Source organism: Staphylococcus coagulans (assembly GCF_022557135.1).
Lineage (GTDB): Bacteria > Bacillota > Bacilli > Staphylococcales > Staphylococcaceae > Staphylococcus > Staphylococcus coagulans.
Genome location: NZ_CP092966.1, coordinates 897,003 through 954,673, shown reverse-complemented (window position 1 = coordinate 954,673; position 57,671 = coordinate 897,003). Strand labels below are relative to the sequence as shown.

Annotated in this window: 57 protein-coding genes and 1 pseudogene (1 of these 58 only partly in view); 30 read left to right on the top strand and 28 right to left on the bottom strand. The window is 35.4% G+C overall.

Annotated features, from left to right (window positions below; genetic code table 11):
* Window positions 1–232: the beginning of a nicotinate phosphoribosyltransferase gene (locus tag KM149_RS04365; RefSeq protein ID WP_214971742.1), read on the bottom strand. It extends 1,244 nt beyond the left edge of the window; 232 of the gene's 1,476 nt are visible here — the first part of the coding sequence; its start codon is at window positions 230–232; the stop codon falls past the left edge of the window.
* A 421-nt stretch (window positions 233–653) separates the two neighbouring features.
* Here KM149_RS04365 and KM149_RS04360 point away from each other — a divergent pair, with 421 nt between their 5' ends.
* Both KM149_RS04360 and KM149_RS04355 read left to right on the top strand, forming a co-directional pair.
* Window positions 654–1,724, top strand: a complete 1,071-nt coding sequence (locus KM149_RS04360) for a nitric oxide synthase oxygenase (protein WP_241415553.1) — start codon at window positions 654–656, stop codon at window positions 1,722–1,724.
* Between the two features lie 44 nt (window positions 1,725–1,768).
* Complete coding sequence (locus KM149_RS04355; protein ID WP_103356067.1) at window positions 1,769–2,572, top strand: prephenate dehydratase; 804 nt, start codon at window positions 1,769–1,771, stop codon at window positions 2,570–2,572.
* A 137-nt stretch (window positions 2,573–2,709) separates the two neighbouring features.
* Here KM149_RS04355 and KM149_RS04350 read toward each other — a convergent pair whose 3' ends face one another.
* Window positions 2,710–3,816: a glycosyl hydrolase family 28-related protein gene (locus tag KM149_RS04350; protein WP_214971748.1), complete on the bottom strand. Its 1,107-nt coding sequence runs from the start codon at window positions 3,814–3,816 to the stop codon at window positions 2,710–2,712.
* Window positions 3,817–3,898: 82 nt separating this feature from the next.
* On the opposite strand from KM149_RS04350, the gene KM149_RS04345 reads away from it, so the two are divergent.
* The 4 genes from KM149_RS04345 (at window position 3,899) to KM149_RS04330 (ending at window position 7,450) form a co-directional block, all read left to right on the top strand.
* Window positions 3,899–4,450 carry a cysteine hydrolase family protein gene (locus tag KM149_RS04345; RefSeq protein ID WP_050330515.1) on the top strand — a complete coding sequence of 184 codons (552 nt, stop codon included), beginning with the start codon at window positions 3,899–3,901 and terminating at the stop codon, window positions 4,448–4,450.
* Window positions 4,451–4,506: 56 nt separating this feature from the next.
* On the top strand, window positions 4,507–5,433 hold the full coding sequence (locus tag KM149_RS04340; RefSeq protein ID WP_182280743.1) for a manganese-dependent inorganic pyrophosphatase: 927 nt from the start codon (window positions 4,507–4,509) through the stop codon (window positions 5,431–5,433).
* 32 nt (window positions 5,434–5,465) lie between these two features.
* A complete protein-coding gene (locus KM149_RS04335; RefSeq protein WP_050345408.1) occupies window positions 5,466–5,747 on the top strand; it encodes a GNAT family N-acetyltransferase in 282 nt (93 codons plus the stop codon).
* A gap of 323 nt (window positions 5,748–6,070) precedes the next feature.
* Window positions 6,071–7,450: an aldehyde dehydrogenase gene (locus KM149_RS04330; protein WP_182280739.1), complete on the top strand. Its 1,380-nt coding sequence runs from the start codon at window positions 6,071–6,073 to the stop codon at window positions 7,448–7,450.
* Between the two features lie 106 nt (window positions 7,451–7,556).
* Here the strand turns inward: KM149_RS04330 and pglS are convergent, their stop codons facing one another.
* From pglS to KM149_RS04315, 3 genes are all read right to left on the bottom strand, one after another.
* Window positions 7,557–8,609: a 6-phosphogluconolactonase gene (gene pglS, locus KM149_RS04325; protein ID WP_050345407.1), complete on the bottom strand. Its 1,053-nt coding sequence runs from the start codon at window positions 8,607–8,609 to the stop codon at window positions 7,557–7,559.
* Between the two features lie 58 nt (window positions 8,610–8,667).
* Window positions 8,668–9,237 (bottom strand): hypothetical protein, encoded by a 570-nt coding sequence (locus KM149_RS04320; protein ID WP_241415552.1) that lies wholly within the window; start codon window positions 9,235–9,237, stop codon window positions 8,668–8,670.
* A 244-nt stretch (window positions 9,238–9,481) separates the two neighbouring features.
* Window positions 9,482–9,655: a hypothetical protein gene (locus KM149_RS04315; RefSeq protein WP_016425549.1), complete on the bottom strand. Its 174-nt coding sequence runs from the start codon at window positions 9,653–9,655 to the stop codon at window positions 9,482–9,484.
* Between the two features lie 164 nt (window positions 9,656–9,819).
* Here KM149_RS04315 and KM149_RS04310 point away from each other — a divergent pair, with 164 nt between their 5' ends.
* Together KM149_RS04310 and KM149_RS04305 are read left to right on the top strand one after the other, a co-directional pair.
* The gene (locus KM149_RS04310) at window positions 9,820–10,206 is read left to right on the top strand and encodes a hypothetical protein (protein ID WP_214971754.1); all 387 of its coding nucleotides are present in this window, start codon (window positions 9,820–9,822) and stop codon (window positions 10,204–10,206) included.
* Between the two features lie 315 nt (window positions 10,207–10,521).
* The gene (locus KM149_RS04305) at window positions 10,522–11,565 is read left to right on the top strand and encodes a C45 family autoproteolytic acyltransferase/hydrolase (protein ID WP_050330505.1); all 1,044 of its coding nucleotides are present in this window, start codon (window positions 10,522–10,524) and stop codon (window positions 11,563–11,565) included.
* Window positions 11,566–11,629: 64 nt separating this feature from the next.
* Here the strand turns inward: KM149_RS04305 and KM149_RS04300 are convergent, their stop codons facing one another.
* On the bottom strand, window positions 11,630–12,472 hold the full coding sequence (locus KM149_RS04300) for a DUF4097 family beta strand repeat-containing protein (RefSeq protein WP_165545998.1): 843 nt from the start codon (window positions 12,470–12,472) through the stop codon (window positions 11,630–11,632).
* Between the two features lie 2 nt (window positions 12,473–12,474).
* On the bottom strand, window positions 12,475–13,032 hold the full coding sequence (locus tag KM149_RS04295) for an HAAS signaling domain-containing protein (RefSeq protein WP_182280740.1): 558 nt from the start codon (window positions 13,030–13,032) through the stop codon (window positions 12,475–12,477).
* A gap of 170 nt (window positions 13,033–13,202) precedes the next feature.
* On the opposite strand from KM149_RS04295, the gene KM149_RS04290 reads away from it, so the two are divergent.
* On the top strand, window positions 13,203–13,760 hold the full coding sequence (locus KM149_RS04290; RefSeq protein ID WP_214971757.1) for a thioredoxin family protein: 558 nt from the start codon (window positions 13,203–13,205) through the stop codon (window positions 13,758–13,760).
* A 160-nt stretch (window positions 13,761–13,920) separates the two neighbouring features.
* On the opposite strand, the gene KM149_RS04285 is transcribed toward KM149_RS04290, so the two are convergent.
* The 7 genes and pseudogenes from KM149_RS04285 to KM149_RS04255 form a co-directional block, all read right to left on the bottom strand.
* On the bottom strand, window positions 13,921–15,282 hold the full coding sequence (locus tag KM149_RS04285; RefSeq protein ID WP_214971760.1) for a gluconate:H+ symporter: 1,362 nt from the start codon (window positions 15,280–15,282) through the stop codon (window positions 13,921–13,923).
* 12 nt (window positions 15,283–15,294) lie between these two features.
* Window positions 15,295–16,839: a gluconokinase gene (gene gntK, locus KM149_RS04280; RefSeq protein ID WP_214971763.1), complete on the bottom strand. Its 1,545-nt coding sequence runs from the start codon at window positions 16,837–16,839 to the stop codon at window positions 15,295–15,297.
* Between the two features lie 22 nt (window positions 16,840–16,861).
* Window positions 16,862–17,539, bottom strand: a complete 678-nt coding sequence (locus tag KM149_RS04275) for a GntR family transcriptional regulator (protein ID WP_103356488.1) — start codon at window positions 17,537–17,539, stop codon at window positions 16,862–16,864.
* A gap of 170 nt (window positions 17,540–17,709) precedes the next feature.
* The gene (pmtD, locus tag KM149_RS04270; protein ID WP_050330495.1) at window positions 17,710–18,438 is read right to left on the bottom strand and encodes a phenol-soluble modulin export ABC transporter permease subunit PmtD; all 729 of its coding nucleotides are present in this window, start codon (window positions 18,436–18,438) and stop codon (window positions 17,710–17,712) included.
* A complete protein-coding gene (gene pmtC, locus KM149_RS04265; protein ID WP_050330493.1) occupies window positions 18,435–19,310 on the bottom strand; it encodes a phenol-soluble modulin export ABC transporter ATP-binding protein PmtC in 876 nt (291 codons plus the stop codon). The genes pmtD and pmtC overlap by 4 nt, the downstream gene beginning before the upstream one ends.
* 690 nt (window positions 19,311–20,000) lie before the next feature.
* Window positions 20,001–20,177 carry an SE1626 family protein gene (locus tag KM149_RS04260; protein ID WP_164905409.1) on the bottom strand — a complete coding sequence of 59 codons (177 nt, stop codon included), beginning with the start codon at window positions 20,175–20,177 and terminating at the stop codon, window positions 20,001–20,003.
* A gap of 272 nt (window positions 20,178–20,449) precedes the next feature.
* A pseudogene (locus tag KM149_RS04255) lies at window positions 20,450–20,533 on the bottom strand (Trp-rich small protein); the annotation flags it as partial.
* Between the two features lie 219 nt (window positions 20,534–20,752).
* On the opposite strand from KM149_RS04255, the gene KM149_RS04250 reads away from it, so the two are divergent.
* The 4 genes from KM149_RS04250 to KM149_RS04235 all read left to right on the top strand — a co-directional run bounded on the left by KM149_RS04250 (window position 20,753) and on the right by KM149_RS04235 (window position 24,699).
* Window positions 20,753–22,039 (top strand): aminotransferase class I/II-fold pyridoxal phosphate-dependent enzyme, encoded by a 1,287-nt coding sequence (locus tag KM149_RS04250; RefSeq protein ID WP_241415551.1) that lies wholly within the window; start codon window positions 20,753–20,755, stop codon window positions 22,037–22,039.
* Window positions 22,040–22,104: 65 nt separating this feature from the next.
* Window positions 22,105–22,926 (top strand): SPL family radical SAM protein, encoded by an 822-nt coding sequence (locus tag KM149_RS04245; RefSeq protein WP_214971770.1) that lies wholly within the window; start codon window positions 22,105–22,107, stop codon window positions 22,924–22,926.
* Between the two features lie 23 nt (window positions 22,927–22,949).
* Complete coding sequence (locus KM149_RS04240; RefSeq protein WP_060829652.1) at window positions 22,950–23,462, top strand: methylated-DNA--[protein]-cysteine S-methyltransferase; 513 nt, start codon at window positions 22,950–22,952, stop codon at window positions 23,460–23,462.
* Window positions 23,455–24,699, top strand: a complete 1,245-nt coding sequence (locus KM149_RS04235; RefSeq protein ID WP_214971773.1) for an acetylornithine deacetylase — start codon at window positions 23,455–23,457, stop codon at window positions 24,697–24,699. Before KM149_RS04240 ends, KM149_RS04235 begins: the two co-directional genes overlap by 8 nt.
* A gap of 152 nt (window positions 24,700–24,851) precedes the next feature.
* On the opposite strand, the gene KM149_RS04230 is transcribed toward KM149_RS04235, so the two are convergent.
* On the bottom strand, window positions 24,852–25,658 hold the full coding sequence (locus tag KM149_RS04230) for a MetQ/NlpA family ABC transporter substrate-binding protein (protein WP_214971776.1): 807 nt from the start codon (window positions 25,656–25,658) through the stop codon (window positions 24,852–24,854).
* Window positions 25,659–25,663: 5 nt separating this feature from the next.
* Complete coding sequence (locus KM149_RS04225; protein ID WP_241415550.1) at window positions 25,664–26,491, bottom strand: MetQ/NlpA family ABC transporter substrate-binding protein; 828 nt, start codon at window positions 26,489–26,491, stop codon at window positions 25,664–25,666.
* Window positions 26,492–26,848: 357 nt separating this feature from the next.
* Here KM149_RS04225 and KM149_RS04220 point away from each other — a divergent pair, with 357 nt between their 5' ends.
* Window positions 26,849–27,403, top strand: coding sequence for a histidine phosphatase family protein (locus KM149_RS04220; protein WP_241415549.1), 555 nt, complete (start codon window positions 26,849–26,851; stop codon window positions 27,401–27,403).
* Between the two features lie 174 nt (window positions 27,404–27,577).
* Here the strand turns inward: KM149_RS04220 and groL are convergent, their stop codons facing one another.
* Window positions 27,578–29,197: a chaperonin GroEL gene (groL, locus tag KM149_RS04215; protein ID WP_050330477.1), complete on the bottom strand. Its 1,620-nt coding sequence runs from the start codon at window positions 29,195–29,197 to the stop codon at window positions 27,578–27,580.
* Window positions 29,198–29,242: 45 nt separating this feature from the next.
* Entirely contained in the window at window positions 29,243–29,527 is a 285-nt protein-coding gene (gene groES / locus KM149_RS04210) for a co-chaperone GroES (RefSeq protein WP_016425569.1), read from the bottom strand.
* Window positions 29,528–29,731: 204 nt separating this feature from the next.
* On the opposite strand from groES, the gene mroQ reads away from it, so the two are divergent.
* Window positions 29,732–30,484 (top strand): intramembrane glutamic endopeptidase MroQ, encoded by a 753-nt coding sequence (mroQ, locus tag KM149_RS04205; protein WP_182281217.1) that lies wholly within the window; start codon window positions 29,732–29,734, stop codon window positions 30,482–30,484.
* A gap of 112 nt (window positions 30,485–30,596) precedes the next feature.
* On the opposite strand, the gene KM149_RS04200 is transcribed toward mroQ, so the two are convergent.
* The gene (locus KM149_RS04200; protein WP_241415548.1) at window positions 30,597–32,147 is read right to left on the bottom strand and encodes an SdrH family protein; all 1,551 of its coding nucleotides are present in this window, start codon (window positions 32,145–32,147) and stop codon (window positions 30,597–30,599) included.
* Between the two features lie 165 nt (window positions 32,148–32,312).
* On the opposite strand from KM149_RS04200, the gene KM149_RS04195 reads away from it, so the two are divergent.
* Window positions 32,313–33,116 (top strand): carbon-nitrogen family hydrolase, encoded by an 804-nt coding sequence (locus tag KM149_RS04195; protein ID WP_214971788.1) that lies wholly within the window; start codon window positions 32,313–32,315, stop codon window positions 33,114–33,116.
* Between the two features lie 241 nt (window positions 33,117–33,357).
* Here KM149_RS04195 and KM149_RS12015 read toward each other — a convergent pair whose 3' ends face one another.
* Window positions 33,358–33,435 carry a delta-lysin family phenol-soluble modulin gene (locus KM149_RS12015; protein ID WP_103356492.1) on the bottom strand — a complete coding sequence of 26 codons (78 nt, stop codon included), beginning with the start codon at window positions 33,433–33,435 and terminating at the stop codon, window positions 33,358–33,360.
* 405 nt (window positions 33,436–33,840) lie between these two features.
* On the opposite strand from KM149_RS12015, the gene KM149_RS04190 reads away from it, so the two are divergent.
* The 4 genes from KM149_RS04190 to agrA are packed head-to-tail and all read left to right on the top strand — an operon-like array spanning window position 33,841 to window position 36,592.
* On the top strand, window positions 33,841–34,410 hold the full coding sequence (locus KM149_RS04190; protein ID WP_182281214.1) for an accessory gene regulator AgrB: 570 nt from the start codon (window positions 33,841–33,843) through the stop codon (window positions 34,408–34,410).
* On the top strand, window positions 34,407–34,544 hold the full coding sequence (gene agrD / locus KM149_RS04185; RefSeq protein WP_182281213.1) for a cyclic lactone autoinducer peptide AgrD: 138 nt from the start codon (window positions 34,407–34,409) through the stop codon (window positions 34,542–34,544). Before KM149_RS04190 ends, agrD begins: the two co-directional genes overlap by 4 nt.
* A 24-nt stretch (window positions 34,545–34,568) precedes the next feature.
* Entirely contained in the window at window positions 34,569–35,861 is a 1,293-nt protein-coding gene (agrC, locus tag KM149_RS04180; protein ID WP_425356279.1) for a quorum-sensing sensor histidine kinase AgrC, read from the top strand.
* Window positions 35,862–35,875: 14 nt separating this feature from the next.
* Complete coding sequence (agrA, locus tag KM149_RS04175) at window positions 35,876–36,592, top strand: quorum-sensing response regulator AgrA (RefSeq protein ID WP_050330468.1); 717 nt, start codon at window positions 35,876–35,878, stop codon at window positions 36,590–36,592.
* Between the two features lie 57 nt (window positions 36,593–36,649).
* Here the strand turns inward: agrA and KM149_RS04170 are convergent, their stop codons facing one another.
* The 4 genes from KM149_RS04170 to KM149_RS04155 all read right to left on the bottom strand — a co-directional run bounded on the left by KM149_RS04170 (window position 36,650) and on the right by KM149_RS04155 (window position 40,797).
* Window positions 36,650–38,137, bottom strand: a complete 1,488-nt coding sequence (locus KM149_RS04170) for a sucrose-6-phosphate hydrolase (protein ID WP_241415546.1) — start codon at window positions 38,135–38,137, stop codon at window positions 36,650–36,652.
* A 397-nt stretch (window positions 38,138–38,534) separates the two neighbouring features.
* Complete coding sequence (locus KM149_RS04165) at window positions 38,535–38,759, bottom strand: sulfurtransferase TusA family protein (RefSeq protein WP_241415545.1); 225 nt, start codon at window positions 38,757–38,759, stop codon at window positions 38,535–38,537.
* A 24-nt stretch (window positions 38,760–38,783) separates the two neighbouring features.
* Complete coding sequence (locus KM149_RS04160; protein WP_241415544.1) at window positions 38,784–39,866, bottom strand: YeeE/YedE family protein; 1,083 nt, start codon at window positions 39,864–39,866, stop codon at window positions 38,784–38,786.
* A 292-nt stretch (window positions 39,867–40,158) separates the two neighbouring features.
* Window positions 40,159–40,797: a redox-sensing transcriptional repressor Rex gene (locus KM149_RS04155; RefSeq protein ID WP_060829621.1), complete on the bottom strand. Its 639-nt coding sequence runs from the start codon at window positions 40,795–40,797 to the stop codon at window positions 40,159–40,161.
* A 152-nt stretch (window positions 40,798–40,949) separates the two neighbouring features.
* Between KM149_RS04155 and KM149_RS04150 the strand changes: the two genes are divergently transcribed.
* Window positions 40,950–42,893 (top strand): ABC-F family ATP-binding cassette domain-containing protein, encoded by a 1,944-nt coding sequence (locus KM149_RS04150; RefSeq protein ID WP_182281096.1) that lies wholly within the window; start codon window positions 40,950–40,952, stop codon window positions 42,891–42,893.
* A gap of 448 nt (window positions 42,894–43,341) precedes the next feature.
* Here the strand turns inward: KM149_RS04150 and tsaD are convergent, their stop codons facing one another.
* Genes tsaD through tsaE form a run of 4 tightly spaced genes read right to left on the bottom strand, consistent with a single transcriptional unit; the run spans window position 43,342 to window position 45,907 of the window.
* Entirely contained in the window at window positions 43,342–44,370 is a 1,029-nt protein-coding gene (gene tsaD / locus KM149_RS04145; protein ID WP_241415543.1) for a tRNA (adenosine(37)-N6)-threonylcarbamoyltransferase complex transferase subunit TsaD, read from the bottom strand.
* Window positions 44,363–44,833, bottom strand: coding sequence for a ribosomal protein S18-alanine N-acetyltransferase (rimI, locus tag KM149_RS04140; protein WP_050330456.1), 471 nt, complete (start codon window positions 44,831–44,833; stop codon window positions 44,363–44,365). Before rimI ends, tsaD begins: the two co-directional genes overlap by 8 nt.
* A complete protein-coding gene (gene tsaB, locus KM149_RS04135; protein ID WP_165545960.1) occupies window positions 44,812–45,468 on the bottom strand; it encodes a tRNA (adenosine(37)-N6)-threonylcarbamoyltransferase complex dimerization subunit type 1 TsaB in 657 nt (218 codons plus the stop codon). The genes rimI and tsaB overlap by 22 nt, the downstream gene beginning before the upstream one ends.
* The gene (gene tsaE, locus KM149_RS04130; RefSeq protein WP_241415542.1) at window positions 45,461–45,907 is read right to left on the bottom strand and encodes a tRNA (adenosine(37)-N6)-threonylcarbamoyltransferase complex ATPase subunit type 1 TsaE; all 447 of its coding nucleotides are present in this window, start codon (window positions 45,905–45,907) and stop codon (window positions 45,461–45,463) included. The genes tsaB and tsaE overlap by 8 nt, the downstream gene beginning before the upstream one ends.
* Before the next feature lie 495 nt (window positions 45,908–46,402).
* On the opposite strand from tsaE, the gene ilvD reads away from it, so the two are divergent.
* From ilvD to ilvA, 9 genes are read left to right on the top strand one after another with little or no spacing between them, the layout of a single operon-like run.
* A complete protein-coding gene (gene ilvD, locus KM149_RS04125; RefSeq protein WP_182281099.1) occupies window positions 46,403–48,091 on the top strand; it encodes a dihydroxy-acid dehydratase in 1,689 nt (562 codons plus the stop codon).
* Window positions 48,092–48,110: 19 nt separating this feature from the next.
* Window positions 48,111–49,865, top strand: coding sequence for a biosynthetic-type acetolactate synthase large subunit (ilvB, locus tag KM149_RS04120; protein WP_214971808.1), 1,755 nt, complete (start codon window positions 48,111–48,113; stop codon window positions 49,863–49,865).
* On the top strand, window positions 49,862–50,335 hold the full coding sequence (gene ilvN, locus KM149_RS04115) for an acetolactate synthase small subunit (RefSeq protein ID WP_214971810.1): 474 nt from the start codon (window positions 49,862–49,864) through the stop codon (window positions 50,333–50,335). The genes ilvB and ilvN overlap by 4 nt, the downstream gene beginning before the upstream one ends.
* A 28-nt stretch (window positions 50,336–50,363) precedes the next feature.
* On the top strand, window positions 50,364–51,368 hold the full coding sequence (ilvC, locus tag KM149_RS04110; RefSeq protein ID WP_214971812.1) for a ketol-acid reductoisomerase: 1,005 nt from the start codon (window positions 50,364–50,366) through the stop codon (window positions 51,366–51,368).
* Window positions 51,369–51,387: 19 nt separating this feature from the next.
* Window positions 51,388–52,920, top strand: a complete 1,533-nt coding sequence (locus KM149_RS04105; protein WP_214971815.1) for a 2-isopropylmalate synthase — start codon at window positions 51,388–51,390, stop codon at window positions 52,918–52,920.
* On the top strand, window positions 52,917–53,966 hold the full coding sequence (gene leuB, locus KM149_RS04100) for a 3-isopropylmalate dehydrogenase (protein WP_214971818.1): 1,050 nt from the start codon (window positions 52,917–52,919) through the stop codon (window positions 53,964–53,966). The genes KM149_RS04105 and leuB overlap by 4 nt, the downstream gene beginning before the upstream one ends.
* Before the next feature lie 3 nt (window positions 53,967–53,969).
* A complete protein-coding gene (gene leuC, locus KM149_RS04095) occupies window positions 53,970–55,343 on the top strand; it encodes a 3-isopropylmalate dehydratase large subunit (protein WP_241415541.1) in 1,374 nt (457 codons plus the stop codon).
* A complete protein-coding gene (leuD, locus tag KM149_RS04090; RefSeq protein WP_050330441.1) occupies window positions 55,343–55,915 on the top strand; it encodes a 3-isopropylmalate dehydratase small subunit in 573 nt (190 codons plus the stop codon). Before leuC ends, leuD begins: the two co-directional genes overlap by 1 nt.
* 12 nt (window positions 55,916–55,927) lie before the next feature.
* Window positions 55,928–57,196 carry a threonine ammonia-lyase IlvA gene (gene ilvA, locus KM149_RS04085; protein WP_214971821.1) on the top strand — a complete coding sequence of 423 codons (1,269 nt, stop codon included), beginning with the start codon at window positions 55,928–55,930 and terminating at the stop codon, window positions 57,194–57,196.
* Window positions 57,197–57,671: the final 475 nt, after the last annotated feature.

The window sequence follows — 57,671 nt, the reverse complement described above, 5'->3', positions numbered from 1 at the left end:
TGGACTTTAAATAAGTAATATCTGATTCAGAAAAATGTAAGTTTTCTATGAATTCAATGACACGACGTAACCCATTAAAAACAGCATAGCCACTCCCAAATGGCATATTTCTAAAATATAAATCAAAAACTGCTTTACGTTCATGAATGCCATCAAACCAATAAGACTCTGCCATATTGATTTGATACAAATCGTTGTGCAACATTAAACTATCATCTTTATATTGATACATGATGTTACTCCCACTTCTCCTTTAACAATCGTTTTTATCATACCTATAATATCACACAATATCGTGGGATTCTTTATTCGACACTGCAATTCTGTGGAATTTTGTCTGTTTAAGCGGTTGGGACATCCATTAAAAAATATATCACTTTCGCATCATTTAATTAATGAACGTGGTCAGATGCGTGCTCATACAATAGGTTTAATTAAATAGTTAAGGAAATCTGCTTGTTATGGGCATTGGGCGTATTGTATTCAAATTAAAAGTTCGACAAGTTCGAACCTGATTCAAAAGCATGATAAAGTGAGGGAGTAAGAACCATATTATCAACTAATGACGTTCAACTGATACAAAATTGTGACAATTCAGCTAAACGTGTCACGACGGCATATAAATTCATTATAATATCCATTGAGGTGGGCATATGTTAAAAGAAGCACAAGCATTTATAAAACAAATGTATGAAGAATTAAATTTACCAATACAAGCGCGTGATCGCCGTTTAGAGGAAATTGCATTATCCATTTATGAGACAGGGACTTATACACATACTTCAGAAGAATTAACATATGGTGCCCGTGTGGCATGGCGTAACTCAAATCGTTGTATCGGTCGTCTTTTTTGGGAGAGTTTAATCGTTGAAGACGCGCGTCATATTAAAGATGAAGCATCATTTATAGATTCGATTTGCTCGCACATTTCTACAGCAACGAATCATGGCCGCATTAAACCTTATATTACAATTTATGCGCAATCTGACGTTGAAGGACCAAAAATATTTAATAATCAATTGATTCGTTATGCGGGCTACGAAGAAAAGGGAGACCCCTCTGAAAAAGAAATGACACAACTCGCCCAACATCTTGGATGGTCAGATGAACATACAGATTTCGATGTATTACCTTTAATGTATCAATTACCGGGTCAAAAAATTAAATATTATGAATATCCTAGTGACTTAATCCTAGAGGTTCCTATTAGTCATGCGCAATTCCCTAAAGTTTCTGAGTTAGGTATAAAATGGTATGCGGTGCCGATTATTTCAAATATGGATCTAAAAATTGGCGGGATTACTTATCCAACTGCGCCATTTAATGGTTGGTATATGGTGAATGAAATTGCAGTTAGAAATTTCACAGACAGTTACCGTTATGACTTATTAGAAAAATTTGCTACAGCAATGGGATTTTCTAATTTACGAAACACTTCATTTAATAAAGATCGGGTGTTAGTTGAAATCAATGATGCTGTCTACCAATCTTTTAAAAATGCAGGCGTTTCTATGGTTGACCATTTAACTGCAGCTAAGCAATTTGAAAAATTTGAACAAGCCGAACAACAACAAGGACGAACTGTAACAGGAAAATGGTCATGGTTAGCACCCCCATTATCTCCAACTTTAACTTCAAATTATCATCATGGTTATCAAAATGAGATTAGAGTCCCTAACTTTTTTTATAAAAAATCGTCATCATCTGGGTGTCCATTTCACTAAATTCGTGTACAATAAAGTACAAATATCGGTAAGGGAATGATTGCATGACACTTTATTATTTAGGTCCTAAAGGGACATTTTCCTATTTAGCCGCACTCAAATTGATGGCTCAATCACAACAAGACGACTGTTTAGCTGAAAAAGATAATTTATATGAGGTCATGACTTCTCTACAAAAAGAAACAACGGCAACTGCCATTGTCCCAATAGAAAATTCGATAGAAGGAACAATCAATATCATTGCAGATATATTAACCGATTATCCCTTTGTCGTCGTGGATGAAATTTTGTTAGATATTGCGTTTGCTTTATATGGATTACCTGAGCAATCGCTTGCGGATATTACTAAAGTTTATTCGATTAGTCCAGCGATAAGTCAAACGCAAAAATTTATCCATGCGCATCAATTTGATTATGATTATACGCCGAGTACAGTCGCTTCACTGAAAGAAATCAATGCAACGACCGGGGCGATTGCGCCTATTGGAAGCGGGGAAATGTATGGTTATCATGCCCTTCAAACGCATATCGAAGACTATCCACATAATATGACGCGCTTCCTTGTCCTCAAACATGCATCTGAAGTGGCGCACCAGTCAGGTAAAGATTGGTTACTTGTCATTACACCTACTGAAGACAAACCAGGACTTCTTGCAAATATTTTAAATACTTTTGCGATGTTCCAGGTCAACTTAAAATGGGTAGAATCTCGACCTTTAAAAACTAAGCTCGGTATGTATCGCTTTTTTGTACAAGCCGAGTGTCCTAATGATGAAGTTGTCAATAAAATCACAACTATCTTAAAAACACTCGACTTTGAACTGAAAAACTTGGGTCGGTTCAATTAATCTCTTTATTTTTTCCTTTTCATACCACATCAAATGACGTAATTGGATTTGCTTATAACTTCAGCATTTCCAATTCAAGTCATTCATTTTGCCATCATCTACTCTCTCTTTTACATCCTATGCTACATTCTATGCGCTCATTCTAGTTCATCCAAAATGAGTTGACTAACATCACGTTGATTGATATGAGATAACTGTCTATTTTCTACAATCGTTAATTCATTAATAGCAGTCATTTGATTCGTTTGCTTGTCACCCCAAAATTCATTTCCTATGATGTATACACTTTTGTGTGGTGCATCTTTATGACTTCTAATATGCAGTGCGTCTTTCTCAGAAATATTGAGGAATTGATTGTGCATGACATAAAACGCTTCTCCCCCTTGCTTTCCTTCAAAAGTACCATCTAAAGTTTGCATATCTTGACCTTTATAGACACCTAAATACCGAATTCCCCCACTACAATTTAAAAATAAATTATTATGAATAAAGATATCTTTTCCTTTCAAAGGTGTGAGCGCATAATCTTGCGTTGAGTCAAAAATATTATTTTGGATAACAATGTTCTCATAAAAATAATTATAACGGCTTGCATGTGAACCAATTGCACGATTCCATGATTGCATTTGCCCCTCGAACGAATTTCCAAAATAACAATTCTCAATCACTACATTTTTAGTAATCGTGCCATCATTCACTCCAAATTTCGGAAAAGCACCTTCAACAAACATATCAAGTTGAATTGCTTCCGAGAACCAACGGTCACCATTCACATCATGAAAACCTAAAAAATTACAATCATGAATATGCACACCATCTAATCCGCAAGCGTCCACACCATGCCCACCTACAATATTTTTAAAAGTGATATGGCTTAATTCAATATCTTGTGCATGACCTATGCACATTGCTGTATTATTATAAGGATAGTACACACCATTCATATTGAAAGTGCCACCTTCTATCTTAATATGGCTATTACCATCATATTGATAGTACTTTTTTCGGCTCGAGCCATTTTTTAATAATGCGTCTCGACCTACCCTTAATAATTCCGCTTCTGCATCAAGTATTAAAGTTGTACCTTCATATATTTTTAAGGCTTTAGCGATATGGTATGTACCTTCAGGGATATAAACCGTCACATTCTTTTTTTTACCTATATTTAAAGCACGTTGAATGCCAATCGTATCGAGCAACTTATTTTTTCCTGTTGCACCAAAATCTAAAATGTTTAAAATCATTTTCGTGCCATCCTTTCTGAATTAAGTTATACTGTGAATAATGTTGTTTAACTTCTATATACCCTTTTTAGGAGGATGTTTAATGTCAAATAAAGCTTTAATTGTAGTGGATTATTCTTATGACTTTGTGGCTGATGATGGGAAACTGACTTGCGGTGAAGCGGGTCAAGCGATTGAACCTTTTATCGTAGAGCGCATTCAATCTTACCATCAATCAAAAGAGAACATTTTCTTTATGATGGATTTACATTATGAAAATGATCCTTATCATCCTGAAACAAAAAGTTTCCCACCACACAACATTGAGGGAACACATGGACGTGATCTTTATGGTCGTGTACAAGAAATATATAACCAAATTAAAGACGAATCACACGTCTATTTTATAGATAAACGACGTTACGATGCCTTTTATGGTACTCCGTTGGATAGCTTATTACGTGAACGCCATGTAGATACACTTGAAATTGTAGGGGTTTGTACAGATATCTGTGTTCTTCACACAGCAGCGAGCGCATATAATTTAAACTATCAACTAATTATACCTAAAAATGGTGTGGCATCATTTAATTTAACGGGCCATGAATGGGCTTTAACACATTTTAAAGATACTTTAGGCGCAGCGGTAGAATAATTACTGTTTGCCATGCTAAAATAGATATGAATATAGTAAATTAATAAGGAGATTGAATAATGACAACATATATTTTTGGTCATCAAAACCCAGATACTGATGCCATTTGTTCGGCAATCATCATGGCTGACTTTGAACAACAACACGGTAATAAAGAGGCCAAAGCCTTCCGTATTGGAGAGTTAGGACCTGAAACCCAATATGCGTTAGATTACTTTAATGTAGAAGTACCTGAATTGTTGACAGACGATTTAACAGGAAAAGACGTTATTTTAGTGGATCACAATGAATTCCAACAAAGTGCTAAAACAATCGAGAGAGCAAAAATCAATCACGTGATTGATCACCATAGAATTTCAAACTTCGAAACTGCTGGTCCATTATATTACCGCGCTGAACCTGTGGGCTGTACGGCGACGATTTTATACAAAATGTATAATGAGCGCAACTATGAAATCCGCCCTGAAATTGCAGGGTTAATGGTTTCTGCAATTGTATCAGATAGCCTATTATTTAAATCACCAACATGTACAGAACAAGATGTTAATGCTGCAAAAGCATTAGCAAAAATTGCAGATGTAAATTTAGAAGAATACGGCTTAAACATGTTAAAAGCAGGCGCTTCTACTACAAACAAAACAGAAGATAGCATATTAAACACAGATGCAAAATCATTCAGTATGGGTGAACATACCGTACGTATTGCACAAGTGAATACTGTCGATATCGATGAAGTTATCGTACGCCAAGAAGCACTTGAAAATGCAATGAATAAAGCAAGCGCAGAAAACGGTTATGATATCTTCGTTCTTGTTATTACAGATATTTTAAACAGCAATTCTAAAATTATTGTTGTTGGTGCAGAAAAAGATAAAGTCGGAGAGGCTTTCAACACTGCTCTCGACAACAATACGGCATTCTTACCTGGTGTCGTATCACGTAAGAAACAAATTGTTCCACCGATTACTGAAGCTTTATCATAAAGTTTAAAATCAAATGAATAGGATGTGGTTGCATGACAAATCAAATTAAAGCAGGACATCACAAGTTTTATATTGGTGAAAATGAAAACACACCGCAAGCTGAGATTACATTTAAGTATCTTGATGAAAATACAATCGATGTCAACAAAACTTTTGTAGATCCATCACTCCGTGGCGGTGGCGTTGCAAAAAAATTATTCAACGAAGTCATTCAAAAAGCCGAAGATGAAAACTTAAAAATTGTTCCATCTTGTAGTTATGTGGCGCGTCAATTTGAAAAAGATGAATCTCTTGCACCGCTTTTAGCTGAGTAAGGAGAACTTTGTTAAAAGTCTTCCTTGATGACTCATAAGGTGCGTGGTTGTATATTCTATCTAAATGATTTAGCCATTTATAAGTGTCCATATCATTTTTATGTTGTACACCAACACTTTATCTTTTTAACTTGGGGCCGAGAATACGAAATCTAAACGCGTAGTCAGATTTCTATTCTGGTCCCTTTCTTTGTATCCGATGTTATCATCAAATTGATACTCAAGTTATGCTGTGTCATTCTTATTTGATTGTATACATCTCATACAAACTTAAGTAGCATTCCCTCTTATTAATTAAATATCATTTGAAAGGAGTTATCTCATTGAACAGCTATCAAAACCAATTTGATGCGACGAAAGACTATTTTCGATCAGGCATCACCGTGCCCCTCAAATATCGTAAAAAAGCATTAAAACAATTATCAAAGCAAATTAAATTACATGAAGATGCCATACTAGAGGCTTTAAAGAAGGATCTAGGCAAAAATGAAGTAGAAGCTTACGCAACTGAAGTAGGCTATACATTGAATAGCATTAAACATACACGTAAGTCATTAAATAAATGGGCCAAAAAACAATCTGTCGACACTCCTTTATTTCTCTTTCCTACTAAAAGCTTTGTCATTAGTGAGCCTTTAGGTACCGTGTTGATTATTGGCCCTTTTAACTATCCGTTTCAATTAGTTTTTGAACCTTTAATTGGTGCAATCGCTGCTGGCAATACCGCTATCGTTAAACCGTCAGAACTCACACCTCATGTTGCTGAAGTCGTTGAAACCATTATCGCTAAAAGTTTTGAGCCAGAATACGTCAGCGTTGTTCAAGGTGGTGCAGATGCGATTCAAGCACTTTTACAATTACCTTTTGATCATATCTTTTTTACCGGTAGTGCAAAAGTTGGCCAAATTGTTTATGAAGCGGCCGCAAAACAGCTTATACCAGTGACATTAGAACTTGGTGGAAAATCGCCTACAATTATAGATAAATCCGCCAATTTAAAAGTAGCGAGCGAACGAATTTGTTTTGGTAAATTTATAAATGCAGGTCAAACTTGTGTAGCACCTGATTATGTGTTGATTGATGAAACAGTAAAAGCAGATTTTATTAAAGCTTTGACGACGACAATACGTGAGTTTTATGGACGCGCGCCCCGTGAGAGTGAAGATTTCGGGCGTATTGTAAACGGACGCCATTTTAATCGTTTAGCACAATTGATTCAAACCCATGAATCTAAAATTATTTTAGGGGGTGAAACGGACGCGACCGACCGTTATATTGCACCGACTCTTATTGATAATGTAGTGTCTTCAGATGCCATTATGGCTGAAGAAATATTTGGTCCGATTTTACCAATTATGACTTATCAAAACCTTGATGAAGCCATTCAATATATTCAATCAAAACCTAAACCATTATCGTTATACTTATTTAGCGAAGACGAAAATACAACCAATCGAATACTTACTGAATTATCGTTTGGCGGCGGTGCCATTAACGATACTTTACTTCAATTAGCAAATCCAAATCTTCCTTTTGGTGGTGTGGGTGCATCAGGCATCGGACGCTATCATGGACGTTATTCATTTGAAACGTTTTCACATCAAAAACCTTATATTTTTAAAACAACAAAATTGGAGACCGGGTTATTGTTTCCACCTTATAAAGGTAAACTGGGCTACGTTAAAAAGTTATTTAAAAAGTAATATTCTATTTCAAACGCATTAATAAAAGCACATGAGAGAAAGTGACAACATCATTTTTGCCATTCTCAACATGTGCTTTTTCTTTTTCTTATCATGCTTTTATTCGCTAATAGAGGTCAGTTTCGTTTAAAAATTTAACACAAACGCCTTCCTCTGCAACTTGTTGATCATCTTTTAATGTCAACAATCCCGTGTCTCGATTTCTTTCAAATACGACAATTTTAGAGTCTTCTTCTTGATGTGCCACAACGAGATATGCATCATCTGCAGTAATATTGAAATCTCTTGGAAATACACCGCCACTTGAGATAATATCAACCAACTCAAGTTTGCTACCCTCAGCTAATACTTTGAAAATAGCAAGACTATCGTGTCCACGGTTACTAATATATAAGTAACGTTGATCATGTGAAAGATGTACTGCAGCTAATTTAGTCGGTTGCAAGAAATCTTCAGGAATTGTTAAATGACGTTCCAATTCAGTGAATCGACCGTCTTCATATTGCATCACAACAACCGTATTTGAAAGTTCATTAACTACATAGGCGTAACGCCCCGTTTGATGATAAGCAATATGTCTAGGGCCATCACCAGGTTCTAATTGTGTGCGATAAGCAACTTCCATGCCTTCGGAACCATAATGATATGTCACTAACAAATCCGAACCTAAATCAACAGCTACCACATATTGATGATCAGGCGTGACATCTAAATAGTGCACATGGGATTTTTCTTGACGCTCCACGTTTGGCCCGTGCGGATAATCATGACTGATTTCTCTAATTAAACGTTTAATAGTGTGGTTTTCAGCATCTAATTCATAAATACGTGCAACACCATCTCCATAAACAGCTTCAAAAGCATATTTTCCATCTGGTGATACCGCTACATAACAGCCAGAGCCTTTAAAAGATTCTAAACAAGTACTCTTTTTTTCTAAGCTCCCATCTTTACTAATCTTAAAAGAAGCTAGGCCAGCATTTTGATCGTCTTTCGTAATGGCGAGTAACATATCTTGATACTGCGTCAAATACGTCGAAGCATTTAATTCATATCCTGTTTCAACTTTGTCAATGTTACCTTGTTGATCATCTAACTCAAATCGATAAATGCCCTTTCCATTTTTCTTAGTATAAGAACCAATATATCCTTTTGTCATGTCGTACCCCTCTCAAATTTCTTAATGCTATTTTATCAAATTTTAATACGCTGTCCCATTACGAAGGTATAATTAGCAACTCTCCGTCTTCAGCTGTCCACACTTTCCCCATTGATGTGATGCCTTTCATACCTTCAAAATATTTAAACCCTAATGTTTGAACTAAATGATTTGAACATAAATTACTCATGCAATATGTACGTCGAGGATCAAAAAGAGGATTTCGATACAATCTTTTTAGCAATCGACAAAAACTAAGCGGTTTCGAAAAGACAAACCATACATCTGGCTCATTTTCAACAAAAGCACGCTCAAATTTTTTCATACTTTTACAATCTTCTTTCCACTCTACAACCCTGATTACAAACTCTGAACACCCCGTATGAATCAAATCCTTTTCTAATAAACGTTTAAATTGGTATGCATTTTCTCTTAATTGTCTATCGTCACTTACACCAATTGTGATATTGCTTGTCTCATAGTGTGTCTGGAAAATGGCCTGAATCATGTCAAGAAAACGTTGTTCTTGATAGCGCTCATTTAATAATTGTTGATTTAACAATGCTAATTGAAAGTTTGTCGCTTCATTAAGTTGATATGAAATTAATGCATTATGTGTTTGATACAAACTGATCACCTTTATAATAAATATTTTCAAAGCCTTTATTCTTTCAGTGTCCTAAATGTCTGTATAAAAAAGAGGTAGGACCGAAATCTAAAATTTGATTTTGATTTCAAAGTCGCTACCTCCCGTAAAAGTTAATCCGGTAAACCAAAAATCACATTGGAGCAACGTATAAAGACGAGCTCAAAACAACTTAATGTGACCTTTATCGACACGCATTAAAATTGAATTGTTTAGTTGTTATACTTTAGTTAACATTAGACTCAATATCGGATACAATCTCTTTTGTTTTATTTTCAATATCTTCAAAGTCTTTTTTGAAAACATATGCGAGTACAGCTGCACCCACACCGAAGACAACAGTCACTGTAGCTGTGAAAATAAATATAAACTTAAATAAGCCCTTAATAAAGTTCCACATAAATATTTCACCTCATCATCATTTATTTAATATCATCATAACATAAAATATTACAATCATTAACTTTATACCCTATTCTTGACTGTATTAATCAGAAATCAATTTAATTTTTATAAGTAATATGTTACATTAAGATTAACTTAATTGTGAAAGAGGTTTGTTAAATGCCATACATATCATTAATGAGTTCGTGGAAAAGCAATGATATCGAAAGTATAGAGAATATGGTAGATAATCGCGTATTAGCATACTATATTAATGAGCTAGGTGAGGCACAATCATTATCAAAGTCAACGCTCATTCACATGTTACGAAAACGCATGCAGCAAGTGATAGAGAAAAATGACCTCCAATGGAACTTTGAAATTATCCATCGCGCCCATGTGCGAGGTAGTCAATTAATTATTTTTTATGTTTATTCACTTGAAAATCCAGATTACAAAAAAACTTCGAAAACGATGGTCACTATGACTTTCGGGGACGGAACAGGAGAAAGACATCGCATCAAAACGGTTTATATTACGCCTAATGTAACAGACGTCAATCAATAAAATAAGAAATATCGCGTAATAGCATTAGATATTTTAAACACAAACTCGGACGATACATAATCTTTCGTCCGAGTTTTATATCATCCATTTATAGTTAGTCCTCAATGCAATCATCACCGTGTATAATTTTTGTAAAACCAATGTTTAATTTTAATATAGTAATTCCACATAAAACTCCCCCCTTAACCCTATTCACATACGGCTTAATCTGATGTTAAATTTATTATAGTAGCGTCATGAAGTGAATACCATTAAAGAATGATTACAACCATTTAACAAATTATGTTAGCAAGATTTCAGAAAGGACGATTTTTTATGCAAAGTGTCACATCGGACATCTTAACGTTTAGAGGGAACCATTACGATTATGGGATAATGACAGGTCAATGGCTTCAAACAACAGCGTTGTTAAAAAATAGAAATAAGGAGTGGAAGAAACGTGTGCCCCGCTTCGATATTGATATCGAAGAAACTTATCACATTTATCAACAATATGCACCTCGAATCTGGGAAGAAATTATGGGCATTCAAGATGTTTTGAAAATTCCTACACGACAAGCGATTTTAAATTTTGCACATTACCGCTTCACAACACTGCCTGATAGTGGCTGTTCTGTTTACATTGGATCAGACTATTTAGTGAGAAATTACGATTATCACCCTGCAACATACGATGCCAGATATCAATTATTTGAGCCTCATGATGGGGGTTATGCGCAAATTGGCCCCATGTCTCGAGTAACAGGTCGTATGGACGGAATGAACGAATGTGGCTTAGTTATGGCCTATAATTTTATGCATCGCAAAAAGCCAGCGAATGGATTTGTTTGTTATATGGTTGGCCGTCTTGTCTTAGAAAATTGTAAAAATGTAGAAGAAGCCGTAGCTTTTTTAAAAGAAATTCCTCACCGGAGTTCATTTAGTTATATCGTAAAGGATACAAGTGGCGCACATGCCATAGTTGAAGTTTCTCCTAGAAGTATAGAGGTTCGATATGATCAAACTTGCACCAATCACTTTAAATTATTGACGCATGAAAATCGCAACTACACAAAAGAATCTAAAGAACGATTAGGTCGCCTTGAAAATCAAATTTCGAAAGCGCATGAAGACCGCTTTGAAGTATTTAAGCGGTTTAATCAACCCCAATACGAAATATATAGTAAATTATTTAAAAGTTGGAGTGGCACAATTCATACTTCCATGTATGATCCACATCAATTACACGCTTGGATTACATTAGGTGAAAATCAAGACCCGATTAAAATTGATTTTGGGGCTTGGTTAAAAGGCCATGATCTAACGATTAATCAAATTGAAGGTAGCATTGATACAGAAATTCAATTTGCGACAGAATAAATAAAACGCGCCATAAAAATGACACAGTTGTCATCCATTTATGGCGCTTAATCTATTTTATCCATTAATCTACCGTAATATCCCCATGATTTGTGTAAAGTTCAACTTTATGCTCTCCTTTACCATTTTTACCATGCTTTAAATGTTGATTTTTAATATGCGCATGCCCATGTTCTGGGTTTAACGACAGCATCACATTATGAGGTGTATTTCGATAATTTAAATCTATATTCCCTTTTTGTGTTGATCCTTTAAAATCACATTCTGTTTCCATATCATTCATCACGATATTTCCTTGCTTAATTTTAAAAATACTTCTATGAAGTGCTGAATGATTAGCATTAATCTGACCATTATCAACGCTGATTTCACTTTGATTCAAATGACTATTATGAATGTTCACTAACGATTCACGACCAATGATTTTAGTATGTGAAAATTGACTATGATTAATCGTCACTTCACCAGTGCGCTCATTCCAAAATTTCGCATTCTGACTATCAATACCATCAGCTTGTATTTTAGCGAAGCCAGTCGAAACATTAAGCTCTTTCAATTGTGCTGAGGGAACAGTGATAGTAATGTAATTACCTTCTCTATTGAAAGGATTTAAATTAGGTTCCTTCCCTCTTGAATGCTTGATTTCTGCAATATTTAACGTTTTGTTCTGCTTCGAAACGCTCAAATCTTCTTTACCTTTATATGTGACATGAAATTGTTTGCCTTCAACAATTTTGACATCAGCTGATGCCATATTCACGATAAGTTGATTAATTTCGTTTTTGGCGTATGTTTTTTCCACAGTTTCAATGGATTGTTGCTTTTTTTCAAATCCAAACCATACAATTGTTCCTAAAATAAAAGAGACTAAAAAACAACTCAAACCAAATATAAATAATTTTTTCATGGCTACGATGTTCCTTTTTTAATAAAATTGACATTCCATTTCAAATATCTTATGAGTAAGTTTCGAATTGCAATGATGAATTTTATAATAATGACCAGGAACATAGCACCCAGTCCTAAATAAGCAAAGCTAAAAAGATAATTGCTTAATGAAAAGCTGTGTAACCCTGACCATATATTCATAATGAGTAAGAGTATTGGGGATAGCAACATTCCTAATGCAATAAAAGTGCCTAACAGTGTAATAATCATTACAAAAAACAAAGGCACCAGAATAAAAAATAAAGTGATGACACTCATCCCTATTGTCGCAAAAACAGCATGTGCAATGTGTGCAACATCAGGTTTGTTTTCCGCATTTTTGACGGCATATTTTGCATATTGCTGCTTTGCAATTTGCTTAGGTGTATCTAAATCTTTAACAATAGCACGATCAGTTTTCCCTTTACGTCCTTCTTGATAAAAATAATTCTCATACGTATTCATCACTTCATCAATTTTATCATCGGGTAAACGATGTAGTTGATATTCTAATTCATTCAAAAATGTGATTTTATCCATCGTCCTCCCCCTTTTTACTCTGATATTAAAAATTATAAGGACTCAAACTTTAAAATTAAATAGTTTGATTAGATTTGTATTGTAAATGTCATATTCTTAATTTGTCGTAATCTTTTTAATTTTCATCAAATTATTATACTGTTATAATGTAAGTCAAGGGAGGGGTTATTATGGCACATTTAAAAACGTATTACGCACAATCTAAACCTTTCGATCAGTATATTCAAGACATGTCTCAAAATCAGTCCGAACTCCAATCGATATATCATCAATTTGAATTACCTTCAAATGATAGTCGCATTGAGCAACTTAAAGAAAAAGGTTATCGTTACGTTCTTGTCATTACAGAAGATTGGTGCGGTGACGCTATGATGAACAATGCAATTTTAAAGCATATCGCTGAGGGCGCAGATTTAGAAGTGCGCGCCTTTTATCGAGATGATAATACAGACCTCATCGATCAATATTTAACCAATGGTAAATCACGTTCAATTCCAATTTATATTTTTATGAATGAAAATTTTGAACAAAAAGCGGTGTGGGGCCCCCGCGCGCACACAGTTCAAAAATTTGTTGAGCAAGTCCGTTCAGAATATTTACCTAATAAAAATGATCCAAGTTTTGATGATAAACAAAAAGAAGTTCATCAAACGATTCATAATCGTTATGCGACAGATCCTTCATTTTGGAATGAAGTCTATGAATCTATCTTATCTCGACTCATTTAAATGTAATCGCGCACAAGTTCGGTATCATGATTGATTCAATGTAGTGAAGAGTAATAAAATTAACGCCTCGAATCGAGTATACGTTTAACCAAACCGTTCTCAATTCGAGGCTTTGTTTTTAAATTAAATCTTATCTTGAGTTTTAATGATTGTACCTTTATTAAACGATAAGACTCATGAGATAGACAAACCCTAAGCCACTCACAGAAATTATAGTTTCGACAAGTGACCATGTTAAAAATGTTTCTTTTACAGTCAGTCCAAAATATTCTTTAAACATCCAAAATCCTGCATCATTAACATGAGAACAAAAGATACTGCCAGCTCCAATTGCTAACACAACTAATGCTAAATTCACGTCTGTCGTTTGCAATAAGGGTAAGATGATGCCTGTTGTCGAAATTGCCGCAACTGTCGCTGAACCAAGTGCCAATCTCAATAGTGCTGCCACTAACCAAGCGAGTAAAATGGGGGATATGCGAACGCCCGTAAAAATATGCTCAACAGCGCCACCTACACCTCCATCAATTAAAATTTGCTTGAACGCACCACCAGCTCCAATGATGAGAAGCATCATGCCAATGGGATAAATCGCTTCTGTTAACGTATTCATGACCTGTTTTGTCGACTTACCACGCAAAATACCCATACTAAAGATTGCAAATATCACTGCAATTAACATGGCAGTACCTGCATTCCCTACGAAATATATGATTCTTTCTAAATGATTTTTCGGTCCTGACTCATGACCTGTCACTAACTGCCAAATGGTAGCAAATAACATTAAAAGAACTGGTAACAGCGCTGTAAATGTACTCAATGCAAAATTGGGCAATTTTTCATCTTCAAAGGTCTTGGTTGCACCGAGAGATGATATATCTCCTTCTCTTTCAAAAGCACTCCGCGATAGATAAGGTGCGATCTTTACGAATAGTGGTCCAGCAATTAAAGTGACTGGTATTGCAATGATAAAGCCATAAAGGAGCACTTCCCCAATAGATGCATTTAATTCTTTAGCGATAACGACTGGCCCGGGATGCGGAGGCAAAAAGCCATGTGTAACAGAAAGAGCTGTAACCATTGGTAATCCTATTTTTAATTGAGATACATTCATTCGTTTAGCAATGGTAAAAACTAACTGAATTAACAAAACGAGTCCGACTTCAAAAAATAAAGCAATACCAATCATAAAAGACGCAATCACCATCGCCCATTGCACATATTTCTTACCTAACTTTGCAATGAGGGTGTCAGCGATTTGTGTCGCCCCACCACCGTCCGCTAATAATTTACCTAACATTGCGCCTAAACCAAATATTAAAGCAATATGACCTAAAGTTCCTCCTATACCTGCTTCAATGGTTGTTACAATTTTATTGTATGGCATCCCCAATAAAATACCCGTCAACATAGCTGTAATAATAAGTGCAATAAAAGTGTTTAACTGGAATCGCATAATAAGTAATAATAAAACGATGATACCAATGAGAACGCTGATAAGTGGCCAAAATTCATGTAACATTTTGTTCCCTCCCTATTTATCTTTTAACTGATTTTGAAATTGAGATAAAGTTTGATAAGCATAATTCAAATCACGACTAATCTGTATAAAAGCGGATGCTAATTCTTGATAGAGATTGACATTCTTATCATGAGGGACATGTTGATGGGTAGAGCCCATCCACGTTTCAACGATGGTATAATCCTCAATATGATTGAGCGCTTTTAAGCCTAAAACACAAGCGCCGAGACATGAACTCTCATAACTTTTAGGAATCTCTACTGTACAATCAAAAATATCGGACATCATTTGTCTCCATAAATGGCTTTTTGAAAATCCACCTGTGGCCTTAATTTTCTGAGGTACGTCCTCCATGACTTCGACTAAAGCTAGAAATACTGTATAAAGATTAAACAAGACACCTTCCATAACAGCGCGTATCATATGTTCTTTTTTATGTGACAACGTTAAACCAATAAAAGAGCCACGCGCATTAGAATCCCACAACGGCGCACGCTCACCTGTCAGATAAGGATGAAAAAGTAAGCCATTTGAACCGGGCGGCACAGTTTGTGCAATACGGGACATGACGTCGTATGTATCAATTCCGAGTCGCTTTGCTGTTTCAATTTCACTGGCAAGTAGCTCGTCTCTTAACCATTTCAATACGACACCACCATTGTTAACGGGCCCTCCAATAACATAATGATCTTCATCAAGGACATAACAAAATATACGTCCCTTTTCATCTATGACAGGACGGTCAACTACCGTTCGTATTGCACCTGACGTACCAATCGTGATGGCAACTTCCCCTTTTTCAATACTATTGACACCTAAATTAGAAAGAACACCATCGCTCGCCCCGACAACAATCGGCATTTGAATTGAAAGACCGAGTCGTTGGATAGTAAAATTATTTTCTATAGCTAATACTTTGGTGGTTTCTACCAATCGCGGTAATTGGGAGAATGAGATATTTAGTAAATCTAATACCGATGCGTCCCAATCTCTATTTTTCAAATGATAGAGTCCTGTGGCTGAAGCAATGGATTCATCCATCACCCATTCTCCAGTTAATCTGAATAACACATATGACTTAATGTCTACAAAGAAACGTGCTCGATTAAAAAGATCCGGAGACTCATTTTTTAACCACCACAGTTTAGAAAGTGGTGACATCGCATGAATTGGTGTGCCAGTACGTTTATAAATCTCATTTCCCTTATAATGCTTACGCAAGTCTTCAGCTGCAAAACGAGCACGATTATCTGCCCATGTCATACTGTTTGTCAAAGGTTGGTTATTTTCATCAATAAGTAAGAGACTGTGCATTTGTGCACTAAATGAGATAAATGCAACGTCTTCACTTGAAATTTCACTTTCGATTAAAACGGATTGTATCGTTTCAATAACTGCTTTAAAAATCACTTCAGGATCTTGTTCAGAAATATCTACTTCAGGTGTCAGTAATGGGTATTCGATTTGCTTTTTTAATTGTATATGTCCATTCGTACGATATAAAACTGCTTTTGTACTCGTCGTACCAATATCTATACCTATCATAAAATCTTTCATGTTTTCATTCTCCTTTCTCTGACTACTGCGCCCAAAAAGCACCGATATCGTCATTTAAATCTTTAAAATTCAGCTCAAATGCTTGATACATCTTTTTTCTGTCTTGTGCTTCAATGGCTTTTACAAACAGTTCGTGGTTCGTAATAATTCGCTTAAAATCAATGACATTTGTGTCCATTCTGCGCTGCATACTGATATAAATCATACAAAGCATTGTCGGCTTCATTTGTTTCCACAAGTGTGTTAAATAATGGTGTTCACACGCGCGTACCATTGTTTCATGAAAGTTTAAATCATTTTCTGTAAAGCTTATCGCATCTTCAAACTTCAAACTTACTTTCATCATTTCAAGCGCTTGATACATCGCTCGAACAATTGTATCCAAATCAGCACGTTGAATGACTTTTGTAAAAGCAAATGATTCGATCATTAACCGAATATCCGTCAGTTCCTGGCGTTGCTGATCGGTAAAAGGCACTATTTCAGCTCCCATTCGTTCTAAGCGAATCAAGCGCCCCTGTTTTAAAATTTTAAATGCATCTCTAACAGGTGAACGACTCACATGAAATTCAGCAGCAACTTGATTCTCAGTTAAAATCTGTTCCGCTGAACGATCCCCGTTAATGATATCAAGACGTATTTGTGCCGCTATTGCTTCGCCTTTTGATAAATCTGTTAACCATTTTTTTGGAAATTCCATTCGATCACCTCATCTTGTATACAAGTATTCTAGTTCAAATCCTCATATTTGTAAACGCTTTCTATACAAAACTAAAAAATGAGATTAAAATCTAAAACACGTTTAGATCTCAATCTCATTTTTAATTTATATCGCTTTCTATTTAACACATGTCACTTAAATAGATGATTTTAGATATCTTTCTTACTAATTAAAAGGAAATTAGCAATGAATAATACGACGATGGATGCAGCATTGATAAACCATTGCCAGTTTGAAAACGTTAACCCACTGTCTAAAGACTTTTCACTCAAATAGCTAAACGGAATGTATTTCAACGATTTTTGAATATCATCCCCAATGACAGGAATCAAAGGAATAAATGGTTTCATCACCGGTAATATAAGCAACAGTAAAATACCTAATGTATAAACTAGTGCCGGTTTTTGAACAATTAAATTAATTAAAAATAACAGCAAACCATACACAAAGAAAAGAATTAAATAAAAGACCAATAACTTCCATGTATTCTGATTATTAAGTTCTTCACCTTTGGTTGTCCATTGAATTAAATATGTCACGATTAAAACAACAGCTGTTGTAATTATGGAAATAAGCGCGATTGAACAGCATTTTGCAATAAAATAACCAACGCGATTTCGATAGTGGTTCAAAAAGAGTTGAATCGTGCCTTGGCCACTATCACGTGTAATGGTTTTGATTACAAAAAGTAACCCAATTAACGAGAAGAACCATTTTCCTACACTAAAAAGTGTATTCGCATTGACAGGTTTATCATGTGTAACGAGGATTGCCATTGTAGTAATCAGCGGTGCGACACCCAAAATAATCGCTAAATATGTAAGTGGACTCTTCAATATGCTAATCATATCGAATTTAACTAATTGCAATATTCTCATTGTTCGTCACCTCGTTGATTAATATTAAAGTATGTGTCACGCAATGAAATTTTTCTCGTTTCAATGTATGTTGGAAATATCTGTTTTTGTGCTAAACCTTGTAAAAACATTTGATAATTACTTTGTGCATTCAAAATAATTTCCCCTGAATCTTTGTGTGATTGTGCTACTTTAAAATGATCCGTTAAATAGTAAAGGGCTTCTTCAAAGTCTTTTGGAGCAACTTTGACAATCGTTTGATTTGCAGATTGACCATTTGACATATCGACATCTTGAACAAAGTGGCCTTCTCTTAAGAATACAGCACGATCACAAATTAATTCTATATCTTCTAATTTATGACTCGATATTAAAATCTTCATATCTAATTGTTCTACAAGTTGCTGTATTGTTTTTAGAACATCAATGGAGCCGTCTGGGTCCATTCCATTCGTTGGCTCATCCAATATTAAATATTTCGGCTTATTCATTAAGGAAACTGCAATTGCTAATTTTTGTTTCATTCCCATTGAATACTTTTTCACTTTTTTCTTAATATAAGATTCCATACCAAAAGCTTTAACAATTTTATCTGTATATTCTTTATCAAAGCCTTTTCCTAACACTTGAGCGAAAAGTTTTAAGTTATATAATCCGGTCTTATTATCATAAAGTTTAGGATGTTCAATTAAATAACCAATACGCTCATCACTTGAGGTTTTGACTTCACCCGAATAATTTATAATGTTACCATTCATAATTTTCATTAGTGTCGTTTTACCTACACCGTTCTTTCCTATTAGACCAACAATATGACTATCATTAAAAGCAAAATCAATTTGATCGATGACAGTATTATTGTTGTAACGCTTCGTAATCTGCTTTAACTCCATACACATGCCCTCCTACCATCTCTATAAGCTTTTAGTTAAATAATATACGTCTCTTTCAACAATAACATTTATAATGAATAAGACAAAATGATAAATTAAATCGTAATATCATTTAGATTCCATTATATATTATTTCTTTGATTTCGCCCAAAAATTCTCTATCCATTTAAAACAAAAAAATCTTTTAAATTTAAATTACTTTTATTACACATATCCAAAAGTATCACAATCATGGTAAATTACAAAAAACTGAAAGAATAATTAATTCTTCTTATACATCTTCTCAACAAAATATTAAAGTCTTCCTCTATATTGTGACATATTTGTTCTACTGATAGATAGAATTCGACCTCAGTTTTACATCATTTTTACAATGAACATCACATATTTGATTCTTATTATTTTTGTGTTAAGGCTAAAATTTAAAAGAGTAAAATTTCTTACGTCATACGTATAAGTCTTATTAATAGGACTTAGAGTTAAACATGGACAGGTAAGGTAATTGGAAAATGAATAGCAGAAAGATAAAGTGGTGACTAAGTGTTAAATTACACAAATGGAAGGGTCAAAATGACTATCAAGTGCTATAGTATTTGACTTCACAGTCATTTTTGACAACATTAGATTGCATTGATGCTAAATGCAACAAACTATTATGGGGGTTTGAATGGATTCTTTTCAAAAATGGCCTTACTTTTGTTGCTTTTTACGATCATTATTCCGACTAATAAAAGCACAAATCATAAATAAAATCGTTGCAACGAATAATTTAATAGCTGAACCTTCTTGATTTATAAATTGCAAAATAATACCTAAAATAAAAATGATAAGTGCAATCACTACAAATATTTTAGTTAGATGTTTCAATCATTTCACCTCTTTTTATTCATTGATTTCACTTTAGAAAAAGCCAATTTATTTGTCAATCGTTTATTTGATTTGTATTTATGATTGTAACTACTTTTAATTTTTCATTATATTGTTTGCTTCAAAATATCACACATGCTAATATAGAGTTGTATCCACACATGATTAAGAACCCCAAACTTGTTGCCGCAAGCTTGGGGCTTTTTAATACTTTACTTTTTGGTTTTTGAGGTGATTTCGTCATCCTCATGGTCTGAATGGTGATCATATTGTCGCCATTTAGACTCAAACCAACATCTAAAAATAATTAAAATACCACCAGTGATTAATGACATTAAAAACTCTGTCCACTGCATGATTAAGAACACCTCCTACTTTGCGAAGCCATTTTTATTTTTAGCACCAAAAATGTAGGGAAAGGTGGCTAAATTTATTTTAACACAAAATAGCGAACATGTGTTCTGTTTTGGTGTTTTAATTTTTAAACCACGCACTAACTGTAACTTTAAATTTATAAGTTTTCACTGTATGATAGACATATATATTATGAATTTTAGGAAAGAGGTCGAAATGAGATGAACCCTTTAGCGCTGCAATTGAATGAACAATTAACAGAGAAACAACCTATTATTTTAGATATGCTTTCTGATTTAGGGAAAAACATGTATTATCCAAAAGGCATTTTAACACAATCTGCTGAAGCAAAATCTACGCAGTATAACGCGACGATTGGAATGGCAACAGATTCTAAGGGGAAATTGTACACTGAGTCACTTTACAGTATGTTTAATGAGCTTAACACAGATGAAGTTTTCTCCTATGCTCCTCCCCAAGGTTTAGGTGAGTTGCGTGAGCTTTGGCAACAAAAAATGTTGAAAGAAAACCCTGATCTTTCTGCTGATGCGATCAGTTTACCGTTAGTCACTAACGCACTCACACACGGTCTATCTTTAGTTGGCGACCTTTTTGTAAATCCTGGAGATACTGTTTTACTTCCCACACATAACTGGGGGAACTACAAACTTGTTTTTGGTGTGCGCCATCAAGCAGAAATCAATACTTATCCTATTTTTGATGAACAGGGTCACTTCACAACAACTGAACTTGTGAATACACTTAATCAAATTGATCAAGACAAAGTAATCATGGTACTCAACTATCCTAACAATCCAACAGGTTATACCCCTACTGAGAGTGAAGTTAAAGCCATTGTTAAAGCCATTGATGACTTAGGACATCGTGGCGTAAATGTTGTGACAATTGTTGATGATGCATATTATGGCTTATTTTATGAAGATGTATATACACAATCTATCTTCACAGCACTGACACAACTCAACAATTCTCGTGTATTACCTGTTCGTTTAGACGGCGCAACGAAAGAATTTTTCGCATGGGGATTCCGTGTAGGCTTCCTTACATTCGGCCTTTCTAATGACACAACAAAAAAAGTGTTAGAAGCCAAAATGAAAGGATTAATTCGTAGCAATATTTCTAGCGGCGCTTCACCAACGCAAGCGGCAGTACAACATGCCCTTAAAAACAAAGCTAATTTTGATCAAGAAATTCAAGAAAATATCGATACACTGAAAGAACGTTACGAAGTGACTAAGGAAATCGTTTATCAAGATGCCTTTAAATTACTATGGCAACCTTACGACTTTAACTCCGGCTATTTCATGGCACTAAAAGTAAATGGTGTAGACCCAGAACAATTAAGATTACACCTCATCGAACATCATTCAATTGGTATCATTGCCTTAAATGATACAGATATTCGTATCGCCTTTAGTTGTATTGAGAAAGATGATTTATCATATGTTTTCAACTCAATAGCAGAAGCAATTAAAGCATTACAATAATCAACTATAGACAGGGACATCTCATACAATGTTTCCTGTCTTTTTTATAAAATTTGGGGGTCGCAATGGAAATCAATGTCAAACAACCTAAACAATTTTTAACAAAAGCAAGTGTTTTCCTAAAGGATTATACGCATACGCTCAATCCATACATGGGTTGCCAATATGCGTGTTCGTATTGTTATGTGAGGAAGTCACCAATCTCGTTATTTTCTGGTAAAAACTGGGGAGAATGGGTGACAGTTAAAAATAACGTTAATCATCAATTTCAAAATGTGTTACAACACGCCAAAAGAAAAGGCTCTGTGACGATTTTTATGTCCTCTTCAACCGATCCTTACCAGCCGCTTGAAAAGAAATATGAGATTACAAGGACACTACTCACATCTATGGCCAGTCATCCTCCCAACTTTTTATTTATTCAAACACGTAGTCCACTCATTCAACGTGATATTGACATTTTAAAAACCTATCCCGGTCGGTTTATTGTAAGTATGACCATTGAGACAGACCGAGAAGATATGGTGCGTTATTTCACACCACAAGCACCTAGCATTCAATCAAGACTCAATGCGCTCAAAAAATTACGTCAGGCAGGTATCCCAACGCAAGTCGCTGTGGCACCTCTTTTACCTTGTACGACAAACTTTCCTGAAATCTTAGCGCAATATACAGATGATGTCACTATAGATGATTACTTTATGGGCGATGGTTCAAATGGTCGTAGAACTGAATCATTAGGTATGCGTCATATGTATCAATCATTACATTTAGAAGATTGGTATCAACCTGACGCCTATCAATATGTATTGAAATTGATGCAATCTCGATTTTCTAAAACACATATTTCAGTTAGTGTTGATGGTTTTAAACCGACTGAATTCTAATCAATGAACGGAGATGAAACAACTTGTCATATTATTATCAACATCTACACACACCACTTGGCGTCATGACCGCAGTTGTCAACGCTCATGATAAATTAGTTGGTTTAGCTTTTAATGACTCGAAAGACTACCAAACGTTATTGAATAAATTAAATGGGCAGCATAAGTTGATACACCGCTCGCAACATGATTTAATTAATCAACTTGCTCACGAATTAGAAAGTTATTTTCACGGCTACTGTCAATCGTTTAAAACGCCAATATCATTTGAAATCGGCACTCCTTTCCAACAAAAAGTTTGGGGTACCTTACAACAGCTCCCCTATGGAAATAAAGTAAGTTACGGGGAAATTGCTCAAATGATGGGACATCCTAAAAGCACCCGTGCCGTGGCTTCAGCAATTGGTCTGAATCCCTTATCCATTATCATTCCATGTCACAGGGTCATTAGAAAGGATGGCCAGTTGGGTGGCTTCAACAGCGGATTAAACAGAAAAATACGTTTATTAACATTGGAGGGTCATTTGAATGAATAAAAGACAATTTGAAATATTAGCCTCACTTATTGCAGAACCTACTGTCAGCCCGCCCGCAAGAAATACAAAGCCCCTTCAACAAAAGATTGCACATTGGCTTAAAGCGATAGGATTCGATACCACACAAATCCCTTTTTATGACAATGATGAGATTATTGTTGCCACATTAAAAGGCAAAAATGAACATGCCCCAAAACTCATATTGAATGGACATGTAGATGTTGCAGAAGTTGAAAACGAAACATTTTGGCATACAAATCCATTTAAACTCGTTGAAAAAGAGGGCTATTTGTATGGAAGAGGTGTCGCCGATATGAAAGGTGGCATGTCTGCATTATTTTATAATCTTGAACGACTATATCAAGATGGTGTGCAGCCTGAAGGAGATATCATAGTTCAATCAGTTGTAGGCGAAGAAGTGGGTGAAGCAGGAACAAAAATTGCGTGTGAACATTCACCGAAAGCTGATTTAGCACTCGTCCTAGATACAAGCGAATCTATTGCAATGGGACAAGGTGGTGTAATTACCGGATGGATTACAATACAGAGCGATGTCACAATCCATGATGGTGCTCGGAGTCATATTATACACGCTGGCGGTGGACGTCATGGCGCAAGTGCGATTGAAAAAATGGTAAAAATTATTCAAGCGTTACAAGAGCTTGAGCGCCATTGGGCCGTGACAAAATCTTATCCAGGTATGCCAAGTGGTGCTAATACGATTAATCCTGCAGTCATTGAAGGTGGACGTCACCCCGCTTTTATTGCGGATCAATGTAAGCTTTGGATTACTGTTCATTTTCTCCCTCATGAAAATTATGAAGATATTATTAATGAGGTTGAAAACTATTTAAATAAAGTGGCAGAAAGTGATTTATGGCTGCAACACCACCCACTTCAGTTTGAATGGGGAGGCAATTCAATGATAGAAGATAAAGGAGAAATATTCCCTAGTTTTACCCTTCCCGTTAACCATCCAGGCTACCATTTACTGGAACAGGCACATGAAAAAATTCATCAAGGCCCGCTTCAATCAACGATGAGTACGACTGTAACAGATGGCGGTTGGACAGCAGATTTCGGCATTCCAACCATTTTATATGGGCCAGGAGAATTAAATGAAGCACACGGCACTAACGAAAAAATTGAAATCAAATCACTCGAAGATTATACAGAAGTGCTTTATCACTTTTTGAAAACCTGGTATAAAAACCCTGTCAAAGCAGCTAGCCAATAAGTAACGTGTTAAACATTTAAAAAGCGTATGATATGAGTAACAAGCTCATATCATACGCTTTACAATTATGATACTTTTTTAAATCATTTGCTTTATCCTTAAATGCCCAATTCCTATATTTATCTAAATATTTCATGTTTCAATCTAAAACACTATTTTTCTGGAACAACCCAATAGCCATCTTTATTCTCTTTTGCCAGCACTTTTTTAAATGCATTAGAATGATAAGCTTTTTGAATGTCTTTCACCCATTGCTGATTTTTATTCTTTTCGTTCACAACAACTTGTAAATATAAATCATTAATCAAATCTTCTTTTAATAATCCTTTTGAAGCATCTAAATGAGAAGCGTAAACAATTGAGCCAGGAATAACACCATAGTCAACATCATCTAAAACTCTTGGAATACTTGCAGAATTCATCTCCTTAATATTGAGATGTTTAGGATTTTTTGTAATATCTTTTTTAGTAATGGTAATATCATTCTTTTTAGCATCAACTACAATCCATCCCGCTTTTTCTAATATACGAAAAGCACGCGAAGCATTTGAAGGGTCTTGTGGAATCGCAATCGTGTCCCCTTCTTTTATTTCCTCTAAAGAAGTATGACGTTTCGAAAAGATTTGCGTCGGAACGGTTGGTATTTTGGTGATATTGGTTAAATTTGCATCTCTTTCTTGATTAAAAGTATCCATATAGGCCTTATGTTGATCCACGTTCACATCAACACTACCTTCCTGCAGAGCAACGTCTGCTTGCAGTAACTCCGTAAAATCTTTATTTTTTACCGTATAACCTTTCTTTTCTAATTCAGGCTTTATTCCTTTTAAAAAGAGTTCACTGTACGGTCCAGGTGATGTGGCAACTGTAATTTCCTTTTTATCTTTTTCTTCATGACCACAAGCAACTAAAATCAAAGACAAAAACAAAGTCAGTAATAGGAATAAATTTTTTCTCATTGCACTTACCCCTCATTCCATTCTTTTGGTGTAATAAAGCCTTTATATTTATTTTGCTTTTCATACCAAGTTTTAAATTCATCTGAGTAATATGCTTTTTTAAGTGCTTTTGCCCACGCCTTATTTTGATCTTTTTTATTAATGGTCAGTACAACTTTATGCTGTTCTGGCGTTTTTTCCACTATCAAGCCATCTGCGATAACTTTATGCGCATCTGCAATATAGTTTCCATTGACGATACCATAATCTACATCATCTAAGGAACGTAAAACTTGTGCAGAATGAACCTCTTTAAAATTTAAATGATACCGATCGGGTTTTACACTTTTAACATTGAAATTGACTGTTCCCGCATCTTTATCAATTTTCACCCATTTAAGCTTTTCCAAAATTCTAAATGCACGTTCTTGGTTCACTGGATCATTAGGTACTGCTATCGTTTGACCATCTTTAACGTCATCTAGAGAATGATGTTTCGTCGACCAAATAGATTGTGGCGCAGTCGGTACGTGATTGTTCACAATCATTTCTCCATTTAATTTTTTGTTCATACTATTCATATAAGCCCGACTTTGATGAACCGTAGCATCAATTTCTTCATCAACTAAAGCAGGATCAACTTGATCATTTTGAGAAAAAGTTTTAATTTTTACATCGTAACCTTCCTTTTGAAGAATAGGTAAGATGCCTTTTCTAAATTGCTCTTCATAAGTCCCCACACCAAACCCAATCGTAAATTTTTTATCACTGTTACTTTCCGAGTCAGACTTACCACAGCCAGCCACAGATATAACGATAAATCCTAAAATCAAAACGTAAAAAAATCGCTTCAAATGACTCCACCTCTTTAATCCTTATTATTCTTATCAGTTTTATAAATATAATAGCATTTTAGTCCTTAAAGTCAATATGTTTTTAATTCAGTTTAAATGATAATTTGAATCTAATTAAATGGTAGATCATGCAGTATTAAGTGTTATAATCTTCATCATTGCGCGACATAAACCATTTAGAATCTATACATTTTCATAGACATAGTACTTCAAAAATGATTATAAAAACATGTTCCTTGTATAATCCATTTGTTTCTAGTGATGACTTAGTCATCATATTTATTAAAGGCCATTTCGTTATTTAAGCTACATAAATGTTAAAATTAAAATAAAACTATTTAGTAAGAGGTGTTTATAATGAAAACCACGATTTACTTCATACGTCACGCGGAGCCTAACTATCAAAATCATGATGATATGGCACGTGAGCTAACAATTAAGGGAATTGAAGCAAGCCATACATTGATTGATCAGTTCTCTACAATTTCAATTGATCATTTCTATTCGAGTCCTTATAAACGCGCTATTGATACAATTACTCCGCTAGCACACAATAAACAACGACAAATTAAAATCATCAATGACTTAAGAGAGCGCAAAATTTCTGATAAATGGGTAGGTGATTTTTCATCAATCGCAAGAAAACAGTGGGAAGATTTCACATTTAAACTTCCTAACGGTGAAAGTTTAAAAGAAGTCCAAGAACGAAATATTTTGGCTTTAAAAAATATTTTAGAAGAAGCATCTGGAAAATCCATTGTAGTAGGCACACATGGTACAGCTCTTTCAACAATAATTAACTATTATAAGACTGATTTTAGTTATGAAGCATTTAATCAATATAAACATCAATTTCCTTGGATAGTCACATTTGAATTTGAGAATATGAAATTGAAGAAAATAACGATATGACTATAAGCGTTTTTTGTATGTATATTCTATTAATCTCAAACCTTCATTGAGTACTTTTTAAATATAATGGAGCAAATACATAAAAAAGGCGCTCCCCAAAAGTAAGAAACTCTTGAGAAACACCTCTACTCATTTAATTAATTTATTATATTCATCTAAAGTTTAAGATAGTAATTACATCATGCCTGGCATGCCGCCCATTTGTGGCATGTCATTTCCTTTTTCTTCAGGTATATTTGCGACTACCGCTTCTGTAGTAAGGAACATTGCAGCAACGCTCGCAGCATGTTGTAATGCTGAACGTGTCACTTTTGTAGGATCCACGATACCAGCTTCTAACATATTGACCCATTCATCTGTTGCTGCATTATAACCTACACCTGGTTCTGCATTTTTCATTCTTTCTACAATGACAGAACCTTCTAAACCAGCGTTTTCCGCAATTTGGCGTACTGGGGCTTGTAAAGCTTTTAATACGATGTTGACACCTGTAGCTTCGTCGCCTTCTGCATCAATTTCTTCAACATTTTTGAAGATATTCATTAATGCTGTACCACCACCTGCTACAATACCTTCTTCTACCGCAGCACGTGTTGAGTTCAATGCATCTTCAATACGTAATTTACGTTCTTTTAATTCTGTTTCTGAAGCAGCACCAACTTTAATTACAGCGACACCACCGGCTAATTTAGCAAGGCGCTCTTGTAATTTTTCACGGTCAAAATCAGAATCAGTTTCTTCAATTTGTGCTTTAATTTGGTTCACACGTGCATCGATATTTGTTGGGTCTCCATCACCATCAACAACAGTTGTGTTGTCTTTAGTGACTTCAACTTTGTTTGCTGTACCTAACATATCGATTGTAGCTTCTTTTAATTCTAAACCAAGATCGTCAGTGATGACTTGAGCACCTGTTAAAATAGCTAAATCTTCTAACATCGCTTTTCTACGGTCACCAAATCCTGGTGCTTTTACTGCAACGGCAGTAAATGTACCACGCATACGGTTCAATACTAAGTTTGTTAAAGCGTCGCCTTCAACTTCATCAGCAACGATTAAAATTGGGCGATTAGATTGAACGATTTGCTCTAATAAAGGTAGGATATCTTGGAAAGATGAGATTTTTTTATCCGTGATTAAAATATAAGGTTTTTCTAACTCTGCAGTCATTTTATCTGAATCAGTAACCATGTATGGAGATTGGTATCCACGATCGAATTGCATACCTTCTACTACATCTAATTCAGTATTAAAACCGCTTGATTCTTCAATAGAGATTACACCGTCATTACCTACTTTTTCCATAGCTTCAGAAATATAACGACCTACTTCTTCATCCGCTGCAGAAATAGCACCTACTTGCGCGATTTCTTCTTTATTTTCTACTTTTTGAGAAATATTATGAAGTGCTTCAATCGCTACAGCTACCGCTTTATCAATACCTTGACGGATACCTACTGGATTTGCGCCACTTGTTACATTTTTAAGTCCTTCTTGAATCATAGCTTGTGCTAAAACAGTTGCTGTTGTTGTACCGTCACCGGCTATTTCATTTGTTTTATTTGCAACTTCTTGTACTAATTTTGCACCCATGTTTTCATATGGATCTTCTAATTCGATTTCTTTAGCGATTGTTACCCCATCGTTAGTAATTAAAGGTGCTGTAAATTCTTTGTCTAATACGACGTTACGTCCTTTTGGTCCGATTGTTACTTTTACAGCATTTGCAAGTTTATCTACACCACGTAACATGGCTTGACGTGCATCTTCAGAGAATTTTAATTCTTTTGCCATTCAGAGTCCCTCCGTTGTTTAATATTCATCTGTTTTATTTATCTATTATTCAATAACTGCTAAAATTTCGTCTTCACTTAACACTAAGTATTTTGTATCGTTTCTTTTAATTTCAGTACCTGCATATTGTTGAAACACAACACGGTCACCCACATTCAATTCAGGTTTTAACCGTTCCCCATTTTCTAAAATGCGTCCTGGACCTACAGCAACGATTTCACCTTCATTTGATTTTTCTTTCGCAGAATCAGTGAGAACAATACCACTTTTCGTTGTTTGTTCTTGCTCTTTTTTCTCAATAACCACACGATTTCCTAATGGTCTAAGCATGTGTTTGTGCCTCCTTATGTTAAACATAAATTTAGCACTTCAAGTTCTTAAGTGCTAATACATTTCTATAATAATCAAATTTGGTCAAAAATTCAAGCGATAAGTTTGAATCTTTATAATCATAACTTTTTCACTTAATAACTATGTACCTCGGCGCTAATTTTCTATCTATGATAAAATGATAGCATTGAATGGAGGAATAAAATGAATCGTATTTTAGTTTCTATATTAACGGTTGTATTTTACATACTTGCATTATTCACACCTACTATCGCAAATGCTTTAGGATGGATAAATACACAACATCGTACAACCGCTTTGCACCAAACCATCTACATCCAATTGATTGCTTTTTTATGTGCAGCAATTATTATTTTAGTGATGCAATATACTGTTAAAAATAAACTTGCGTTTGAATTAGAACCCAAAGAGAAGAAACGTTATATTGTCCCATGGATATTAGCAGGTTTAGGGATTGTCTATTTTGCACAAATTATCGTGAATGTATTAAGTGTTCTTATTTTTGGCACCAATCCAGTGAGTGAAAATACTTTTAGAATTTTAAAAGTTGCACGCGAAATGCCTATTATGATTATTTTAATTGCTATCATTGGGCCTTTACTGGAAGAATTTGTTTTTAGAAAAGTGCTATTCGGTGAAATCTACAACGCCATTCGAGCGAATAAAACGATTAAATTTTTAATCGCAACGACCATAAGTTCACTATTATTTGCCGTTGCACATATGGATTTTTCACACTTGCTTGTTTATTTTGTTATGGGTGTCATATTTTCTGCCTTTTATATTTACACAAAACGTTTAAGCGTTTCAATCGGTATTCATATGGCTCAAAATGGCCTTGTCGCTTTAATTCAACTAACAATGCCTGAAAAGTTATTAGAAGATGCAATGAAACAAGTTCAATTCATTCAATTATTTGTCATTCACTTCTTATGATTGATCTCACATATTGATACTCGCACTAATCAATCTTTTTACTTGTTAGTAAAGTAATATTAAAAAAGAGATGAAGTTCATTTTGAGCCTCATCTCTTTTTTTATTCAATATTTAAATATGATGTCGTCTACGCCATAATATATAGCTAATTATACTCACACAACCTACTGACAACGCCCCTACCAATGAGATTGATTTCAAACTAAACGTATGTTTCGTATCTGGATCTTCATTATTCATATTCTTTTCTGTTAGGTTTTCACCATGTTGTTCTATTTTTTCAACTTTATCTTGTTGATGATCGTTTTCAACTGTTTTATCCGATGGCTTTTTTAAATCTGGCATAGAGCCAACTTTACCAGTAATTAATGCTAAAACTTGTTTATCGAGATTATTATAATATTTTTGTGTTGATAATGGATTAAAATATTGAAATCTAAAGTAATCCGAATTTTTTTGTAATTGATTTAAATAACTATTATTTAAAAATTGTTGCTTCTGATTGAGCTGTTGAACACTGAAATCAGCCAAATTTCCATTTTGCTTAAGATTCTCTATTTGTTCCGTAAATAATGGATTATACTTATAACCCGTACCAATCAATTTTGAATAACGTTGATAGAAATCATTGTTTGATTGATTGTTACTTGCTTGATTTTTAGGTATAAAATGATCAGTTGTCCCATTAGGTTGGTAATGTGGAATGTTTGGATACGGAAACTGACCATTCGCGTTGGGTTGCGCCGGTCCATTTTGATGTGATGGATAGTTCGGATGACTTGTTGATGCTCCTCCATTTCCACCTTGCGTGTGACTATCTTCTGGCTTTGGCGTATCAGGTTTTGGTTTAGGCTTTTGACCTTGGTCAGACTGTTGATCTGACGCTGGTGGCTTATCATCATGCTTAGGTGGTTGTTGGTCTGAATCTGATGGTTTATCGTCATGCTTAGGTGGTTGTTGATCCGAATCTGATAGTTTATCGTCATGTTTAGGTGGTTGTTGGTCTGAATCTGACGGTTTATCATCTTTATCTGGCAATTCATGATCTGGTTTTGAAGGTGAATTGCCAACTTGAGATGAATCCCCTGTTTCATCTTTAGGAGGTGTTTCTCCACCTTGATGTGACGCTTGACCTTGATCGGATGGTTGCGTATGATTCTCAGGTTTTATGGGTGCCGGATCTTCATTGGCTCCATTATTACCATTTTGCTGAGAGTCCTCGCTCTGCGCTTCCTCCTGAGAAGCATTGTTTGATGATGATGCATGTTCATCTTCTTTTTGAGTTTCGGATTTCAATTGTTCCGAGTCTTTCTTATTTATTGTTGGTGCTTGTACATTCGTAACAGGCACTGAATTTGATTTTCCAATGCGATTATAACTTTCCTTTGTTGAGGAAGGTGTCGCAGTATACTGATGATTTACATTGTTATTTTGTAAAGATTGATTTTCTTTGTTTCTTGTTGCTTTATTTAGTAATGTCGCTTCATTGTACAGTCCGCTTTCACTTATATATGCATTAGAATGAGATTGAGCATCATCTGTCATCGCATACGCGTGCGCACTTACATTTAAAAGTGGTTGGGTTAAACACAATAATCCCATCGTGTAGACCCCTGTTTTAGTGATTACTTTCCTAAAACTAGGCACTTTACGTCCAGACATCGACATCAGCTCCTATTTTTAAAGTTGTTCGTAAAAGACAGTATATACAAAATCCCCTCTTAATTCCATCCTTATTGAAATAGAATTGCATACAAGACTCACTTTGTTTAAATTTTCGAACTTTAGTAAAATATATAGAAAAGATTGAAGTGAGGAGAATTAATCATGCAAATCCAACTTTTTCAATTTAATGTCGTTCCAGCAGACGCTAAAAAAAACCAAGAAAAAATTGCATCATTGTTTGATAAACACGTTAAGCATAATACAGATGTCGTTGTACTACCAGAAATGTGGAACAACGGTTATGCACTCTCAGAATTGCAAACAAAAGCAGATAACGAATTAACACAAAGTTACCCATTTATAAAAAAATTAGCGCAACAGTATCAAGTCGATATTATTGCCGGTTCTGTCTCAAACAAAAAGAATGACGCTGTCTTTAACACAGCATTTGCTGTAAATCAAGCGGGCGATAAGATTTATGAATATGACAAAATCCATCTCGTACCTATGTTAGATGAACCTGATTACTTAACTGACGGCCAAGACGTACCTTACGTTTATACTTTAACAGACGGTACAAAAGTTTCTCAAATTATTTGTTATGACTTAAGATTTCCAGAATTAAGTCGCTATCCTGCTGCAACAGGTGCAAATATTATTTTTTATGTCGCCCAATGGCCAGATGTTCGACTCTCACATTGGAGACAGTTACTGCAAGCTAGAGCAGTTGAAAATGATATGTATGTCGTTGCGGTCAATGGTTCAGGAAATGATGGTAAAACTACGTATGCCGGACATTCGATGGTTATTGATCCAAATGGACAAATTATAGAAGAGGCAGATGCACAAGAAGCGGTTTTAACAGTTGAGTTAGATCTGAATCTTGTAATAGAACAAAGAAAAGCTATCCCAGTATTCGACAACATAAGACCAAGCATTTACAAATACGCAACGCGAAGTGAATAAAATAAAACATAACAAAACAGGCGAGTTTGGGAGGGACTCGCCTGTTTTATCCATATTAAGGGAATGTTTAATTTACAGTTATTCTATTCAATTAATTGGGGATGTTATTAATTATGAAAAAATTTAGTGAATTTACCGATTATTAATATTGCTACAATGGCTTCTTAAATAGAAACCTAACTTTTACTTTTTACTTCAGCCTAAGTAAGGAAAAAGATAATAATAGCACTTAACAATACTATTATTTAGTGAATTTTTTAATCGTTTCTGCAATAAGTTTAATGAAATCTACGATAGTACTAATGATATCTCCTGCCATTGTAGTACACCTCCTTAGTTATAAATAAATTCCAAAGACTTTAATAGATTGTTGCAGCCTTAGTTATGTAAGCTGAGCGAAGAATACATAAACTAAGATGTTCTGACTTAAACTTAATTCGGTACAATTTGTTTAAATCACTTTAAAATCCACAATTAAAATGATTAAAACAAAATGACTTTACCAAATCACTGTTGTGATTCTATATATATTAGAACATGGCTTTATAAAATTGTGTTAATTATTGCCTAAGTTATCATTTTTACTTCTTAACTGTTTAATATTTATGGTAATATACATATATATTTTATAAAAACTACAGTTAGGAATATAAAATGAACAGTTAGGCAAAAAATGTATTTGTACATTAAATGTGATTTATAATAAGTTTAAGGAGGAAAACCATTGCAAATAATAGATAACAGCATTAATAAATTTGCTCGTAAACTGCAAGAAAAGCAGAATCTGGACCACCTCGACTTTTTGCGTGTGCGTCTAGGCATTCAGCTTGTAGTTATGAACTTATCTAAAGCTATCGTTACGTATGGTCTTGCTCTACTTGTCAATACATTTTTATACACGCTAATTGCACATTTAAGCTTTGTCCTTTTAAAACAAGTTTCGTACGGAGCTCATGCTAAAAATTCTTTGCTTTGTCACGTACAAAATATCTTGTTTTTTATTGCTGTGCCGTGGTTAATAGTGAAATATGAAATTCCATACGCATTCATGTTATTATTAAGTTTATTAGGATGGTTGATAGTTGTTAAGTATGCACCAGCTGCAACTCGTAAATTACCAATTAAATCCTCACGCAAGAAAGAGCTTAAAATTAAATCAGTTGTTGTTATGACCCTATTAATAGGAATTTCATTGTTTATTCCAAGTCCATTTCAACAACTAATTACTTATGCGATTACAGTTCAGTCATTATCGCTATTACCTATCTTTTTTCCTAAGGAGGATATACAATGAATTATTTAGATAAACTTTTCATTTTTATTACGAGTTTTTTTAAATCAGTAGGTAGTTTTGCGGATATTCCGTTATGCCGTGCATTCTTTGATGAGCCAGAAATCCCTAAAGAATTACTTGATTTAGACGAATAAAAAGAGATAGAAAGTGTGTATAAATTGGATATACTCGGTGTAATTCTAATTACTTTATTTCAAGCCTTTGCCTTCGCATCTGTTACAAGTATTATCCAAAAATATAAATATACAAAAAGGGATTACGTTCTTATTTTAATTGGAATAGTAATCCCTTCAGTCATTCTATATTTTATATTTGGAAGAAACAGTTTGCTTTACTTAATATTAGCATTCTTCATTTTTTATTATAAGCGCCTTAAAATAATCGGAGTGCTAACAGTATTAATAACAGTTATAGTATTGATTTTAAGCGACTTTATTAGTTCCTGGGCCTATGCGTATCTTATTAATCACAATATAGATTTTTATAGTGCTAATGCTTTATACGCTTTACTATTCGTTATTTGTTGTTATATATTTACAGTAGTTTTAATGTTTTTATTTAATAAATTTAAATTATCCTGGTTGCATTTAAATAATCTTTATATTTCTGTATTGATTTTATTCTCAACTGCCGTTTTTTATATTTTCTTTTTTATTATCCCTAAATCTGTAACTTCTTTCAATGAGGTAAAAACAGTAGGTATTTTATACTTTATATCATTCTTAATTTTTGCATTTTTAATTGTTATGACAACAATTACGATAGCACGCGAAATTAGTTATAGACACAAAAAACAAGAGGCAGAAGATTATTATAAATACACATTAGAAATGGAAAAAGTTAATAATCGAATGCGTAAGTTCCGTCATGATTACATTAATATTTTAGCAACAATGTCTGAGTACTTGCGTGAAGATGATCTAGAAGGTCTGAAAACGTATTATCATAATAATATTAACCCCCTAAAAGGGCATTTTGAAACAAATTCTTTAAAATTAAATGGGATTGAGAAGTTAAAAGTACGCGAAATTAAAGGCGTTATCACTACTAAAATTTTATCAGCTCAAGAAAATAATATCGAAATTAGTGTTGAAGTTGCTGATGAGATTTCATCTATTAATATGGAAATTATTGATTTGAGTCGTGTTTTAGGTATTATCATGGACAATGCGATCGAAGCTTCATTGACGGTTGAAGACCCAATGATTCAAATTGCATTCATTAAAACAGAGACTTCTGTTTTAATTATTATCATGAATAAAGCACCAAAAAATATGCCAAAATTACATACCCTCTTCCAAGAAGGCTTTTCAACGAAAGGGAAAAATCGTGGTATCGGTTTATCGACTTTGAAAGAAATTACAGATAAAACAGAAAATGTTTTGCTTGATACAACGATTGAAAACCAATATTTTATACAAAAAATTGAAGTCATGAATGATGATGATTAAGGATGTGCGTAACTATGAAAGTATTGATTTGTGAAGACGATCCAAAACAACGTGAACGCATGGTATCCATTATTGAAAACTATATTATGATTGAAGAAAAACCTATGGAAATCGAAATTGCCACAGATAATCCATATGAAGTGTTAGAAGCTTCTAAAAACATGAGTGATATTGGCTGTTATTTTCTAGATATTCAATTAGAATCTGATATTAACGGGATTAAACTTGGAAGTGAGATTCGTAAGCATGACCCTGTTGGTAATATCATTTTTGTAACAAGCCATACTGAATTGACTTATTTGACATTTGTTTACAAAGTTGCAGCGATGGATTTTATTTTTAAAGACGATCCTGAAGAATTACGTACACGAATTGTTGATTGTTTAGAAACTGCATTAAAACGTTTAGATTTATTAACGAAAGATAAAACTGTTGAAACATTAGAACTGAAACGCGGCAGCAATTCTGTTTATGTTCAATATGATGATGTGATGTTTTTTGAATCATCACCTAAATCACATCGTTTGATTGCACATTTAGATAATCGCCAAATCGAATTTTATGGCAATCTCAAAGAGTTAGCGCAAATTGATGATCGCTTTTTTAGATGTCATAACAGTTTTGTACTCAACAGACATAACATAAGTAGTGTGGATTCTAAAGAACGCATTGCATATTTTAAAAATGAAGAGTTTTGTTATGTTTCAGTACGTAATTTAAAGAAAATATAAACAAGCAGGAAAAGAATCACCTGCTTGTTTTTTTATTGGATTGTATTTATTTTTAGATTATTCTTCTGTCATTTCTGTCGCAATATCATATTTAGTCATTTTTAAATAGACTTGCCCCGAATCCGTAACGACCTTAATTTTATTCGATGTTGTTTTCGGGAAAATACGTGAAGTTAACACACGTTCGCCTTCGTTGCAAAAGATTTCGATACTCGATGTATCTACAAAAATACGCAATTGTTTTAACTCTGAGTTTAAACGTGTACTTCTTGATGTCCCTTCTACCGGAAATGGCAGTGCGCCACTATCAAAACGCTCAAGTATGACTTCTTTCGTTGCTGTCTCATAACGAATGACAGTCGATTCATGACTAGAAGCACGTAACTGTAATTCAAAAGCAGAAGATTCGTTTTCTAAAATATCAACGACTAGTTCATACTGGACCCCTTCATAGGGATGGAGCTGTTTAATAAATTTATTAGCGTAGCCTAGCGCTGATTCTTCGTTACTGCGCAACTTTCTCAAATGCATATGTGGTTTTTGTTTCAATATTTGATTTTCAATAGTCAATGTTCGAGGAAGTGTTAGACAGTGTGTCCAACCATCGGCATCTGTTGGGTACTCTACATCAGGTATACCCATCCATCCTATTAAAACGCGTCTCCCCGCTTCATCCTCTATCGTTTGCGGTGCATAAAAATCAAAACCTGCATCTAATTCTTGAAATTCACCATGTTCGAATACGAGTGTTTCAAAATCTAATGTCCCTACGATATAGCCACTTAAATACGTATTTTGATATTGATCAGATTCCACACCTTCAGAGCAGAATAGGAAAATATCTTTTCCATGAATTTGAAAATAGTCTGGTGAAGTCCACATATGTCCAAAACTCTGTAATTGCGTTTTTATTTCACCTTTAAAATGCCAAGGTCCTTCTGGTTGATCTGCGACATACATGAGAAGACAACCTGTTAAATCTTCACGCTGTGCACCAATCACAGCATATAATTGTTCCCCTTTTTTAAATACTTTCGGATCTCCAAACTGCTGTGTATAGCCTTCAGGTGGCGTACTAATTGCCGGCGGAGATAATTTTTCTACTGCTCCATCGTCTTGTACCTTAGCAATAACTTGGCTACTTTTAAGCTCCCAATTCTCATCTCTATGGCTTGCAGTATACATATAATAAAGCGACGACTGATAAGAAAATGCACTGCCGCTATGTATGCCATGACTGTCATATGTCTGGTCAGGACGTAAAACCACACCTTTATCTTTGAAAGTCACTAAGTTATCACTTGTTAGTTGTCTCCAATATTTTAAGCCATCTACTGGCCCTAAAGGAAACCACTGATGTGCGATATAATATTGGCCATTAAAAAAAATTAAACCACTCGGATGACTGAGTAATCCTGTAGGTGGTTGAATATGAAAAATTTGACGATATGGAGAAGACTTTACTTTTTCATGTAATGCTAAAATTTCCTTTTCATCTACTTCCTCATATTTACGATATCGCATTTCGCGACTCCATTGTTCCATATGTATCCTCCTTATCTCATACTGCTGATCATATATGCCACCTGTTGTTACATATAAACCAAACCTTGCGCTTATTTTGATGATTTGCTGTTACTATGATACGACGCGTTAAACACGTTAGAGTTATGTAAAAATAAAAAAGACGCTACGTTTGAGCATCATGATTTTAATTTGCATTGGAAAAGTAAGCTGTCCCCATCTTAGCTCCTCCATATGATCTCAGTAGCTATTTTATCATAAAAATGTTTAAGCATGTCCTAAAATTAAGACCTTAGACTCTTTTATATTGCTTTATCTTAATATTTTAAAATATGATATCGTACAAAAAGCAGCTGAGATATACCTCAACTGCTTTATACCATATAAATTATTCAATTATTATTGAACGTGCTATCATTTACGCCTTTTGAACCGTAATCGTCCAAGACGCATAATCTATTTGTTCAAATTCAGTCACTGGATAGTTTTGCTCTGCTGCCCAATTGGGAATAGCCTCTGTGGCTTGTGTACAGTCAAAGTCAATTTTCAGTTCATCGCCTAGTGCTAATTCCTCCATCTTTTTCTGTGCTTCAATTAAAGGAAATGGACAAACCATGCCCACTGTACCGAGTTCATATAACATTGTGAAGCTCCTTTCGTTTCATTTTTAAATATTAACAGATTGTGGTGATGTATGCGTTTGTTGTTGACGCGCTGCTTTTAAAGGTTTCACAAATAAGAAATGGCTCATAAACCATGTCCCTAAAATCATAGCCACTAAAGCTATCCAACCTTGCCATGACAATGCAGCAGTTGCAACTAAACCATTACCTATTGAGCATCCACCTGCGAGCGCTGCACCAAATCCCATACATGCACCACCAATAACACTATTACGTATTGTTTTAATATCTGGTAAACGCCATTTAAATTCTCTTGAACCACGTGCTGCAATATACGATCCTACAAAAATACCTAAAACGAGGAAAACACCCCAGTCAATGAAAGAAACATTTCCTGTTGTTAAAAAGGCGATTAAGTTCGCAGATGGTGTCGTAATGCCTAGCCCACCTTCTCTTCCTGTTGAAATACTCATTGGCCAAGCGATAAGTGCAATGAAACCTATCGCAATCGCTGCAACAAAAGGATGAAATCGCTTTTCAAATAAAAAGTGACGTACCCCAGTATAGCGTGGTTTTAATTTTGGTATAGCGATTTTTGATTTTGGCTTTTTCAACGTGGTCATAACCAAAAATAGCGTAACACCAGTTAATAAGATTAACCATATCCAACTTGGTACCCCTGTAGATGTCGCCATATCCGCTTCATAAACGGTTTGTTGATTAATTGTATCTTTCAGTGGTAACAGAACGCCATATTTAGAGATTGCTGCAAATAGTGCATACATGAAAAGTGCAATCCAACTGCCAATTAAACCTTCCCCTGCACGATACCATGTCCCAGTGGCACAACCTCCTGCGAGTACAATCCCAATACCAAAAATAAATGATCCAACAATCGTTCCTACAATTGGAAATGTCCCATTATCTATCGTGATAACACCCAATGAAGTTAATATATATAAGCCAATAGCTTGGATATTAATCGCAATAAGCAACGCATAAAACATCTTATTATTTTTTTGAACATACATATCTCTAAAGCCACCCGTCAAACAAAAACGCGTACGTTGCATTACGAAACCAAGTAAACTTCCCACAATCAATCCACTTATCACGGTCCAAATCAATATTCCTACCCCCTATATCCGATTAACATTATAGGTATTATAAAAAATAAGACCTTATTTTTCAAGTACATTTTAAAAATAAATATAAAAACATATATTTTTTCTCAAGTTCATTTGAATACATTTGTATATTTAAACATACATGCTTTAGAACTGACCTATGCGCAATAAAAAAAGAGTATAAAATCTAATATTATCATTAGACTTTTATACTCTCTTCATAGTGCTATGTTTTAATTTACAGTTCATCCAAACAAATCTTTTTGTATGTATGGATAATTTTCATAAAAGGTTAACCATTATAATTTTTCATAAAGAATAATAATGATTGTAATTCCACACCTAAATCAATTTGATGTACTTGTACAGATTGAGGTACGTGCACACGTTTCGGTGTAAAATTAAGTATTCCTTTCACACCTGCATCTACAAGTGCATCGGCCACTTCTTGTGCTACTCTTCCTGGTGTAGCAATAATAATGACTTCTAACGCTTCAGCTTCAACGGTACTTTTTATCTCGTCCATTGATTTTACCGTCACATCACCCACTTGTGTACCAATGATTTCCTCACTGATATCAAAGGCTTCAGTAATGGTCATATCATCGTGAATTGAAAAGTTATAAGTGATTAGTGCCTTACCTAAATTCCCTACGCCAACAATGCCTATTTTGATTTCATCAGAATCGCTTAACTCAGATTTGAAGAATTCCAATAGACTATCAATATTGTAACCATAACCTTTTTTCCCAAGCTCTCCAAAATATGAAAAATCTCGGCGAATTGTTGCAGAATCTATATTTAAGCCTTCACTTATCGCTTTTGAATTCACACGATCTTCACCTTTAGCCTTTAAAATATTGACAAATCGGTAATATAAAGGGAGACGTTTTAAGGTCGCTCTAGGAATTTTATTGCTTTCTTTTCCCATTTTAAAGTCCTCCGTAGTCTTTCTTATGCGTGCACTCATATACATAGTATGTGATAATAATTATAACTTAATTTTATGGTTATGAAAACATTAAGTGCTTGATACATATTGCGTTTATTGTACAATAATTAAGAATGAAAGGAGCATGCCATATGATTTTAATGCAATTAAGTCACGTCACCAAATCGTTTGATGGTGAAGAGATTTTTGAAGACGTCAACTTTGAAGTAAAAACCGGCGAACGAATTGGCATTGTAGGACGTAACGGTGCGGGTAAATCAACATTGATGAAAATCATCGCTGGTGTTGAAAACTATGATTCCGGCCATATCTCTAAAATCAAAGGCTTGAAATTAGGCTATTTGACACAACAAATGACATTAAATACCCAAAACACAGTCTTCGAAGAAATGGCCAAACCGTTTGCGCATGTTCAATCCATCTCAGAGCGTATGAAAGTTGAAACCGATTGGCTTGCAGCTCATGCGGATATGTATGAGTCAGTAGAATATAAAACGCATATTGATCAATATGAAAAGCTCTCAAATGAATTTGAACAGCTTGAAGGCTATCAATATGAAAGTAAAATTAAAACTGTTTTAAATGGACTGGATTTTAGTGAAGCAGATTATCATCGTCCGATTAATGATTTTAGCGGCGGACAAAAAACACGTCTGTCATTAGCACAAATGTTATTAAGCGAACCTGATCTCCTTCTTTTAGATGAGCCGACGAACCATTTAGATATGGCCACAACAGAATGGCTAGAAGATTATTTAAAATATTTCAAAGGCGCTATCGTTATTATTTCACACGACCGATTCTTTTTAGATAAAATCGTAACTCAAATTTACGATGTTTCATTAGGTGAAGTTAAACATTATGTCGGAAATTACGCTAAATTTATCGAATTAAGAGATCAATATTATCAAAAGCGTTTAGCTGAATATGAAAGACAACAAAATGAAATTAAACGTCTTGAAACTTTTGTGGAAAAAAACATTACACGTGCTTCCACGAGTGGTATGGCTAAAAGCCGTAGAAAAGTTTTAGAAAAAATGGAACGCCTTGAAAAGCCGATGTTAGACGCTAGAAGTGCGAACATTCAATTTGATTTTGATCGCAATACTGGAAATGATGTCATGCACATTCAAGATTTAACGATTGGATATGTCTCCCCTATTACGCAACCCATACAATTTGAAATCAACAAAGGGGATCATATCGGTATTATCGGTCCTAATGGGATAGGTAAATCTACTTTAATTAAAACTTTAGCCAAACGCCTTCCACCTTTATCGGGGCAAGTGATTGATGGTGCAAATCTTAAAATTGGCTACTATGATCAAAAACAAGCAGAATTTCGTTCAAACAAAACTATTTTGAATTTTGTGTGGGACCAATATCGTCAAATGCCTGAAAAAGATGTGCGTGCCGTTTTAGGACGCTTTTTATTTACGCAAGATGACGTATTAAAAGTCATCAATGATTTATCAGGCGGTGAAAAAGCACGCTTGCAATTGGCATTACTCATGTTAGAACGTAACAATGTGCTCATATTAGACGAACCGACAAACCACTTAGACATTGATTCTAAAGAGATGTTAGAGCAAGCTTTAAAACATTTCCAAGGGACACTCATTTTTGTTTCGCATGACCGCTATTTTATCAACCAATTGGCGAATCGAATTTTTGATTTAAACGAAAAAGGTGGCACGCTTTATTTAGGGGATTATCAATACTATTTGGAAAAGTTAGAGCAACAACAAGCACTTGCTGCATATGATAACCAACAAAATCAAGCGACGTTAGAAGTAGATTCAAGTACTCAGCCAACGACTTATCAAGATCAAAAGACGCTTCGTCGTGAAAAGCGTAAAATAGAGCGCCAGATTGAAAGTGACGAAAGCCAAATTTCTGAGTTAGAAGACAAGATTGCAGCGATTGATTTACAAATGACAGATGAAGCTGTCATTAATGATTTCGAAAAAACACAATCTCTAGCTGAAGAACGTCAAAAAATCGAACAAGCATTAGAACAAGTGATGACAAACTGGGAAGAATTACAACTTTTGTTAACTGAATATGAAGATTAAATGAAGTAAACCGAGTAAAATTTTCTACTCGGTTTATTTTTTTAATCACCTACTGTTTACATTTCGTCCACATATGAAATAGCATAACACCAACTATCCACAAAGTTATCCACATTATCCACAAGTTAAAAGCTAGAATATTCTATCCTTATGCACAATTATATACAACTTATCCCCGATTTTACGCCAATGTTATGCACAGGTTCTTAACAACTTGTGCATAAGTACGCATGTTCTCTATTGACTTTTGCTCAATCAGAAAAGTGAGCTTAAAATGTGAAGATTTAAGTTGTTTATAGTTATACATCTATATAGACAAGCATCTAAATTTTAATGGTGATTAGAATATATCACTTTTCTTTTGACATAAAAAGGAGAGACAGAAATCGTTTGATTTCGTTGTCTCACCCTCAAAATAAGGTTGCTGTTTAAAAACGTGCAACATTCATTATTCATGATCTAAATACATTTCAATATCCATACTGCTTTTACCATTTAAAGCCATGTCGCCCCGAATTCCTTTTTCATAAATATAATGAGCTGCTGCTCCAATCATTGCGGCATTATCCGTACATAGACGTGGTTCTGGAATAGCGAGTTCTATGCCTATTTCACGCGTAGCTTGTTCTAAAGCTTTACGAAGCCCTTTGTTACTTGCTACACCTCCAGCTACTATCAACTGTTTAACATTGTAATCTTCACAAGCACGCATTGCTTTTCCAACGAGCACTTCCACTACGCTGTTTTGAAAACTTGTCGCAACATTTTCAGGAATCACTTGCTCACCTTTTTGCTTTAGATTGTGCAATTTATTAATCACTGCACTTTTCAAACCACTAAAGCTAAAATCATAACTCTCAGGCTCCAACCATACACGAGGAAATTGATATGTGTCCTCACCTTGCGTTGCTAATCGATCAACCGCTGGGCCTCCGGGATAAGGTAAACCAATTGTTCGTGCGACTTTATCATAAGCTTCGCCTACTGCATCATCTCGTGTTTCACCAATAATCTCAAATTGTAAATGATCTTTCATATAGACAAGCTCCGTATGTCCACCCGAAACAATTAATGCAATTAATGGGAATTTCAATCCTGTTCCAAGTTGGTTCGCATACACGTGCCCCGCAATATGATGGACAGGTATAAGTGGTTTATCATTAGCAAAAGCTAGTGACTTAGCAGCATTGACACCCACAAGTAACGCACCAATAAGACCTGGGCCTTGCGTTACAGCCACTGCATCAATCTGGTCCATTGATTTGTCTGCTTGTTGCAATGCATCTTCAATGATTAATGTTATATTTTCAACATGATGACGACTTGCGACCTCAGGGACAACACCGCCAAATCGTTTATGACTGTCAATTTGACTTAACACACTATTACTTAAAATTTTTGTTCCGTTTTCTATTACACTGACACTTGTTTCATCACAACTTGTCTCAAGTGCCAAAATCGTTGTATTCTCAGTCATTTAAACTCACCCACATGACTAACGCATCCTCTCCATCACCGTAATAATTTTTTCTTTTACCGCCATATTCAAAACCAAGTTTTTGATAAACATGCTGCGCGACATGATTATCTTCACGCACTTCCAAACTCATTACCGTTGCGATTGAAGACGCAAAATTAATAACATATTTTAATAATAATTGACCTAATCCGTAATCTCTATAGTCCGGATCAATAGCAACTGTTGTAATTTGGGCTTGGTCAACAACAATCCATAAGCCTAGGTAACCGATTATTTTATCTTCGAACTCTACAACAAAATAATGGGCAAAATGATTTTGCTCCAATTCATAATAAAACGCATCAATCGTCCACGAACTCTTTTTAAAGCTTATCTGTTCAAGATCAAAAACAGCTGGAACATCTTCAAGCATCATATGTCTTATTTGAAGTTTCTCTTTTATTTCTGTTGATCCATCCAATTTTGTTCTGCCTCCGATAACTTTAAATATTGCGGTACAAACGTATGAATCTCACGTGGTTCACCTTTATATCGATACATTTTATCTGCTCTAGGCGGTTCTGCGTTACATTGGTATCCTTCAAGTTCATTTGTGAAATGTGTGACATCATCACCTATAAAGATAACATTCTCTTTGTTAGACCATTGTGTAATTAATTGAGATAAGGCAATATGTTGATCTTCCATGACAGCGACTAACTGTTGACCTTGCCATTGATAAACCCCAGCAAAGACGTTCCCTCTTCGGGCATCAATGATTGGGATAATATAGGCATCTGAGTATTCAATATTCGCTGCAATTGCCTTTAATGAAGAGACACCATATAACTGAATGCCTAAAGTGTACGCTAATGTTTTAGCTGTAGTGACACCAATACGCAATCCTGTATAAGAGCCTGGCCCTTCTGCCACAATAATTTCATCTAAATCTTTTGCTTTAAGTTCACATTGTACAAGTAAAAACTCGATTAATGGCATTAATTGTATAGAATGATTGCGTTTAACCGTCGTTGTATGTGTTACTAAAACTTTGCCATCTTGTAAAACAGCAACTGATAAAGGTTGATTCGCGCTATTTATAAGTAAACTATACATGTATTATTTGCTCCTTGATTTCTTCAAAATGTTGACCTTTTGCCTCGAGTTCGATTTCTCGTTCATCTTCATTGATTACTTTAATGTTAATTTTTAAAAACGCATCCGGTAAATAATCTTTAATAAACGTACTCCATTCAACGACTGTAACTGCGTAGTCATTAAAAAATTCATCAAACCCTAAATCTTCATCGAAGTTCTCAAGTCGGTAGCAATCCATATGATGAAATTTTAAGGTGTCTCCTTTATATGACTTAATAATATTAAAGGTCGGTGAACTGATGTGACGTTTAACCCCTAATGCTTTTCCGATAAATTGACTTAAAGTTGTTTTACCAGCGCCAAGATCACCATCTAATAACAACACATCTTGCGCTTTTAGAAGTGGTGTCAGTAAATTAGCGAACCTCTGCATTTCTGCTATATTTTTTATTCTCATACTTTCCGCACTCCTGACTTAATTTTCCTATCTATTGTAACAAATTTTTTTCTATTTGACCTTATCTGATTCTTGACATTTACTTTGAAATAAGAATGACGCTTTATTGACTGTATTTTAAGATTATTTTCAGAAAATTTTACATTTACTGTTGACTTAGAAGAAAAGATGGGTTAAATTTATAACACGTAATTTTTAGACAATTCTCTAAATTCTAAATTTTTCTCATTCTCGTAATTGATGAAACCAATTTAATTTAACATACATCACATTCATTTTGAAGGGAGCGTTAGACAATGAAAACATATCCATGCATGACACATACACAACAAAATAATATTGTCATTTTAATTTTACGCTCAGGACTGGAGCATTAGTAGAAATTTTACTAATCGCTTAAGTCCTATTTCTAATTGAATGGGACTTAAAGATGCGTCCCAACACCAATTGGGGCGTATCTTTTTTTATTTTCAAAAATCAAGGGAGGCCATACAGATGAGAAGTGACATGATTAAAAAAGGAGACCAACAAGCACCGGCCAGAAGTTTATTACATGCGACGGGACAAATTAAATCCCCTACTGACATGAACAAACCTTTTATCGCTATTTGTAATTCATATATCGATATTGTTCCTGGTCATGTGCATTTAAGAGAATTAGCTGATATCGCCAAAGAAGCGATTAGAGAAGCGGGAGGCATTCCATTTGAATTTAATACGATTGGTGTCGATGATGGCATTGCGATGGGCCATATTGGGATGCGCTATTCATTACCAAGCCGAGAAATTATCGCAGATGCAGCTGAAACAGTTATCAATGCCCATTGGTTCGATGGTGTCTTCTACATTCCAAACTGTGACAAAATCACACCTGGAATGTTACTAGCAGCAGTGAGAACGAATGTCCCAGCTATATTTTGTTCTGGAGGTCCTATGAAAGCGGGGTTATCTTCTCAAGGTAAAGCATTGACTCTCTCATCTATGTTTGAAGCAGTTGGTGCATTTAAAGAAGGTTCAATGAGTAAAGAAGACTTTTTAGAAATGGAACAAAACGCATGTCCGACTTGTGGCTCATGTGCAGGAATGTTCACTGCAAATTCAATGAATTGTCTAATGGAGATTTTAGGACTGGCATTACCATATAACGGCACAGCATTAGCAGTGAGTGATCAAAGAAGAGAGATGATAAAAGCAGCCGCAAAACAGTTGGTAGAAAATGTCAACAATGATTTAAAGCCTAAAGATATTATCACGAAAGAAGCAATTGATGATGCATTTGCACTTGATATGGCAATGGGTGGATCTACAAATACTGTATTACATACGTTAGCTATCGCCAATGAAGCAGGCATTGATTACGACCTTCAACGGATTAATGATATCGCTAAAAAAACACCGTATTTATCTAAAATCGCACCTAGTTCAGCATATTCAATGGAAGATGTCCATCAAGCGGGCGGCGTACCAGCAATTATCAATGAATTAATGAAAAAAGACGGTGTCTTACATCCTGATCGGATAACTGTCACAGGACGAACACTTCGAGAAAACAATCAAGACAAAGAGATTACTAATAATCAAGTCATTCGACACTTAGATACACCTTATGATCAACAAGGCGGTCTATCTATTTTATATGGCAATATCGCTCCAGATGGCGCAGTCATAAAAGTTGGCGGAGTAGATCCATCCATCAAAACCTTTACAGGAAAAGCGATTTGTTTTGATAGTCATGACGAAGCGGTCTCAGCTATTGATAATCATACGGTGCGTGCAGGACATGTCGTTGTCATTCGTTATGAAGGTCCTAAAGGCGGTCCAGGCATGCCTGAAATGCTAGCACCTACTTCATCGATTGTAGGGCGAGGTTTAGGCAAAGACGTGGCATTAATTACAGATGGTCGTTTTTCAGGAGCAACACGTGGTATTGCTGTGGGTCATATTTCACCAGAAGCCGCTTCAGGTGGTCCTATCCGCTTAATTGAAGATGGCGATGAAATTACAATCGACCTTACGCACCGCACTTTATCCTTAAATGTATCGTATGAAGAACTTGAAAAACGAGATGCCCAACAACAACCCTTTAAAGCAAAAGTGAAAACAGGTTATTTAGCCAGGTATACCGCGCTTGTTACGAGTGCTAACACAGGTGGCATCATGAAAGTACCAGATGAGTTACTTTAAAAAGATGGAGGGATTCAAGATGACAAACACTGAAAAAGCAACGGATTATGGACAGACAGAGCAGTTGACTTCAACTTTACAACCACAGACACACGCGTTGAAAACTGGTGCAGAATTATTAGTAGAAGCATTTTTAGAAGAAGAAGTTGAGTATATTTTTGGTTACCCTGGCGGTGCCGTTCTACCACTCTATGATACTTTTTATAACGGACAAATTAAGCATATCCTTTACCGTCATGAGCAAGGCGCCACACATGCTGCAGAAGGTTATGCGCGTGTGAGTGGTAAACCCGGCGTTGTCGTAGTAACAAGTGGTCCAGGTGCGACAAATGCGATGACAGGTATTGCAGATGCTTATAGTGATTCTTTACCTTTAGTTGTCATCACGGGTCAAGTTGCAACACCCGGTATCGGCAAAGACGCTTTTCAAGAAGCAGATATTTTATCAATGACGACACCAATTACGAAACATAACTACCAAGTTCATGATGTAAAGGATATTCCTAGAATTGTAAAAGAAGCATTCCATATTGCCAATTCTGGTAGAAAAGGACCTGTTGTTATTGACTTTCCTAAAGATATGGGTGTCCTCTCTACTGAAACGACAAACGACGAGACAGTTAATACGCCTGGTTATTATGTGAACCACAAACCTGAAATTGATGAAATTCAAAAATTAACTGCATTATTAAAATCAGCCAAGCAACCTATTGTTTTAGCGGGTGCCGGTGTGAACTTTTCAAAATCAAATGAAGCCCTCCTACAATTTGTTGAAAAATATCAAATTCCTGTAGTGACTACTTTACATGGCTTAGGTGCTATTCCTTTTTCCCATCCCTTATTTCTTGGAATGGGCGGCATGCATGGTTCCTATGCAAGCAATATGGCACTAACGGATTGCGATTTACTCATTAACTTTGGTTCTCGCTTTGATGACCGTCTTGCAAGCCAACCAGAATCATTCGCACCGCATGCCAAAATTGTCCATGTTGATATTGATCCATCTGAAATCAACAAAATTATTAGAACTGATTTAGGTATCGTTGCTGATGTAGGTGCCGTATTAGTTGCATTATCGAAGTATCATATTGAAGTTCCCGATCATGAAGATTGGCTCGATACTGTTAATGCCAATAAATCAAAACACCCATTCAAATATCTTCCATCTGAACAACGCGAATTCAGCCGACCACAACGCGTTATTGAATATATTGGTGAGATTACAAAAGGGAAAGCTTATGTCGCAACCGATGTCGGTCAACATCAAATGTGGGTTGCTCAATTTTATCCATTTGAAACTTATGGTCAACTTATTACAAGTGGTGGCTTAGGAACGATGGGCTTTGGTATTCCAGCAGCAATAGGCGCTCAATTTGCGAAACCTTCTGACACGGTCGTTGTTTTTGTTGGTGATGGTGGCTTTCAAATGACGAATCAGGAAATGGCCTTACTCAATGAATTTAATTTAAAAATCAAAATTGTCCTCATTAATAACGGCACACTCGGTATGGTTAAGCAGTGGCAAGACAAATTCTTTAATCAACGCTTTTCTCATTCTGTATTCAATGATCAACCTGATTTTAGAAAATTAAGCGAAGCCTATGGGGTTAAAAGCTTTTTAATCGATGACAATCAGAAACTAGAATCGCAAATCGATGCAGCCTTTCTTCATGATGGTCCAGCATTAATTGAAGTTAGAATTTCACCAACGGAACCTGTATTGCCAATGGTTCCAAGTGGTAAAGCAAATCATGAAATGGAGGGTTTACTATGAAGCGAACGTTTAAGTTACGTGTCTTTGACAAAGCAGGAACGTTGAACCGATTAACCAGTCTGTTTGTTAGACGCCAAATTAATATCGTAAGCATTACAGCTACCCCTACTTTGGAGGAAGGTATTTCAGAAATCACTTTTATCGCGGAAGTTCCAGATGATGAAAAACAGAGAACTATCATTCAACAATTAGAAAAGCAAGTCAATACCCTTCTTGTTCAAGATATAACAAGTACCAACAGTTTTAACAGAGAATTACTTTTAATTAAGTTAAAAAAACCTTATCAACAATCCATCTTGATGCAAGTTATCGAACCTTATGATGCGCTAGTTTCTGTATTAAAAGAAGATGGGCAATATACGTTTATTCAAGCGACAGGCCCTCAATATACGTTAAATCAACTTCTTGACGATCTATCATCATTTCAAATTGAACAAGTCGCACGCACAGGCACAGCAGCAATTATTTAAAAATATGTACATATGGAGGTCGTTTAATATGGCAAAAGTATATTATGACAATTCAGTTGAAAACGATGCATTACAAGGAAAAAAAATCGCAATTATTGGTTATGGTTCTCAAGGCCACGCTCATGCACAAAACTTAAAAGATAATGGTTACGACGTTGTCATTGGAATTAGACCGGGTAAATCTTTTGATCAAGCAAAAGAAGATGGATTTGATGTATCCCCAGTTGGTGAAGCCGTTCAACAATCCGATGTCGTTATGGTTCTATTACCTGACGAAATCCAAGGTGATGTCTATAAAAATGAAATTGAACCTCATTTAGAAGCGGGTAATGCGCTCGCATTTGCACATGGTTTTAATATTCATTTCAATGTGATTAATCCACCAAGTGATGTCGATGTGTTTTTAGTTGCACCAAAAGGACCGGGTCATTTAGTTCGACGCACATTTGTTGAAGGCTCAGCAGTTCCTGCACTCTTTGCTGTTCACCAAGATGCTTCAGGGCAAGCTCGAGATTTGGCCTTAAGTTATGCTAAAGGCATTGGCGCAACACGTGCAGGTGTGTTAGAAACCTCCTATAAAGAGGAAACAGAGACAGATTTATTCGGTGAGCAAGCAGTTTTATGTGGTGGAGTGACACGCCTCATTCAAAGTGGTTTCGAAGTTTTAGTTGAAGCTGGTTACCAACCTGAAATTGCTTATTTTGAAGTTTTACATGAAATGAAATTAATAGTTGACCTTATGTATGAAGGCGGACTTGAAAATATGCGCTATTCTATTTCGAATACTGCAGAATTTGGGGATTATGTATCTGGACCACGTGTCATCACAGAGGATACGAAAGCCAACATGAAAGCTGTACTTAAAGATATTCAAGATGGTCATTTCAGCCAAAGTTTCATTGATGATAATCATAACGGATTTAAAGACTTTAAATCAATGCGACAAGCACAACAGGATCATCAAATCACACAGGTGGGACAATCATTGCGTGAAATGATGCCGTTTATTAAATCGAAAAGCATTCAGAAATAATTGTTAGGAGTGATTGAAAATGTCTAGTCATATTCAAATTTTTGATACAACACTTAGAGATGGAGAACAAACACCTGGCGTCAGTTTTTCATTTGAAGAACGGTTAAAAATAGCAGAACAACTTGAAAAATGGGGTGTCGATGTGATTGAAGCAGGCTTTCCCGCTTCAAGTCAAGGTAGTTTTGATTCTGTAAAAGCAATTGCACAAACATTAAAAAAGACAACTGTGACAGGATTAGCCCGATGTCGTGAAGCTGATATCGATGCTGTATACGAAGCGACTAAAGACGCTGTCTCCCCTTCTATACATGTATTTATTGCGACAAGTCCAATCCATTTGAAGTACAAATTAAAAATGACGGAAGATGAAGTATTAGCTGCGATTACGAAATATGTCACTTATGCAAAAGAACGTTTTGAAGTTGTCCAATTTTCACCTGAAGATGCTACAAGAACACCGTTACCTTTCTTAATTCAAAGTGTACAAGCCGCTGTTGATGCAGGTGCTACTGTAATTAATATACCTGATACTGTCGGTTATACATTTCCAACTGAATATGGCTACATTTTCAAAACATTAATCGAAAAAGTAAAGACTACGCAACCTATTACTTATAGTGCACACTGTCATGACGACCTTGGTTTAGCAGTTGCCAATAGCATGGCCGCAATTGAAAATGGCGCAACACGTATTGAAGGTGCCGTCAATGGTATTGGCGAACGTGCTGGCAATACTGCACTCGAAGAAGTTGCACTGGGCTTATATGTCCGACAAGATCACTACCAAATTCAAAGTCGAATCAATCTTGAACTGACAAAGCAAACTTCTGATTTAGTAGCACGCTATGCTGGCTTGAGGGTTCCTCGTAATAAAGCGATTGTAGGCAAAAATGCTTTTAGCCATGAGTCTGGTATTCACCAAGATGGCTTTCTTAAAAATCCTGAAACCTATGAGATTATGACACCTCAATTAGTCGGTGTGAGAAATACAGAATTACCTCTTGGTAAACTATCGGGTAAACATGCATTCCAAGAAAAATTAAAAGCTTTAGGTTACAACATCGATGTAGAGGAACAAAAGACGTTGTTTAAATCATTTAAAGATATTGCGGATAAGAAAAAGCATGTCACAGATCAAGACATTCATGCGTTAATTCAAGATAGTGAACATGATAAGCATGCCCAGTATCATCTTGATGCATTACAACTTCAATTCGTTTCAAATGGTTTACAAAGTGCAGTCGTCGTCATCAAAGATAACGATGGTCAAGTTTATCAAGATTCAAGTATAGGCACAGGTTCTATTTTAGCTATTTATAATGCAGTAGACCGCATTTTTAAAGTTGAAACTGCCTTATTGGATTATCGCATTGATGCTGTAACTGAAGGTTCTGATGCACAAGCTGAAGTTCATGTCCGTATAGAAGTCAATGGACAAGAATATACAGGGGTTGGCTTTGACCATGATATTATCTATGCCTCATGTAAAGCCTACGTAGAAGCTGTAGCTAAATCGACAACGCCTGTGATCAAGGTAGGTGCGACAGAATGACATTCAACCTTGTTGCACTTCCAGGCGATGGTATTGGACCAGAAATAATGGCTGGCACGTTAGAAATTCTTGACGTGCTTGCCACAAAATTCCATTTTGACTGTCATGTCGATAATTATAAAATAGGCGGTTGTGCCATAGATCACTATGGCACACCTTTGCCTAAAGAAACATTACAAGCTTGTCAAAATGCGGATGCTATTTTGTTAGGTGCCATCGGTGGTCCTAAATGGGAAAATCCCGATTGTCGTCCGGAGCACGGATTACTTCAGCTTAGAAAAGCATTAAATTTATATGCAAATATACGCCCCACTCGTGTAACACCTTATACAGTGAACTTGTCACCTATTAAGAGTGAGATTGTTAATCAAACCGATTTAATCATTGTGAGGGAACTCACGGGAGGTCTTTATTTTGGCGAACCACGTTATTTTAATGCAAATGAAGCGGTAGATACACTGACATATAGTAAAGAGGAAATAATGAGAATTGCACATACTGCTTTTAAACTTGCACAATCTCGTCGAGGAAAACTAACTTCTGTCGATAAAGAAAACGTGTTATCAAGCAGCAAACTTTGGCGTAAAACGATTAATGAAGTCGCACAGCACTATCCAGACGTCGAAGTTGAACATTTGCTTGTTGATGCTTGTAGTATGCATCTTATTAAACGACCGTCTGATTTTGACGTCATTGTAACAGAAAATTTATTCGGAGACATTTTAAGCGATGAAGCCTCAATGTTACCTGGTTCGTTAGGACTTTCCCCTTCTGCAAGCTTTAGTACAAATGGTACTTTACTCTACGAACCGATACATGGTTCTGCACCTGACATTGCTGGACAAAATAAAGCCAATCCTTTCGGCATGATTTTGTCACTCGCCATGTGTTTACGCCAATCCGCACAACAAGAAAAAATGGCACAGCTTTTAGAACAAACCGTCGACCACTTACTTAAAAATGGCATTACAACGTCTGATTTAGGAGGTCATTATGGGACTGATGCGGTGTTCCATCACTTTATACAGGAATTAAAGGAGGCTTAACAAATGAGTAAGACACTTTTTGATAAAATTTGGGATCAGCATATCATTACGGGGCAAGATGGTGCGCCACAACTCTTATACATCGATTTACATCTTATTCATGAGGTGACGTCTCCACAAGCATTTGAAGGATTAAGATTACAAAACCGTCAATTACGACGACCTGATTTAACTTTTGGAACATTAGATCACAACGTCCCGACTGTCGACATTTTTAATATTCAAGATGAAATTGCAAGTAAGCAAATACAAGCTTTACAAAAAAACTGCAAAGATTTTGGCGTTCAACTTTTTGACATGGGTGCTGACGAACAAGGTATCGTACATATGGTAGGACCAGAAACAGGACTCACTCAGCCCGGTAAAACAGTTGTATGTGGAGATTCACATACAGCGACACATGGTGCTTTTGGTGCGATTGCCTTTGGTATTGGAACGAGCGAAGTTGAACATGTTTTTGCAACACAAACGCTCTGGCAAACAAAGCCTAAAAACTTAAAAATTGAAGTCAATGGCGTACTTCCAAAAGGCGTATATGCTAAGGACATTATCTTATATTTAATTAATCAGTATGGTGTTGATTTTGGAACAGGTTATGCACTTGAATTTACTGGTGAAACCATTCAATCACTTTCAATGGAAGGGCGTATGACAATATGTAATATGGCTATTGAAGCAGGTGCAAAATATGGCTTAATCCAACCAGACCAAACAACTTATGACTATCTTAAAGGACGTCGTTATGCTCAAGATATGGATTTAAAAATGCCACAGTGGCAAAAGTTGTATAGTGATGAGGACGCACATTTTGATAAAGTGATTCAGTTAGACGTTTCAGATTTAGAACCTCAAGTGACTTGGGGAACAAGTCCTGAAATGGGTGTTTCGTTTACTACACCTTTTCCAGAGTCGAAAGATAGTAATGACGAACGTGCTTACCGCTATATGGATTTAAAACCCGGCCAGTTCGCTAAAGATATTCCTTTAGGCTACGTGTTTTTAGGTTCTTGTACGAATGCAAGGCTCTCTGATTTAATTGAAGCTAGTCATTTCGTAAAAGGAAAGAAAGTTCACCCAAATATTACAGCGATTGTCGTTCCAGGTTCTCGTCAAGTAAAAAAAGAGGCAGAAGCACTAGGGCTTGACGTCATCTTTAAGGACGCAGGGTTTGAGTGGCGTGAACCTGGATGTAGTATGTGCTTAGGAATGAATCCAGATCAAGTCCCTGCTGGTGTCCATTGTGCTTTAACAAGTAACCGTAATTTTGAAGGCCGACAAGGAAAAGGTGCGAGAACTCATCTTGTATCCCCTGCTATGGCAGCAGCGGCAGCCATCCAAGGTCACTTTGTAGATGTAAGAAAGGAGATTGAAGCGTAATGGAAATCAAACCTATCACTCAATATACTGGTAAAGTTGTTCCTTTATTTTATGACAATATTGATACAGACCAAATTATTCCGAAAGTTCATTTAAAAAGTATTTCTAAAACGGGTTATGGTCCCTTTTTATTTGATGAATGGCGTTACCTCTCTGATGGTTCAGACAATCCAGACTTTATATTAAATGATGAAAATTATAAAGATGCAACCATTTTAATTACGGGTGATAACTTTGGTTGTGGTTCGAGTCGAGAACATGCCGCATGGGCGCTTAAAGATTTTGGTTTTCAAGTGATAATAGCTGAAAGTTTTAGTGATATTTTTTATATGAACTGTACAAAAAATGCGCTTTTACCCATCAAATTAGACCAGAATGCACGAAAACATTTAGCTCAATTTAAAACCATTACCGTCGATTTACCCCGACAAACTGTACAATCACCAGAACAAACTTTTCATTTCGAAATTGATTCGACATGGAAAGAAAAACTAGTGAATGGTCTTGATGACATCGCAATCACATTAAAATATGAAAAAGAAATAAAAGATTATGAACTTAAATATACTTAAGGAGTGAAAGAGATGTCTAATCTTCGAACAACTATACATGCACTAGATGTGGAAGATGCACATTTACGTCTTAAAAACATCGTAAAAGAAACACCTTTAGAAAAAGATCATTACTTATCGCTCAAATATCAATGTAATGTCTATTTAAAACGTGAGGATTTGCAGTGGGTCCGTTCATTTAAGTTGCGAGGCGCCTATAATGCCATTGCAGTATTACCCAATGAACAAAAGCTTCGTGGTATCACTTGTGCAAGCGCAGGGAACCATGCGCAAGGTGTCGCATATACTGCAAAACAATTGAATCTTCACGCCGTTATTTTTATGCCAGTGACAACGCCAAAACAAAAAGTTAATCAAGTTCAATTTTTTGGTGATGACAATGTCGAAATTAAACTCATTGGTGATACATTTGACGATTGCTTAAAGGCCGCTCTTGCATACACCACATCACAAGGTATGACTTTTATCGATCCATTTAATAATGTACACACGATTGCCGGACAAGGCACTTTAGCTAAAGAAATGATTGAACAATCTGAAAAAAATAAACTTAGAATCGACTACGTTTTCGGAGCAATCGGGGGCGGCGGACTGATGTCGGGTGTGTCTACTTATTTTAAATCCTATTCACCACAGACACAGATGATTGGTGTAGAACCTTTAGGCGCAAGTAGTATGTATCAGTCGATTAAACAAGGTCATGTTGTAACCCTTGAAAACATTGATAAGTTTGTAGATGGCGCCTCTGTAGCCCGAGTGGGAGACATTACATTTGATATTTGTCGTGAGACTTTAGATGATTACATCCAAGTTGATGAGGGTGCAGTGTGTTCTACGATATTAGACATGTACTCTAAACAAGCGATTGTAGCTGAACCTGCTGGTGCGCTAAGTGTAAGCGCATTGGAACAATACAAAGAGAAAATAAAAGGTAAAAATGTCGTATGTATTGTTTCTGGAGGAAATAATGATATCAATCGGATGAAAGAAATTGAAGAGCGCTCTCTTCTTTATGAAGAGATGAAACATTACTTTATCCTCAATTTCCCCCAACGTCCCGGTGCATTAAGGGAATTTGTTAATGATGTATTAGGACCCAATGATGATATTACAAAGTTTGAGTATTTAAAAAAGTCTTCCCAAAATACGGGAACTGTGGTTATAGGCATTCAACTGCAGAGACATACGGATTTAGAACAGCTCAAGCAGCACGTGAATCAGTTTGATCCGAAGAATATTTATATTAACGAAAATAAAATGCTCTACTCATTATTAATTTAGTGTCACTTCTCAGATTAATAAAGATCCAGTGAAAATGTTTCCGTATAAAACTTATCGAATATTAATGAGAGATGACTGAAATGTATTTTTTTCAATCATACATCAACCAATGCGTGAAACTATGATTAATCTGTAATGTGCAATGAATGATTCGATTCCACATTGCCGATTTTTGTTTGATGTGTGTGGAAAATACTTTCTTCCTATTAATGGCGAGACATCTGAGAGAACAGGACGAGCCAAAGACTATAGACTAAGGCTTGCCACTTGGAAAACGAAGTCATCTCATACAAAGTTTTAACATAAAAAGGAAGCGCTAAGACGATTTTCTAGTAAAAACCATCTTAGCGCTATTTATTTTGGGATTAATGCCTTAGCCTTTTCCTAAAATCCGTTATGACTGTCTGCATTTAATAGACCATCCATTTGCCTGATTAATTAAATAAAAAAAGAGACATACACGATGTCTCTTTAG

Excerpts from the sequence above, each read along its gene's own strand:
- KM149_RS04360 (WP_241415553.1), top strand. The coding sequence starts at position 654 with ATGTTAAAAGAAGCACAAGCATTTATAAAACAAATGTATGAAGAATTA.
- KM149_RS04355 (WP_103356067.1), top strand. The coding sequence starts at position 1,769 with ATGACACTTTATTATTTAGGTCCTAAAGGGACATTTTCCTATTTAGCC.
- KM149_RS04350 (WP_214971748.1), bottom strand. The coding sequence starts at position 3,816 with ATGATTTTAAACATTTTAGATTTTGGTGCAACAGGAAAAAATAAGTTG.
- KM149_RS04345 (WP_050330515.1), top strand. The coding sequence starts at position 3,899 with ATGTCAAATAAAGCTTTAATTGTAGTGGATTATTCTTATGACTTTGTG.
- KM149_RS04335 (WP_050345408.1), top strand. The coding sequence starts at position 5,466 with ATGACAAATCAAATTAAAGCAGGACATCACAAGTTTTATATTGGTGAA.
- pglS (WP_050345407.1), bottom strand. The coding sequence starts at position 8,609 with ATGACAAAAGGATATATTGGTTCTTATACTAAGAAAAATGGAAAGGGC.
- KM149_RS04315 (WP_016425549.1), bottom strand. The coding sequence starts at position 9,655 with ATGTGGAACTTTATTAAGGGCTTATTTAAGTTTATATTTATTTTCACA.
- KM149_RS04310 (WP_214971754.1), top strand. The coding sequence starts at position 9,820 with ATGCCATACATATCATTAATGAGTTCGTGGAAAAGCAATGATATCGAA.
- KM149_RS04305 (WP_050330505.1), top strand. The coding sequence starts at position 10,522 with ATGCAAAGTGTCACATCGGACATCTTAACGTTTAGAGGGAACCATTAC.
- KM149_RS04300 (WP_165545998.1), bottom strand. The coding sequence starts at position 12,472 with ATGAAAAAATTATTTATATTTGGTTTGAGTTGTTTTTTAGTCTCTTTT.
- KM149_RS04295 (WP_182280740.1), bottom strand. The coding sequence starts at position 13,032 with ATGGATAAAATCACATTTTTGAATGAATTAGAATATCAACTACATCGT.
- KM149_RS04290 (WP_214971757.1), top strand. The coding sequence starts at position 13,203 with ATGGCACATTTAAAAACGTATTACGCACAATCTAAACCTTTCGATCAG.
- KM149_RS04285 (WP_214971760.1), bottom strand. The coding sequence starts at position 15,282 with ATGTTACATGAATTTTGGCCACTTATCAGCGTTCTCATTGGTATCATC.
- gntK (WP_214971763.1), bottom strand. The coding sequence starts at position 16,839 with ATGAAAGATTTTATGATAGGTATAGATATTGGTACGACGAGTACAAAA.
- KM149_RS04275 (WP_103356488.1), bottom strand. The coding sequence starts at position 17,539 with ATGGAATTTCCAAAAAAATGGTTAACAGATTTATCAAAAGGCGAAGCA.
- pmtD (WP_050330495.1), bottom strand. The coding sequence starts at position 18,438 with ATGAGAATATTGCAATTAGTTAAATTCGATATGATTAGCATATTGAAG.
- pmtC (WP_050330493.1), bottom strand. The coding sequence starts at position 19,310 with ATGGAGTTAAAGCAGATTACGAAGCGTTACAACAATAATACTGTCATC.
- KM149_RS04250 (WP_241415551.1), top strand. The coding sequence starts at position 20,753 with ATGAACCCTTTAGCGCTGCAATTGAATGAACAATTAACAGAGAAACAA.
- KM149_RS04245 (WP_214971770.1), top strand. The coding sequence starts at position 22,105 with ATGGAAATCAATGTCAAACAACCTAAACAATTTTTAACAAAAGCAAGT.
- KM149_RS04235 (WP_214971773.1), top strand. The coding sequence starts at position 23,455 with ATGAATAAAAGACAATTTGAAATATTAGCCTCACTTATTGCAGAACCT.
- KM149_RS04230 (WP_214971776.1), bottom strand. The coding sequence starts at position 25,658 with ATGAGAAAAAATTTATTCCTATTACTGACTTTGTTTTTGTCTTTGATT.
- KM149_RS04220 (WP_241415549.1), top strand. The coding sequence starts at position 26,849 with ATGAAAACCACGATTTACTTCATACGTCACGCGGAGCCTAACTATCAA.
- groL (WP_050330477.1), bottom strand. The coding sequence starts at position 29,197 with ATGGCAAAAGAATTAAAATTCTCTGAAGATGCACGTCAAGCCATGTTA.
- groES (WP_016425569.1), bottom strand. The coding sequence starts at position 29,527 with ATGCTTAGACCATTAGGAAATCGTGTGGTTATTGAGAAAAAAGAGCAA.
- mroQ (WP_182281217.1), top strand. The coding sequence starts at position 29,732 with ATGAATCGTATTTTAGTTTCTATATTAACGGTTGTATTTTACATACTT.
- KM149_RS04200 (WP_241415548.1), bottom strand. The coding sequence starts at position 32,147 with ATGTCTGGACGTAAAGTGCCTAGTTTTAGGAAAGTAATCACTAAAACA.
- KM149_RS04195 (WP_214971788.1), top strand. The coding sequence starts at position 32,313 with ATGCAAATCCAACTTTTTCAATTTAATGTCGTTCCAGCAGACGCTAAA.
- KM149_RS12015 (WP_103356492.1), bottom strand. The coding sequence starts at position 33,435 with ATGGCAGGAGATATCATTAGTACTATCGTAGATTTCATTAAACTTATT.
- agrD (WP_182281213.1), top strand. The coding sequence starts at position 34,407 with ATGAATTATTTAGATAAACTTTTCATTTTTATTACGAGTTTTTTTAAA.
- agrA (WP_050330468.1), top strand. The coding sequence starts at position 35,876 with ATGAAAGTATTGATTTGTGAAGACGATCCAAAACAACGTGAACGCATG.
- KM149_RS04170 (WP_241415546.1), bottom strand. The coding sequence starts at position 38,137 with ATGGAACAATGGAGTCGCGAAATGCGATATCGTAAATATGAGGAAGTA.
- KM149_RS04165 (WP_241415545.1), bottom strand. The coding sequence starts at position 38,759 with ATGTTATATGAACTCGGTACAGTGGGCATGGTTTGTCCATTTCCTTTA.
- KM149_RS04155 (WP_060829621.1), bottom strand. The coding sequence starts at position 40,797 with ATGGGAAAAGAAAGCAATAAAATTCCTAGAGCGACCTTAAAACGTCTC.
- KM149_RS04150 (WP_182281096.1), top strand. The coding sequence starts at position 40,950 with ATGATTTTAATGCAATTAAGTCACGTCACCAAATCGTTTGATGGTGAA.
- tsaD (WP_241415543.1), bottom strand. The coding sequence starts at position 44,370 with ATGACTGAGAATACAACGATTTTGGCACTTGAGACAAGTTGTGATGAA.
- tsaB (WP_165545960.1), bottom strand. The coding sequence starts at position 45,468 with ATGTATAGTTTACTTATAAATAGCGCGAATCAACCTTTATCAGTTGCT.
- tsaE (WP_241415542.1), bottom strand. The coding sequence starts at position 45,907 with ATGAGAATAAAAAATATAGCAGAAATGCAGAGGTTCGCTAATTTACTG.
- ilvD (WP_182281099.1), top strand. The coding sequence starts at position 46,403 with ATGAGAAGTGACATGATTAAAAAAGGAGACCAACAAGCACCGGCCAGA.
- ilvB (WP_214971808.1), top strand. The coding sequence starts at position 48,111 with ATGACAAACACTGAAAAAGCAACGGATTATGGACAGACAGAGCAGTTG.
- ilvN (WP_214971810.1), top strand. The coding sequence starts at position 49,862 with ATGAAGCGAACGTTTAAGTTACGTGTCTTTGACAAAGCAGGAACGTTG.
- ilvC (WP_214971812.1), top strand. The coding sequence starts at position 50,364 with ATGGCAAAAGTATATTATGACAATTCAGTTGAAAACGATGCATTACAA.
- KM149_RS04105 (WP_214971815.1), top strand. The coding sequence starts at position 51,388 with ATGTCTAGTCATATTCAAATTTTTGATACAACACTTAGAGATGGAGAA.
- leuB (WP_214971818.1), top strand. The coding sequence starts at position 52,917 with ATGACATTCAACCTTGTTGCACTTCCAGGCGATGGTATTGGACCAGAA.
- leuC (WP_241415541.1), top strand. The coding sequence starts at position 53,970 with ATGAGTAAGACACTTTTTGATAAAATTTGGGATCAGCATATCATTACG.
- leuD (WP_050330441.1), top strand. The coding sequence starts at position 55,343 with ATGGAAATCAAACCTATCACTCAATATACTGGTAAAGTTGTTCCTTTA.
- ilvA (WP_214971821.1), top strand. The coding sequence starts at position 55,928 with ATGTCTAATCTTCGAACAACTATACATGCACTAGATGTGGAAGATGCA.